Raw genomic sequence first — 57,671 nt, 5'->3', positions numbered from 1 at the left:
CAAAATTAATTGCTGGTGATAGTTATAAATTAGCTCTTAAGAAGGCAGAAGAGCTATTAGCAGATTTAGGACTAGCCAATAAAATACATAATATGCCGGGTGAGCTATCTGGTGGGGAGCAACAAAGAGTAGCTATCGCTCGTAGCCTAATTAATAATCCTCAAATTATTTTAGCTGATGAACCTACTGGTAATCTAGATCCTAATACTGCTAATGAGGTTTTTAACTTATTGCTTAAAACTGCCAAACAACAAAATACCTCTATTATTGTGGTAACTCATAATCATGAAATGGCACATAAGATGCATAGAGTGTATGAATTGCAATATGGGGAGCTGAAATAGGCAGTAAATAAATTGATGAATCAAATACTTGATTTTTATAGATATAAGATTACCATTGAATATTTAGGCACTGCTTTTGTTGGCTGGCAGAGGCAGAGTAATGCTATATCTATTCAACAAATACTGGAAGATGGTATCTACAAATTTACTGGTGAAAAAGTAGTGGTTCATGGAGCTGGCAGGACTGATGCAGGGGTTCATGCTTTAGGGCAAGTAGCACATTTCGATTTAGTGAAATATATGCAGCCCTATAAAGTTATGCAGGCTATTAACTATTTTGTAAGATCTCATAATATAGGGATAATTGATTGTGTTCTAGTAGACAAAGATTTTCATGCAAGATTTTCTGCTATAGAACGTCATTATGTATATAGAATTATTAATAGGTCTGGTCAAGTTATAATAGATTTAAATCGTGCTTGGTGGATAAAACAACCTCTTGATGTTGAAGCAATGAAATATGGGGCTTTCTATCTCATAGGAAATCATGATTTTAGTTCATTTAGAGGTAAATATTGCCAAGCAAAGTCACCTATAAAAACCTTATCTAAATTAGTTATTACACAAGAAAACAACGATATAAAAATATATCTTTCTGCTCGATCTTTTTTACATCATATGGTTCGAAATATTGTTGGTAGTTTAGTATTAGTTGGACGCAATATATGGCAGGAAGGTGATATACAAAAAGCTTTGGATGCTAAAAAAAGAGAGGCAGCAGGTGCAAAAGCTCCAGCATGTGGGTTGTATTTTCTTAGAGTTGACTATTAAACCCCATTAATTCGATATAAGAATTGTTAATTCTTATATCGAATTGGCTTTAATATAAGGAAAAATGCATTCTTAAAGCGGTTTTGCGAATGCATTTTAAACCTTTCTAAAGCTAAAAACATGATTTTAATTTTTTAAAATCATGTTTTTAGCAAAATATTAATTTAACAATCAGATGCAGAGCCGTCTCAAATCTGATTGTTTCTATAATTTCGCGTTATTAAGATACTAGGGGCGATTCAAAAATTGCTGGATTTAAACATAGTAATAAGGTATTATAGACTGAATTTAGTTCGTTATTAAATAATAATTATGCAAACAACAGCTGCGGTTACCAACAAAAAAACACAAATTAAAGAATATACGTCTTTTATCTTTACAATATTTTTGGCACTGATGATAAGGTTTTTTATCATGGAACTTTTTTTTGTGCCAACAGGTTCAATGAAAGCAACCGTGCTGGAGAATGATTATATTTTTTCAACAAAATATTCTTATGGATATAGTAATTATTCTTTTCCTTTTAGTCCTAATATTTTGAATGGGAGAATGTTGGCGTCACAGCCACAAAGAGGAGATGTAATAGTTTTTCGCCCACCAAATAATATGGATATTCGATTTATAAAAAGACTAATTGGGCTACCTGGAGATAAAGTACAATTAATCAATGACGTAGTGTATATAAATGATAAAGCCATAGAACGCACTGAAATTGGTACATATACAAGTGAAGAAGGAAAGAATTATATAAAATATAAGGAAATATTACCTAATGGTGTAAGTTATTTTTCTTATAAATTAAAACAAAATAATCATTCATTAGTAAATAAATATGGTAATACGGAAAGCTTTTATGTACCTGAAGGTAAGTATTTCTTTCTTGGAGATAACAGAGATGAATCAAATGATAGTAGGATAGATCTAGGATTTGTACCGTTTAAAAACTTTATTGCCAAAGGACAATTTATTATTTTTTCTACAAAAGAAGAATTATGGCAAAGTGATATTGGGATAATTAATCAAATACTCCGTGTGGGTACTTGGCTGGCATCTATTAGATTTAACAGAATATTTACGTCCCTTTATACAGATAAAATATAAAATGATAACAAGTAAAGAATCAGCTCTCTCTGCTCCGGAAAAGCTTGAACAAGATATAGGATATAATTTTAATAATAAAGATCTTTTACTTGAAGCGTTAAGTCATCCTTCCCTTAAGCAACATATCCTAAAGCAGGGAATTCAAAAAAACTATGAACGTTTAGAATTACTTGGTGATGCAATAATTAATTTTATCATTACTGAAATTTTATTTAAAAATTTCTCTACTTATGATGAGGGGAAATTAGCAAAAATTAGAGCATATCTAGTCTGTAAAGAATCACTTTGCAAAGTAGCTGCAAAAATCAATTTGTCAGACTATATTATTATGACCCATGGTGAAGAAGTATTAGGGGGAAGGCAAAATCCTAATAATATTGAGAATACTATGGAAGCATTAATTGCTGCCATTTATCTTGATAGTAATATTGATACGACCCAAAAAATAGTATATGATTTGTGGCATGAGTTTATATCTATTACTGATTTAGCTGATTATGACCCTAAAACTACTCTTCAGGAACTAGCACAAAGAAAGGGAATTGCAAGACCCGTGTATGAAGTGATAAAAAGAGAAGGATCACCACACGCATCTATCTTCACTGTATTAGTAAAAATGGAAGCCTACCAACAAACTGGTACTGGTCATTCAGTTAAAGAAGCAGAAAAAGTTGCTGCTCGTAAATTAATGAACTATTTCAAATTTTTGAAATAGTTACCAAGTGTGCAAGTTTTTAATAGTTATAATAGCCCTCTCTAAGGGATGACATCGCTTCTATCTAAGCTAAGATTAACACATACCTAAAACTCGATAATCAAGTTTTTCCTTGACCGTCATCGCGAGGCATCTTTAGATGCCGTGGCGATCCATGTAAACAGCGAAGCTGTTTCTTTCTAGTACGCTTCGCGTATCTTGGATTGCCGCGTCGCCGCTTTCAGCGGCTTCTCGCAATGACGTATTTTTTAATAATTCTAAAAAACTTGATTATCGAGTAAAACATTTTCGGGTTAGCTATACTGATAACTTGTTATATCGAACTCATGTTATTTTGAGAAGGTGAATTGTATGCCTCAGAAAACAATAACTCTATGTATAATCGGCAAACCAAATGCTGGTAAATCATCATTATTAAACAAACTTATTGGACAAAAAATCTCCATAGTAACGAATAAAGTTCAAACGACTCGCTCCATTATAACTGGAATAGTTACCATAAAAGATACGCAGCTAATAATATTAGATACGCCAGGTATATTCGAGCCAAAGAAACAGCTGGAAAAAGCAATGGTACGGTGTGCATGGTCAAGTTTACATGGTGTAGATATAGTTTTATTGATAATAGATAGTACGAAACCTATAGACCAATTTACTTTACAAATACTGAAAAAATTACAGAATCTTAAAATAAATTTAATATTTCTATTAAATAAGATCGATATTCCTTCTAAATATATAGAAGAAATAGAAAATATTATAAGGTCTCAATTCATAGATGCTAATATATTCAAGATATCCGTTTTAAACGATGAAAATATCAATAACTTACTAAGTTACATACAAAGCCAAGCGAAGCGGTCGCCTTGGCTATACGAAGAAGATGATGTTACTAACCTACCTATGCGGTTTTTAGCAGCTGAGATAACTAGGGAACAATTATTCTTGAATCTCCACCAAGAATTACCTTATAATTTAACCGTTCAAACTGAAATGTGGCAGGAGAATAATGATAAGTCTATCAAAATTCATCAGGTAATAGTGGTTTCAAAGAATTCTTATAAGACTATTATTTTAGGAAAAAATGGTTGTAAAATTAAAGGAATAGGATCTAAGGCAAGAATAGAGATGCAGCTAGCTTTTGATTGTAAAATTCACCTTTTCCTTTTTGTGAAAGTACGTGAGCTTTGGGAAAATGATCCGCACTCATATAGCCATATGAGATTGCAACAAGTTTAAATATGAATTTTAAAGATATAGGTATAATAATTGCCAAAAAACCACTAAAAGAAAATACGGCTATTATTACAGTTTTTACTGAAAATCATGGCTTATATTCCGGCGTAATACGAGAAACATCTAAAAAATTTGGCTCTGTAAATCAACAAGGTAATATTGTTGATTTTCTTTGGCAAGCTAGATTACACGAGCATCTAGGAATGGCTAAATGCGAATTAATAAAATCTTACGCTGGTCTTTTAATAACTAATAAAATTAAGCTCTACGCTTTTAATTCAATTATTAGCCTTATTAAGATGGCATTTCATGAAAGAGAAAATCACAATAAATTTTTTCCAATTTTTGTAAAATATTTAAGTAGTCTAGCAAATAATTTTATTTTTGAGGAATATATTAAATTTGAATTAGCTATACTCCAAGAATCAGGCTATGGTCTTGATCTGCATAAATGTGCGGTAACAGGTAGTAGAGAGAATCTAGCTTACGTCTCGCCAAAATCTGGAAGAGCTGTATGCTTATCAGAGGGTTTACCATATCAAAACAGGCTTCTAATCTTACCACAATTCCTAACCTCCACTAATAGCCAAATTACTAATAATGATAAAAAACAAGCTTTTAATTTAACTACATATTTTTTTAACCGGTATTTCTTTCACAACCAACAACAACTATATGCACGAGAGAATTTCATAGAATATATTATTCGATTCGCAACACTCACATTGTAAAAATAAAGCCTATAGAAAATCAGCCTCCAAAAGCAGATTCTGAAGAATTGTTTTGCTTTCTAGAACCACCCCGGAAACTACTAAGTTTTTTAGATCTAGTCGGATGCTTCAATTTGCGTAGTGCTTTGGACTCTATTTGCCTAATACGTTCCCTAGTAACGTTGAATTGTTGTCCAACTTCTTCTAGTGTATGATCAGTACTCATGCCTATACCAAATCTCATTCTTAGAACTCTTTCTTCACGAGGAGTAAGAGTTGCTAAAACTCTAGTTGTGACCTCTCGTAAATTCGATTGAATTGCTGCGTCAAGCGGTAATATAGCATTTTTGTCTTCAATAAAGTCTCCAAGATAACTACCATCATCATCGCCTATTGGATTTTCTAAGCTAATTGGCTCTTTAGCTATTTTCATTACTTTTCGTACTTTATCAACTGGCATAGAAAGGCGAGCGGCAATTTCTGCCGGAGTCGGTTCATAACCTAGCTCGTTAAGCATCTGCCTAGAGGTACGAATAATTTTGTTGATCGTTTCAATCATATGCACGGGAATACGTATGGTTCTAGCTTGATCAGCTATAGCTCTAGTAATAGCTTGCCTAATCCACCAAGTAGCATAAGTGGAAAATTTATATCCCCTACGATAGTCAAATTTATCAACAGCCTTCATTAACCCAATATTTCCTTCCTGAATTAAATCTAAAAACTGTAATCCACGATTTGCATATTTTTTAGCAATTGAGATAACTAGACGCAGATTAGCCTCTATCATAGCTTTCTTTGCCCTAAGGACTTGTCTTTCACCCTTTTGTATTGTATGTACTAACTTTTTAAATTCAATAATTGGCAAACCAATAGTCATTTCCATGGTTTTTAATTCACTAATCATTTGATCAATAGCATCAGATTCTTTAGCAAGGAAATTCTTCCAATTAGAGTGCTTATTTTTTTGCATTTGCCTTTTCCAGCTTTCATCAATTACTGCTCCCATATATTCATTTAGGAAGTTTTGACGACTTATGCCATATTTTTCAGCTAATTTAAGGAAGCTCCCTTCTTTAGTTACTAATTCTCTATTTAAACTATATATTCTATTAAGAATTTCTTCTGTCCTTTTAGAGTGAAAATGGATACTAGAAATTTCAATAATTAGTAATTGTAGATTCTTGGCATATTTTTTGTTATCATGCAATCCCTTAGGTTGAGGATAACGTGTGTAATGTTTCTTTGCTTCAATTAACAACTCTTCAGAAAGCTTAGAAACTTTTTCCATACGCTTGACAACACTAGGTAATAACTGTAACTCAATAGTAGCTATTGATAAATTGCTAGCTTCTTCATGTTCTTCATGATCTGATTCTATATAATTATTTTGACTCTCTTCAGAATTACTATCATCCCCGTTGACCATATTAGCTTCTAGATCAATCAAATCTCGGAGTAGTATTTTTTCATTAACTAAATCTTCATGCCATTTTATAAAGAATTTCATCGATATTGGATTTTCACAAAGTGACTTAACCATTATCTCTTTGCCTTCTTCAATATCTTGGGCTACTTCTATTTCTGTCTCACGAGAAAAAAGTCCAACTCCTCCCATATCTCGTAAATATAACCTTACTGGATCATCGGTCGTACCTAAATTTTCTTCTTCACTTTCGTCTTCAGGCTCACGATCAACATTATTAGACAGTTTAAATTCATCATCTACATTAATATCAAGTTTGATCTCGTCATCATCACCTTCTATAATATCAACTCCAGCCTCAGAAAACTTTGATATTACCTTTTCTAGATCGTTTACTGATATATTATTAGTCATTGGAATGACTTTATTTAGATCATAATAAGTGACTGCAGTGCCTTTTTCTTTAGCTGTTTTAACTAGGTTATCAACTGCAGTACCTTTTACATCTATTTTCTCTTTTGCTTCTGTCATAATTTATAAACCTTGGGTCAATTAGTAAAAGATTCGTTTAGATTATAAATCTCTTTAGAGATTTTTATAATCTCTTCTCGATATAATATAGCCTTTTTTAGCTCTTCGTCTGAGCCATTTTGAATAATTGAGCTACATTCTTGTTTTAATAGTACTAGGTGATGTTTTTTATGCAACCATTGCCAAAGTAAGTCAGAGTCTATGTCATCCTTATTAAATGACAAATCTAGAAATAGATTATTGGATTTTGACAATACTGAAAAAGTGTCATAAAATCCAGTTTTTTTTGCCAAACCAATAATATTTTCCTGATCTAAGATATCGTTGCTAATAATTTCTGCAAAATACCAATCACGAAAAGCTTCAAGCATTTTATTTTGGAAATTTAACGTTAATAAGAAATCCTTTATTTCTTGCTTTTTGATTATCTTTGGACACTTTACTAACATTATACAAAAGACTTGTTCTAACATCTCAATTTCTGAATAATCCGGAGCTGAAAATGTTACATTTGAATTTTTTACAGCTACTTTACTTTGACGTTTAATTAAATTTTGCCATATTTGATCTTTAAAATATCTATAATAATTATGGCTAAGTAGCTTATCTTTTATTTGTTTACAATAATCTTCAAGATTTCTTTCCAAAATAGCTTTGTCTTCTGGAGTTGAGAAAGTCTTACCTTCATATTCGGAACGCCAAATCATTTCAGATAGATTAATTCTTTTATCAAAAATTTGTGTGAAACTTCCCGCACCATCTTTATTTACCATATCATCAGGGTCACTTCCGCTAGGTAACATCACAAAGGAAATTTTCTTATTACCATTTATCAGAGGTAGTACTAGATTAATTACCCGATGGGTGGCTTTTATTCCTGCTATATCACCATCTAAACAGAGTACTATTTCATCTCCGGCACGCCATAATTTTTGTAGGTGATTCTCTGTAACCGAAGTACCAAGACTTGCCATTGCCTCTTTAAAACCAGCTTGGTGCAAGGCAATAACATCCAAGTACCCTTCAACTAAGATTGAATGATTTTTCTTATAGGCAACACTAATCGCATTATTCTCCCCATATAATGTTTCATTTTTTTGAAATAATATGGTTTCCGGAGAATTTAAATATTTAGGTAACCCATCACCAAGCACTCGTCCTCCAAAACCAACTACTTTATTATAAACATTTTTAATCGGAAAGATTATCCGATTATAAAATATCTCATATATTGTACCATCATCTCGCTTGCCCACTAAGCCTGCTTTTTGAAGTTTTATCAAAGATATTGATTTTTTTTCAAAAAATTTCTGTAATGCTTTAGATGGAGGAGCAAAACCGATGGAGAATTCCTTAATTGTTTCTTTACTAATACCGCGGTCATGTAAGTAGCTACATACTTCTTGTGACAATTGTGATGTAAAAAATCTTTCAGCCATCTCTAAGATATCAAATAGTTCATCCGATTCTTCATAGAGTTTTTGTTGTGCTGCTGTTAATTTAGGCAATTCAATGCCATAATCATTAGCAAGTTTAATGGCTGCTTCCTTATAAGATAAACCACTAAAGTTGGAAACAAACTTTATAACATCCCCGTGAACAGCACAGCCAAAGCAATAATAAAACTTCTTGGCATCATTTACAGTGAATGATGGAGATTTTTCAACATGGAAAGGACATAGTCCCAAGTAATTTCCAGATTTTTTAGTTAAGACTACTTTTTGTCTAACAACATCTGATAAATTAATCCGAGTTCTAAGAAGTTCATAAAATTCTAATGGAATTCTCATAAACTTAAAATAAAGGTGAATATGATTGTAGAGAAGCAGTAGCTAAGAGGTATTAATAAATTATCGTTTATTGATAACTCTTTTGAGTAGAATTCGCTAATAGTAGCAACTATAGAACTAATTATGATAACAGTAAAACTAGTGTGATAGCCGATGAAAAAATACACTAATATACTAATAAAAATTGCAGAAATTAGAAAGGCAATAGAACCTTCCAATGATTTGCCATTTTTTAGAGGAGTACCTATTTTTGTACCCACTAACGCAGCAAGACAATCAGCTATTATCAATATAAGCCAAGATGAAATCGCTAAACCTTTTGAAAATAAAAGAGCAGTTAAGAAAAATCCAACCACCATAAAACTGCTACCACTTAGTCTGAATAAACCACTCTGTTCTTCAGGTCTCATAAACTTTCCAAGAAATTTATCTGTCAATTTCTTAACATATAAATTATAATGCCTTGTAATATCTATATATAATACACATACTATAAGTAGAAGTAATAGTGTGGTAACAACTAATTTAGATGAAAATAAATAAAAAAGTGGTATAATCAAGCTGTATAAGTGGAAAGTTTTACGTTGTATTTCAAAATTAAAGAGTTTAGTTTGCATAATAACCTAAAAGGCCTATTTGACAAAGTTTGACACAACAAATATACTAGAAAACTTAACTTAGACAAGACATATTATTATGGCAGATTTTCCTATTACACATAAAGGGTTTGATAGTTTAGAAAAAGAAATTAAACATCTTAAACATATAGAACGACCAAAAGTAATTGAAGCTATAGCAACAGCTAGAGATTTTGGAGATTTATCTGAGAATGCAGAATACCATGCAGCACGAGAAAAACAAAGTTTTATAGAAGGTCGCATTTTGGATCTTGAAGATAAAATAGCAAGAGCTAAAATTATTGACACCTCAAAACTCTCCGGTGATACCGTAAAATTTGGGGCGTTAGTTAAGTTGATCGATGATGAAACAGAGGAAATAGTTATGTATCATATTGTTGGAGAGTATGAAGCAGATATAACCAAAAAGAGGGTATCCATAGTATCGCCAATTGCTAAGGCTCTCATCGGTAAAGGGGTCGGAGATATAGTAGAAGTAACCACTCCTAAAGGTTCAAAATCTTATGAGGTTTTAGAAGTATCCTATCAAGAATTAGTAGATATTTAAGATATTAACTATTAGTGCTAGCCTATTTAATCTTAAGTATCGATGTAATAAATTAATAGTAGGCTCAAGCAATCATCGCTATTAGGGGTGATGTCACCCCCATTATGTCATCCCTGCTTCGGTGCGGTATCTAAAACTATATAACATACCTTCTATGCTATTTTTTTAGACCCCTGCCTACGCAGGGGTGACATTCGAAGAAGCAGAGACACCTTGGCTATTAAACCGATGTCTTACATTAATACTTGAGGTTATTTATATATTATAATACTCCTTATAGCTAACCCGAGAAACCCCAATTCGGGATAATAATTTGTCAATTCTTATCCCGAATTCGCGTGAGAAGGTTTTAGGCATAATAATAGAATTGATGTCACCCCTAGTTAATATTATGGTTCAATTTGTTACCTTATCAGGCTTTTTAGAATATGAAGACACAGTAAAATTAATGGAAGATAAGGTTACAAGTTTAATCAATAAATCTTCACAAGAGATTGTTTATTTAGTTGAATATAAGGATATTTATACCGCAGGTACTAGTTTTAAGGCAAATGAATTGTTAAATCCTAGAGATATACCGGTAATTTATACTGGTAGGGGAGGGAAGCTTACCTACCATGGTAGCGGACAAAGAGTAATATACCCCATTCTTGATTTAGTCTCAGAACGAAGGCAAAAGGATTTAAAACTATATATTAAACTATTAGAAGAATGGATTATAAATAGCCTTTTATATTTTGGGATTAAAGCTTTTACTATAAGTGGTATAGTGGGGATATGGGTAGAAGAAAATGGTGTACCCGCAAAGATTGCATCAATAGGTATTAGAGTTAAAAAATGGGTTACATATCATGGTGTTGCTGTAAATATTTCAACAAATCTTGATATGTTCTCCGGAATTATTGCTTGTGGTCTGAGAGATATGCCTGTGACCTCGTTTAAGAAACTTGGTGTTGATATAACGTTAGATCAGTTTGATGAAGTTATTAAGGATAAATTCTTTGAGGTTTTTTAAAATATTCAGTATACTCGATGAAAATCAACAATTGCGTTGTCGTTGTCCAAGACCTGCGGTGCTCACGTACTAATGTACGCTGTGCTCCTCGGCTTGGACACTCCTAGCACTTGTTGATTTTGATTCTATCGTCTACCAACTCTTCATTTGCAAGTAGTATATACCCCTATGAGTTCAATTTATCATATACTTGATAAGATTCCTGCTATTTATCCTGAGGACATGCAAATAGAATATGAACAATTAGCTCAACAATTAATCAAATCAGGAAAACTTAGGATAGATACCGATAATAGTTGTAATTTTGCAAGATTTTCTGATCCAAAGTTCAATATTAGTTTGATGGTAAGTAAAGAGGAAATAACCGAGCCAAATTTAATTGAACAAACTAATCAGTTATTCAGATATCTATACAAATCTTCTATATCAGATAAAAAACTGGCATCGATTTATACATATCTGAAAAAACAAATTCAAAAATTACAACCAGTTGACCAATCTGTTACTGAAAAATTAACAAGGCTTTTTGTTCAGTCAGCCCATCCTATAGTTATTAGGTGGTTATTGCATGATAAGGTCCAGGTATTTATTACTTATTCCCATAATATCGGTGATATGATGGATATAGTTGATTGGCAACGTTCGGGTTCTAATAGTGGTATGCAAAGTACTGACGGTAAGAATGTAGCAGTCTTTGTTTCCTGCGGTGGAAATCCATTTGCTGAAAATGATAAAAATCACCCAACTTATGGTGATGGATGGGCAGCAGTTGCTAGATTGCAAATTATAGCTGGGCAAGAACTTGGGCATTTTGCTGATATTAAAAGAGATGCAAGTGGCCGTCAAATTAGTCGTCATTCAGCAAATTTTTCTGGAACAAAAGCAACACCCCATGTAAGACAGGCTAGAATAGATGATATTATTAATTGTGATAAACTATTAGCCAAGCTTCTCTCTATAGGGATGAGGCAAATGATTACTTATGAAGAAAGGGTAAAATTTTATAATAAAAACAAAGTACGGGGTATAAGGGCTTATTGGGCAAGATTACTTGGCTTTATATATAAACAGAAATTTTTATTTTCCGTTAATAGAAGAAAATTATTTTTTATTAAGAGATTCATAAAAGAGCAATATATGGGGTTGATGATTAGAGCTATGATTGAAGATATGAAGTTTAATTTAGCACCAGTTGCAGATGTTTATAAAAATAGTAACCCTGAGATCGAAGAAACAATTGCCTGTATAGAAGCTCTAGCAAGAGTACCCCAACAGGTGATGAAATGGGGATATTTAACGACTATGGCAACAATGAAAGGATTATATAAAGTATATTATTCCGAAGTTATACCTTCCTTAATTTCTAACTATGTATTAATGACTAAGCAAAGCTATAAACGTGATATGTCAAAGCCAAGGTCTCTAACTAATTTTTTTCGTAAAATAAACATATTTAGTAAAAAAAAGTTAGTATTTAAACAAGTCAGAGAAGTATAGGTTTATGTCATCCCTGCGAAGGCAGGGATCTAGAAAAATAAACCGAGAGGATTTGTTAAAATTTTTTAGACCCCTGCCTACGCAGGGGTGACATCGTAGGGTTTATGTCATAGTACCCTACATTTTTCTATAATCGTCATCGCGAGGCATCTTTAGATGCCGTGGCGATCCAGGTAAACAGCGAAGCTGTTTTTTCTAGTACGCTTCGCGTATCCTGGATTGCCGCGTCGCCGCTTTCAGCGACTCCTCGCAATGACGATCAGCAGCCATTTTAATAGTGGTTATATAAAAAATGTAGGGTACTATGCCACTTCCCTCCCCATATAAAATTATTTTTCTCAAAAATTTCAACAATTTTCCCTCAGTACACGACATAAAGATTAACAAAAAATTAATGTCTTACAAAACGTAATAATTATAATACAAAAATAGAAAATAGCTGGGTAATATTTAACTATTGAGTTGCGATAGTTTAATTAATGATATGTTTTGTATTACGTATTTTCTACTATTATACACTTTTTCTTGGCTATTAATTTTTTGTTAATCTTTATGTCGTGTACTGAGCAATTTTCCAAGGTATTTGATTACGATAAGCAGGGAATTTACTATAATCAACATCTTCTGCGTTAACATTAGTAGAGCTAGGAATACCTAATGCTTTTTTATAATCCCATAACCAGTAGTTAGAATATTCTACATTTATGTCAATTGCTATACCAAAACTATGTAAACTTAGTCGATTAGTTCCTGCAACAACTCTCCAATAAAATGTTCCCCCAGAATCGTTGAGGTATTTAGAGTCATTAGATAATACCATTTCCCATTATTAACTACGCTAATACTACAGTTGTAGTTACTACCCAAAGCTGTCATTCCCGCGTAGGCGGGAATCTAAAAAAATAAGCCTGAAAGACTATTAAGTAATATAGATACCTGCCTTCGTAGGGATGACATCGGTAGCGGTTAAATTTGCATCTATAGCAACTAATGGTTGTGACTTTTAAATTACCCTGCCTTCTATAGCCTATAATGTAGAACTTCTTATCTTAAAACTTTTTCTATGATAAGGCGAAAGACCGTGAAGGTTTATAGCATTTAGATGTTCTTTAGTACCATAACCGGAGTTTTTGTGCCACATATATTCCGGAAATTCTTTGGCATATTCAAGCATTAAGCGATCTCTAGTAACTTTCGCAATAATAGATGCTGCTCCAATAGAAATTGATAAATTATCGCCATTTATTATACTAATAAATCTTGGATCGTGAAATTTCATGTTACCGTCTATTAGTACCGTATCCGGTTTAACAGCAAGATTTGCTATTGATATAGTACAAGCTTTTTTAGTTGCTTCAAGGATATTAATTATATCTATCTCATCGTGATGCACTATACCAACAGACCAAGTGTAATTTTGGGTTATTTGTTTATATAACAACTCTCTCATTGTTTTAGTAAGTTTTTTAGAATCTTTGATACCATGTATGATTTTTGTTTGATCAATGATAACAGATGCAGCTACTACAGGACCAACTAGTGGTCCTCTGCCAGCTTCATCTACTCCAGCTACTAATCCTGAATATTTTTGTTCTAATTTAAACATCACGCTTCCCATAAAATGACACTTTATATATAGTTCCTCATCATCGCTATCATCTATTGTTATTGTAGTAATACCATTTCCCATTATTAACTACGCTAATACTACAGTTGTAGTTACTACCTAGAGCTGTTATTCCCGCGTAGGCGGAAACCTACCGCCCTTTATCTTTATTAGAATGCTTTGTGTTAGAAGGGGTAGTATTGGGTTTAATAGTACTACTACCATCTCCCATAGATATATCGTTTTTATTGAGAGTTTTTCTCAGACGGTGATATATTTGAGATCCGGCTGTACTCTCAAGTTTGCTTAATATCTTTTCTAATGCAGTCTTACTAGTTTGCAATCCATCACTTCTATTTGCTTTATCAATAGCTTGGATTGTCCCAGCACCATTTTCAATAAAAGCCTCTTTCTGTTCCTCAGGTGATTTAGCAAATGATTTAATATAATGCCTCAGTTTTGTACCTAAATCTGTAATGGTTCTAACATGCATTGGATCAGCCGGTGAAAATTCCAATGCCGAATACATTTTTTCTGTACCAGCTCCTATAGTTGCAATTGTCTCAATTTGTTCAGTTTCCTGTAAGAATTTATGTGGAAACTCTTCTATCAATGTATCCATTTGTTTAGCTTGTTGGCCAAATTTATCTAAACTAGGTTGTCCTTTAACATATTCGGCAGAATATCCTTTAGCAAGTTCACCATGAGCATTAAGGGTGGTGCTAATATTGCCTTTAAATTCACCAAATTTTTGGTCAGTAGCTTCAACAGTTTGTGAAAGTACATTTGTTGTGTCATCATCCAACGACACTTGTATTTTTACTTCTTTCTCTATTCCCATGCTTTCCATAGCTTCAGCAAGTTCAGGAGTATATTTCGAATCAAAGCTAAAGTTGAGTAGACTTTTGAACCTATCTATATCCTTTACAAAGCCTTCCTTTGGTTCACCAATAATATTAGCTATATCTGATTTAAACTTCTCTAATTTGGGCATAAAAATATCTTTAATTACGTTTGATGTCATTCCCGCTTTTAGCTAGGAATGAGGGTATACTCTTCTGCTTTGAAGAATTGTTTTTTGAAAATATCAGGAACTTGCGTACTCATGTACTAAATGTACACCTAGTTCGCTCGCCCCTCATTTTCAAATCCAATTCGTAGGATCATTCGAGTATATATCCATAATAACCAACATTATAGTAGTTTGTAATAATTTTATTGAAAACTAAATCTTTTTTTATTATTTGTTTCAATTGTACATTCATGCTGATTACAAAATATCATTATTACTTCAAACTCTCTTAAAAATTCTCTAGTAATAGTAATTTTGTTGCCTTTACATTTGTTGTCACCTAGCAGGTTAATATATATATCGACGTTTTTACATATTTCATTTGGAGCAATTAGCTTATAGTTTATCAAAATTGTGTATTCATCGGAAGTAAAAATATTTTTTTCTATAGGAAATATTTTAGCATCCTTTTGACCAAACCAGTTAGCCCAATATATACGCTTAAACTCTGGTATCTCATTCACATAAATGTCAAGTTCACCATTGTTATTTTTTATACCAATAGCATTTAAATTTATATCAAATATGAAATTAGGTTTAGGAGAATTTAGCATTAAGATTACGGATATAGTCATTATAATCAGACCTAAAAAATGCCACTTTGTTCTCCATAAACAAGTCCAAAAAAATCCAAATAAGAAAGTAATTAAACTAATTTTGGTTATATAACCAAAATACCATACTGATAATGGTAAGGTATTAGTAAATTTCACTGCTGCAATAATTATATTAATGAAAAAACCTATTAATTTTAAACAATATTGATCTATACCAAATATCATTAAGAATAATGAGATAATAGATAACGGCATCAGAAAGAAAGACATTATCGGTACAGCAATAAGGTTCATGGGAATAGAATAAGTAGGAAATGTATAAAATTGGTTTATTACCACAGGAGCAGTTACTATACTTGCAAGGAAGCTTGAATAAATATTAGAGGCAATATAAAATTTTATGGAAGAAAAGATGCCCTTGCTTTCACCTAAAATCCATTGATTTTTTATATAAAATTCATAACCAGAAGTTAGCGATAATACTGCCACAAAAGATAATTGGAAGCTTGGATGAAATATATATTCGGGATTTACCGATAATATTATGAAAGCCGCAATCGCGAGGGATCTTAGGGGGTAGGGCTTCCGTCCTATCATAACTGCATAAATAAAAATTGCCGTCATAATGAATGCCCTTGTGGCGGCAATTTGCATGCCACTTAGCTCCAAATAACCATAACTGCCTATTAAAGAACAAATTGCTGCAATTGACTTTATGTTGTAATTATAAGCAATATAATTTGATAGATTTAATAAGAATCTTGCTGATATGAAAAACAGCATAGCTACCAATGACAAATGTAAACCGGAGACGCAAAGTATATGAGATATACCGCTTTGTCTCATTTCTTTCATTAATTTTCTATCGATGGCTTTGGTTTCTCCTAGTAATATTGCTGCGGCAAAGTTACCTTTAATAGGACCAAGTATTTGGATTAGGCGGTTGTAAATATTTTTTTTAATTTTATAGATAAAACTATTAGTGTAGAGATTACTATGTGCTATAATTTGGGGGGGTGATAGTGCATAGCCAGTGGCGTTAATATCCGCCAAATATGCATAAAAGCCAAAGTCATAACCACCTGGTAGGATACTACTTTGAGGCTTATAAAGCTGAGCCACTAGGTTAATGCTATCGTTAATATTAATTTCTTGAGCATATTTTACCGGCATGCTTATCCTTACTTTTTGTAAAACCTGCTTAAGTTTTTGAATTTTTACCTGATATAATATAACCTGCATACCATGAGTGGTTGGTTTCATCGATTCTATAGTGCCACCTATTTGTGAAATTATCGGCTTTTTAATACCAACAACATGTAAATTTGATATACGATATTTGCCCACTAACATACCACATGAAAAAGCAATAATTATGCCCGAAAGAAATCGCCCAAATATGTTATTTCTTAAGATTATTAGTGATAAAGAAATTGTAAAAATAGCTAGAATAGATATAAAGGAAGGTTCGTTACTTAAAGTAAAATAAATAACGATACCATAAATGAAACTAACGAAATACCAAAGGCTGAGATTGTGATATTCTTGTTCTAAAATGCTTTTGGCAAGCTTAAAAATTAATTTATAATCTCTTAGGGTCATTATATTTAATAGTAGATTTTTATTTAAAATAAGCTACTATTAGATGTAATACAAGAAAGCTATTCTCTCATTTCACCCTGAATATATAAATCATGAGCTATCTGATAAAAGCTAATAGCTTCTTCTACTAAGTTAGGAATATTTTCAGTCTCTATTTTATCTTTACCAACTAGTTTATAAGTTTTTGGCTGTCCCTGTGGGCTTAAGATAACTAAGTGATTATCTTTCATAAAACCAAGTAATTGGTAAGTGCTGATAAATGCTCTTTTTGCCGGTATGTTTAACATATCTTGACCGAAGAACTTACTATTATACGAGAAATTTAATAATCCAAAAATAGTAGGAGCAATGTCAATTTGACTGGCTAAACTATCAATTATCTGTGGTTTTAATATATTAGGAGCATATATTAATAGAGGTATATGATATTTGTTAATAGGCAAATCAGTTTTGCCAGCACTTGATGCACAATGATCAGCAGTGATAACAAAGATAGTATTATTAAACCAAGGGCGAGTTTTTGCTAGTTCAAGAAACTTACCAATAGCATAGTCAGTGTATTTAACAGCTGCATTACGTCCACTACCAGATGGCAAATCAATTCTACCTTCGGTGAAAGTATAAGGACGATGGTTAGAGACAGTCATAATTAATGAAAAGAAGGGTTTGCCTTCCTTATGACTTTGATCGGCTAACTCTAGTGATTTTATTAGTATATCCTCATCAGCTACTCCCCAAATATTGGAGAAACTTATTTCATTTGATTTCAGATTACCTCGATCAACTATATTATAACCATTACCATGAAAATAATTTGCAAAATTATCAAAGTAACTATAGCCACCAAATACGAAGTTAATAACATAACCTTCATTCTTAAAAATAGTACCTATATTAAATAGCGATTGGTTATCAGGCCTACGAATAATGGAAGAACCAGGAGTTGGTGGTACTGATAAAGTAATAGCTTCCAAACCTCTTACTGTTCTAGTTCCTACTGCATATAGATTGGTAAAAAATATGCTTTCATCAGCTAATCTATCTAAATTTGGAGTAATATTTTGTTGATTGCCAAATTTACCCATGAATTCGCTACTCAGACTTTCGACGGTAATAAAAATAATATTATATTTTTTATTATTAGAAGAATTAGCTCTGATATTTTGTTCTATAGTAGCATCGTTTAAAAATATTTGTTTATCTTTCGATAAATTGGAGCGGACAATATCGAAAGCCCGCTTTTTATCAATTACTGGATAAAAACTATTATAGTCCAAGCTATTATTAAAATAGGCAGAGCAGAACTCATATGGACCGTTTTTAGCAAGCTCGATAGCATATTTATTATAATTAAAAGCAATTTTATTGGGGTTATAAAAATTAAAAGCAAGTAGGCTAAACAAAAATAGCATTATCACACAAAAAATATGTTTCTTGCCATTTAGAGTACTTGCTTGATCAATTATGTATTTTCTCAAGAAAAAAACAATCAGTAGTGTAATAATTATAATGCCTAGTAATATTTCTATATAGGGCAAAGACTCTTTTACAGTACCAATGATTTCATGAGTATAAATTAGATAATCTACAGCAATAAAATTAAATCTAACGCCGAACTCATCCCAAAAAGTAATCTCTGCGATGGCAATAAATATTAGTAGTGCAATAGTACAAAAATAAGCGATAAAAGAGCAGCTTACATACAAAAATTTATACCGAACCAATAACTTGTAGAAGCCAATGATAACAAGCGACATTACTGGTAAAAAATAACAAAGAGATATTAGATCATTGAATGTACCAATAACAAAAGTTGATACTAGATCAGATATGGTTATTTGTTGTTGCCATAAAGCATATGAGCTTAATAGAATACGAGTAATAAACTGAAATATTAGGTAAATTCTAACAATAGGAAAATGTAGTAGTGTTTTTATCATATATATCTAAATTAACCTCAGTTCGATATAAGAATTATTAATTCTTATATCGAACTGGCTTTGTTATAAGGAAAAATGCACTCTTGAAGCGGTTCTGCGAGTGCATTTTAACTTTTTCCATCATTCAATATGTGATTTTAATAATTAAAATCACATATTGAATGGAGTGTTATATTTTAACAATCAGGTGTAGAACCGCTTCAAACCTGATTGTTTCTATATATAACACTGAATTCGATGTAACAAGTTACATCGAATTCAAGTTAAATTAACGTCATTGCGAGGAGACCGTAAGGTCGACGAAGCAATCCAAGAAAAATCGGTTAAACAATATCTTCATACGCGAATTCGGGATAAGAATTAACTAATTATTATCCCGAATTCATACAATAAAAAAGCCATGATAAATATAACGTGATCAGTTATATATAGTGGTAGGATAGGTAAACTGTATCTCGAATTGAAGCTTTGAATTTTAAAGACTTCGTACCTGAGCAAAGACCCATCCTGTTTGGATAAAGACTACGAACGGATGTCAGAAGGTTTAAACCTTGCGTATGAGTATGTAGCGTATCCTATTATTAATATAAATCATGAGGCTCTATATGGCAACAACTTATATTGGTGTGGACGTTAGTAAAAAAACTTTAAGTATCTATATACCAGCTACTAACAAGGCTTTTGAAGTTACCAATGATCAACAAGGCTTTACTACTATGCTTAGCACCATTAAGGAGACCATTCAAAAGCAGGGGCAAAGCTAAATTTTGCTAAAAAATATGCCTAGCTTTTTATAAAAATATATTACAAAATGAATCTATAACACCTGAAACATATTTTACCCTCAGTACAGGACAAAGAGATTAAGGAGAGAATAAAAATAGTAGATAACGCGTAGCCAAAGCTCTATTACTTAGGTTATTGAAGACTTAAGAGGCAAGAGAATGAGTACAGCGTTATCACAATTAATAGGAGACTACTTTTTTAATAGTTTTGCAAGCATAAAATTAATAGAACAAATAATATTAGGATTACTGCAAGTGAGAGATGTAAATCTTACCCAGCTTGCCTTAACGATAAAAGGAGATAAGCAAGAATCACGCTATAAGAAATTACAGAGATTTTTTGCCAAATGTGAATTATCATATACGTCCTTAGCCAAGTTATTGGTGAGGTTGGCTGGAATTGATACTGATCAATGGTTACTAGTGCTTGATCGAACAAATTGGAAATTTGGCAAGCTTGACATCAATATTTTAGTATTATCTATTTGCCATAAAGGCATTGCTATACCAATTATGTGGGATATGTTGCCAAAAGCAGGAACTTCTAATAACATTGAACGTCAGCAATTAATGGAAAGGTTTATTACTGTATTTGGCATAGAGAAGATGTCAGCATTGCTTGGGGATCGGGAGTTTATTGGTGATTTATGGCTAAAGTTTTTAGACGATAAAATGATACCATTTTATATTAGAATCAAAGCCAATCTTGCCATTGGTAGAGCAGAAGATGAGTTAGTTACTGCTAATCATTTAATTAAGAAGTTACAGAATGGTGAATATATGTTGTTTAAAGGAAAAAGATATTTGGGTAAGAATTATAAAGGACCTAAAGTATCTGTGGCTGCACTGCGTAATGATGAAGGCGTATTAGTAATCATAGCTACCAATGATAATCCGCATGTAGCACTAAATATATATAAAAAAAGATGGGAAATAGAAAGCCTTTTTGCTTGCCTTAAGACGCGGGGCTTCAATTTTGAAAATACCCATATAATACATTTAGATAGAATTAGTAAATTGCTTGGTTTACTTGCTATAGCATTTACTTTTGCTTATGTTGTGGGTCAATGGCAAAATTCTATCAAACCTATAAAGCTTAAAAAACATGGTAGAAAGTCTATCTCCTTATTCAGGTATGGCTTAGATTACTTGCAGAGAATATTTTTGAATATTGAAGAAATGATGGAAAAATGGATGGAAGTTATAACAAAATTTGTTAAGACAATAATACCATCTTTACTTCTATTATCACCTTGTTAATCTCTTTGTCCTGTACTAAGTATTTTACCCTATTTGATGTAACTGATAAATTGCTTTTATATGTCTGACAATACTAAGATTTACCAATTTAAAGTACATCTTAAAGATATAACTCCAATGATTTGGCGTAGTTTTCTAATTCAAATTTAGTTTTGCCCCTGCTTTTGAATGGTCTCCATTTGAGATTTGAAGAATGGGGTGATATATTTGGTAATCCTAAGGCAACAAAGGCAATTATTGATAGGATAACGCATCATTGTCAAATCATAGAAACTGGTAATAAAAGTTTCAGAGGAGGCAAAGATGTAGATTAAAGATTAAAATAATAGACTACGGTATTAATTAAAAATTACAATGATTTTAGAAAATTCTATCTGAATTTTAACCAAAATTAACTAATTTTTTTATGTGGTTAGGGGGGTCAATAGTTTATTACAATAGGGGGTCAATAGCTGATTACAAGTTACGTCAATTCGGGATAAGGATATTGAGAACATGTAGATTAAAATCAAATTTTGTTGAAGGTTTATTTTTCTTTAATGAATAAGCAACAAGAGTAGATAATATATGGACAAAGGCATTTATTGGTGATCTATGTCTAGTATGTTCAAGGTTCATTTTATTTTTTAGATAATCAAAAACTGTTTCAATTAAGTTACGCTTTCGAAGTAAGATTTTTTCTTTCAAATCCATTAATTTATTTTCCATATTCTTCTTAATTCCATGAATCATTTTTAAGCCTCTTTCATATAAATTTAAGAACAAATTTTGCTTAATATAACCTTTATCAGCTGCTATAATTCCAGTTAATCTTTTTGTTAACTCCGGTACTGGAACCCTATCATCTACATTGCCTTTGGTCACTTTTAATGCCATAAACTCCCCTTTATTATTGATTATTACATGTAATTTAAAACCATAAAAATACCCCATAGAGGATTTACTATGTTTGGCTAATCCTTTAAAAACTTTATTGCTATAACGCCTTTTATTGTGACAAGCTTTAATCGTTGTAGAGTCAATAAAATAAATACCTGTTTCCTCACCAAACAACAAATGAATCAACATATTTAGCGGTATGAATAATCGTGCCATTAATTCAACAAATCTATTATAACTCAAGGCTTTAGGGAAATCATCCTTATGCATGCACTCTATATAACTTTTATAGAAAAATTTAAAATTCTTAGCATAGGATGTATGAAACATAATTATTATTGTTAACATTTCACTTAAACTCATGCTACAACAGCGATTTCTCTGCTTATTTGATGGTAATAACTTTCTCTGTTCATACTCCAAATAAATTTTACAAAAATCATCTATAAAACTATATAATTCTGTGATATCTTTTTTCATGCCTGTAGTTTGTTTTTTTGTTTAAAAATATAAATACTGCAGGCACTCCTTTTTGACAATCCTTTTATCTATTACTATTTCATCTATATCTTATCCCGAACTGACGTTTTTTACAATTCTTATATCGAACTGAGGTTATGTTAGCAAAGACCCATCCTATTTGGGATAAATAAAGACTACGAACGGATGTCATAAGGATTAACCTTGAGTATGAATATGTAGCATATCCTGTTGTTAACTATAAATCATGAGGCTAACGTAACTAGTGATTTGGGCAGTATTATTTATCAGGAGTATAAATGGCATCGTCAAACCTCTTACTTAGCGAGGAAGTTCTGACTTGCAAACTTGCTAATTTGCTGTACAATTTATCACATTGAAATTGATGGAATATATTTACAACATATATTGATATAATTAACAACTTGTAAATTGTTATAGTAAGTTATAAACTATCAAATGCAATAGATCGAGTACAAGTCTTTTTGATTCAAACTAATATTATGCAACAATTAATACAACAATTCAAACCGTTCATTATTGCTATTATTATGTTTTTATTTTTTAATATTGGTTTTTATATTTACCTTTTACATCTACAAAAAGAAAAAGAGAAATTAATGCTTACTGGTTATTTAGATAGTGTTGGTAGTTTATTATTTCATGATTTAACAACAGTCTTCAATAAATCTAGCGATAATAAAACCTTTTTTTTATTTAAAAATTTTTCAAGAACAAATAATGGTATAAGCGAGAATACAATAAAAAATAAACCATATACAATTTCTATCAGAAATTCAGCAGAAGATTTTATATTTGATTTACAAGAACTAAGGGAGAATTTAAATAGAATATTCCCCAATTTCATAGGTTATGCAATCATAATCAATGATTATAGTGTTGCATTTGGTTTAGACTATAAGCAAAATTTTAATATAATAAAAGATTATCAAATTGATTTAAACACAGTTTTAACCATAAAAGTTGGAGTTAACAAAAACTCTAGTTTTTATCTTTTGAATAGAAGAAAAATATATAAAAATACTTTGATAACGGCTATTGCAACTTTTTTTATTTGTTTGTTATTTTTGTATTTGTATTTAAAAATAACAAACATAATAGAAGAAAGATTGTCCATATTAGAACATGACTTACACGAAGAAAGGAAGATTAATAATACGCTACTGAGCAACAAAAAAATTAATCAAAAACTAAAGAAGCTCTTTATAAAAAAAGCAACTGAGATGTATATCAAGCAAGAAATGGGGATAATACTAGGTGATGAGAAAATAATTCAGAATATATCCCCAAGTGACTATTTATTTCCAATGTGCTTATATGATACATCTCCTGAAAAAATAAATATAGTAAATTTAACTAAGTCTTTAAAAGAATATTTTTCACCTTATTTTATTAGAGTAGCTTTAAAGATAAAAAAAACTATAGATACAATTAACATTAATTGTGCGACCGAAGTTTTTTATCAGTTAATTTTTAGCCTTATTTTTAATTTAATGGAATTTATGGATAGACAAAGTGAAGTTCCTAAAATAATGGAAATAAGCTTTACTGAAAAAAAAGTTATTATTGAATATGACAGTTTCCCTTTAAACGAAGAAAGAATGGTTGATATATCTGAAACTATAGTGTTAGAATATATGGATGTATTTCTACTTAGCTGTCGTAAAATATTCAAATCTCTAAAGGAGCATAAGTTTGAGTACAGTGTATCTTCTACTGATGCATCTAATATAGTTGAGATTATTTATCCTATAGTAATAAATAAATCAGTACAAAAACAAGAGCAAGTGTTAGATTTTACTAAATATGTGAATAATATTAGAAAGAAAAAATGAAAAAATATTTATTAATAATAATGGTATTAATAATACCTTATACATCAGTTGCTCAAGTGGAAATATCCAATCTTATTACACCAGTTAACTATTTTGTTGATCATGTTAAACAATTAACTCTAGCTAAGAATAATTTGATCAAATATAGACAAACAGGTTTCGTTGGCATTAGTGGTATGGGCAAGACTCAACTTGCAAGAATGTATGCCTATGAGCATAAAAATAATTATGATGTAATTTGGTTTATTGATTGTAATTTAGATATTAATGAAGAGTTTCTAAAACTAGCAAAATCAATTAATGAAAAAACTAAGACTTTAATATCAGAAGATGTAAGAACAGCAAAAAAAGAAGTATAGTCTTGCTTATCTAGTAAGAATAAATGGTTGTTAGTATTTGATAATTTAAAGATCAAAGAAAATCATAAGGTGCAAGAATTTATTAATTGGGAACATAATGGTCATGTTATTTTTGCTTCCCAGGATTATGAGCTATTACCTAATACAGTCAAAATGACGGCATTTGAAAAAAATGATGCTATTACTCTTGCTAATAATATTTTAGAAAAAGATGATCCTAAACTAGCAGAATTTTTAGTTCAAGAATTTGTTGGTTATCCTATATTGATAGTACAAGGTACACAGTTATTGAACCAAGTACCGGGTTTAAATCAAGAAGAATATAAAAAGAGGATACGAGATTCTGCTGATAAAATTAAATTAAACATTACTTTAGCAATTAAGGAATTAAAACCAAATGCTAAAAGATTACTGAATAAGATAGCTTTAATCAATAACCAAGCTTTTTCCAAGGCACTATTGAAGATTATTGCTGATGACAAAAACACCATTGATGATGATATTTATCAACTGTCTAAATTTGCTTTAATTTCTAATACTGATCCAAATGAAACCAATCCTGTTTTTGAAATGCATGATGTTATTGCTAATAAGATTATGGAACTAAATGGAAATAAGAATAATAAAAGTTATCTAGAAGATATTATTACTAAGTTAATGGATGGAATACCAAAAAATGTACTTAAGGGACGTATTTTTAGAAACACAAAAACCATTAGGGAAAACATGGAAATAATTCTAAAGAACGCACAAAAGTATAATATAAATATGTATAAAGTGATGGAATTAAGATTTCATGTACTTAATAGTTATCTTAATATTTTTGATTATTATAATGCAGAAAAACTAGTTGAGTGGTTTAATAAAAATGATAAAGAGGGTAAATTAAAATTATTATTTATGAATAATAATGAGAAACGCATATATGCTGGGTATTTAGGATTAATAGCTGCATATTATAAAAGCAAATATTCAGATTACAATGTAACACTTGAATATTATAAAAAAGCACAAGAAGTTTTTAAAGGTATAAAAGGGTATAATTCTTATAGATACAATATATTGTATAACTTAGCATCGACCTATACTATATTAGGGCAAATTCAAAAGGCACAAGAAAATATTCAGATAATTGAAAAGATGTTTAGTGATGGTTTAGTAGACGAAAGTGAACTTTTTTATATATATGTTGCGAAAGCAAAATTGCTTTTTACTTTAGGAGAATATACTAAAGCATTAGAACAAATCAATGGTGCTGTAAATGTATTTCTCAGTAATAGGCTGCACCAAGATAATTTATTATTTACGAATAGTTATGTACTTAGAGCTGAGATATTAAATGCTCTTAGCCAATATAAAGAAGCCTATGCTCAAGTTGAACAATTATATAATATGCATAAACCCTCTAAAAAAGATGATCATGAAGTATTTGGTCGCATTTTTATCCAAATGTCAAGAGCAGAGCTAGGTTTAGGTAATACTAATAAAGCTCTAGACTGTGCCAGCAAGGCTAAAACCATATTCATTAATGACCCAGCTAGACCTAATAAAGATATCAGCATTTCATCAGACACATATTTAGCAAAGGCTTTTGTTGCAGAAGGAGATGCATTAGCAGCTCTTGGTCAGAATGAAAAGGCGGCTGAATCCTATGCTTCAGCAGAAGTATTATATTATAATAATTATCGGGACAATATGAAAAATGTCGATGAAGTAAGCTACTTGTATTGGGCTGCAGCAAAAGCGACTTGCAATATACCAAATAAATTTTGGTATATAAAATTTAGCACCCAACTCATAGAAAAATTTGGTGAAAACCACTTTAGAAGTATAGATATTTTGAGTAAGTGTAAAAACTAATAACAATTTGATAAAATATTCACTTTTGCCCCAAATTTACTTTTTTTGTATGCGTTGTTGTAATATCCAATTAATAAACCTTTTCTCTAGTTCTTTTTTGGGTTCGGGTTTCGAGTAATTAAACACTTCTAACATAATATTGACTAGATCGACTTCAGTAACTTCTAACTTAAGGTTTTTTATCTCTTCTATTACAGTCTTAAGTACTTTTTCTATCAATTCAAAATCATCATTATTTAAATAATTTTTTGTTTCAATAAAGGGATTATATAAATCTTTAACGGTTACACCTAGTACATCGGCTACCGTTTGTAACAACTCTGCTGAAGGTTTTTTAGATATCCCCTTTAGAATATTGTATAGTTAATTCCATGGGATTAGGTGACAAAGAACATAACGATTGTAAGTTGTCATATATGGACGAGTAAGTAAGTCAATAAGAAAAATGATGCGGGAGTAATAAAAAAATAAGCTGTCATATATTCGGCATCTAGTGCCATAATAGTTTTCGCATTCCACGCAATCCTTGGAGTTATCCACTCATTCTTACGGCTTCTAGAGCCTTGACATAAAATCTCGGACTTGTTTTTGGAATGCCCATTTATTATCTCCAATCACTTTCGCTTATATCGTACCTCTTAAATCCTATTTACTTACTTCTTCTTTTATATAGATAAAATACAGATAAATCTATATACACCACCAACTATCAAGCATATGCACATTTTCTTGTAACACATACATACGCTATTCTAGCTAATTTGTTTGCTATTGCCACAGCAGCCTTATTAAAGCTCATCCTTCCCAACAATTTTTTTGCCCATAGCACTAAATGATCAGTGGAGTCCTTTTGTATTTTTGCTCTGATTGCAATAGACCTTGCTCCTTGTATCAGCATAGTTCTAACATATCTATCTCCTTTCTTAGTGATAGATCCAAGACTTGTTTTACCACCTGTGCTATTTTGCTTAGGCACTAATCCCAAACTTGCAGCAAAACTTCGACAATCATCATAATTTTCATAAGCTGCTATGCTTAGTATATTAGCATTAATTTCTCCAATACCTGGTATTGTTTTTAATAAAGTAGCTGTTTCAGATTCTTTATTTATTGCTATTAGCTGTTTATCTATTGCTGATTCTTGTATTAATAACGTAGCAATTTCTTCAGCTATTACCTTCATTTCCTTATACATTCTCTCTGAAATCACACCAGCATTTTTGGCATCTTCTACTATATTTAATGCCTCACGGGCAAATTTAGATTTACTCATTTTTATGTAATAACCAAATTCAAGTAAATCACTCATTAAACCATTACTATATTGTACTCTTTGTCTAATAATATGTTGCCGACGTTTATGTAACCAACTAATCTCTTGTTGTGATATATTTTTTATACGAACCGATTTTAACTCCGGATCTTTTCCTGCTCTTGCTATTGCCAAAGCATCATTTGTATCATTTTTTTGCCGAGTTTTTGCAAAAGCTTTTACATCACATGGTTTAAGTAATTTTACTGTAAAACCTGATTCCATAAACTTATTGCTCCAATAATGACAACTGCCACATGCTTCCATTACCAATAAACTATTCTTGGGAATGTTTGTTAAAATGTAGTCTTCAAATTCTTCTCTGTGTAATTTTTTAGCTAATATTTTTTCACCATCTTTATTTAATGCAACAATATGAAAAATTGTTTTTGCTAAATCAATGCCTAGTATGTTAATATCTTTCATGGTATGGACTCCTTTTTAATTATTAAATAGTATAATTATGTGACCGAATTATATTCGTGATCACGGTAGTAAGTAAAGTTTCTTTTACTTACTCGTCCATACCATCATTCTTAGCAACGGCGGGAATCTAGATACCTGCTTTCGCAGGTATGACACAAAATTTGTATCACCTAATTCAATAGCTTTCACTATATATATTATTTTTCTTTAAACCAGCTTTTCTTTCAAGTTCAGTAACTTGGTAATTACGGTCTTTAATAATTTTATCTAAATTTTTTTGTAATGTTGTATCTTAGTACAGGACAAAGAGATTAACAAGGTGATAATCGGAGTAAAGATGGTATCATTGTATACTTGCAGCAAAACTGCATAACTTTATCTAATTTTTTTGCTATACTAAAATACATTGAATTAGGTGACAAAGAACATAGAAATAGCTTCGAATAATTTACTAGTTTCTGTTATCTTATTTTTAATCCATTTTTTCATATTAGCCCAAAATTTTTCTATTGGATTTAAGTCTGGTGAATATGGGGGTAAAAAAATAACCTTACAACCTACTGATTCTATTAATTCTTTCGTCTTCTTTGATTTATGGAAACTAGCATTATCTAGTATACTACTCGTAAATGAAGAGTTGATAGACGAAGATCAAAATTATGAAGTGCTAGGAGTCAAAGGGTCGAGGAGCGGAGCGTACATTTAGTACGTGAGCACCGAAGATCCCTGAAGACGACAACGCAATTCTTGATTTTCATCGAGTATACTACAACCTGTCCTGCTTTTAATTCTTTAATTAAAAACTTCTCAACCCAATTATTAAATAGTTCTGTATTACAAGTTCCATTAAACACAAAAGGGGCTATCGGCTTATTATTTACTAAACCAGCTATGATATTAGTTCTTTGATACTGTTTACCACTTTTTTGTCCAACCAACAATTCTCCTATCTTACCCCAACCTCTATCTTGGCAAATGGTCCTATCTATACCACTCTCATCAAGATACACCATTTGCTCTTTGTCATATTTACTGACCTTTTCTAAATATTCAGATCGTTTCTCTGCACTTGCTTCCAAATAGCTGAAGGTTTTTTTTTATAACTATAGCCTAACTTCTTTAATATTCTTCCAACTTGAGTGCCTGTAATCCCAAATCTTTTACCAAGATCTTTTAGGTTCTGTTGACAAAAATTTTAACGTAACCATATTAAAGTTCCAACGAAATTTAGAAAAGCTAAAAAAGTGGCTGGAGCTTTATCAAATCTAGAAAATATACGCCTAAAATGTTTGATTTTACCAAATAAGCACTCAATTGTAAATTGTAATCAGCTATTGCCCCCCTATTGTAATAAACTATTGCCCCCCCTAACCACATAAAAAAATTAGTTAATTTTGGTTAAAATTCAGATAGAATTTTCTAAAATCATTGTAATTTTTAATTAATACCGTAGTCTATTATTTTAATCTTTAATCTACATCTTTCCCTCCTCTAAAACTTTTATTACCAGTTTCTATGATTTGACAATGATGTGTCAATCTATCGATAATTACTTTTGTTGCCTTAGCATTACCAAACATATCATTCCATTCTTCAAATCTCAAATGGGTAGTAATGATCACTGAAGTTTGCTCATACAATTTAGCAAATAACTCAAATAACAGGAATCTAGCTTCGGCTTTTATTGGTATACTGCTCATAAATGAAGAGTTGGTAGACGAAGATCAAAATCAACAAGTGCTAGGAGTGTCCAAGCCGAGGAGCACAGCGTACACTAGTACGTGAGCACCGCAGGTCTTGGACAACGACAACGCAATTGTTGATTTTCATCGAGTATACATAGCCTAATTCATCTACTACAATCAGATGGAATCTCTTAACTGAATCGATGAATTTGCTTTCATAATTATGGATTCTAGCATTAAGCAATTGGCTAGCTAATTCATTTAAAGTATAAAATCTTACCCTGTAACTTTTTTCAATGGCGGTGAACGCCAAACCAATTGCTAGATGAGTTTTTGCAGACCCAGAACCACCTATGAACATGATATTCTGATGATTATCAATCACTTTTTGTATATCAATATTTTCAACCAATTTAGCTTGGCATGTATCTGATAGTAACTTTATGGTTGGGAACTTAGCTAGTTGCAACCTATAACCTAGCGAGCGTGACTTCTTATATTCACACTCTGCTTCAAGAAGTTTCTTTAACACATCATACACACTAGTAGTAGGAACATCATTTGTTAAATTACTTGACTCAGCTAACTGCATCTTCATACCGACTAAACCTAATTTATCTAATAACAATATTAAGTCTTTCATTTAATTTACCTCCGTTGTTAAATGCAACTTGCTATAAATACTACAATCAGCATCAGGAGGATTTTTTAGCTGAATAAACTCAGTCTCTTGGATATCTAGTTTCATTGCTGGTTGCAACAAATATTGCTCAACTAATTTAGAGCTACAGCCGCCAGCAGCAATTGTTAGGTTACAAGCATTTGTTACCTTTTCTAATCCATACTTATTAACAAGTAGCAGGATATCTATAAATTGTTTATCACCATCCTTGTAAGTCTCTAACTTATTTCGTAGTTTGCCAAATATCTCAGGTAACAAACTCATTAACTCTTTGAACGGTCCACCATTACGTAAAGCACCGGGTTTACGTTCTAGAGCTGCTTAGTGCCATGGATTATAATTCTTCTGATAGCGTTTAAAACTACGAACATGCTCTGCAATAATCTTGCTTTTATGTAAAATCACTATTTGCCAAGCATAGGATTTAATCTGTACGCTAAGTCCCACATATTCACACGGAACACTATACATATTGCTGTCGTATTGTATTAAACTCAAAGGTGATACGGTCGTTGGATGTAATCTATAACCGGTAAACTGCCCTCTATATCCTATTAAATATGCCTTCTCTTCCTCATATATTTCTAGAATCGTTCTTTCTGTAAATTCAGGATGTCTTTTAGTTTTAGCCCACTCTATAGACATCTCTCTTAGCTGAATGTTAATAGCTTCATAACTATCTCCTTTCAATATTGGAGTAAAAAAGTTACGTCTAGTGTCTCCTACTTGTTTCTCAACCTGTCCTTTCTCCCATCCTGATGCTGGACTACAGGCAAGTGGCTCAAATAAATGGTGAGAGACCATTTGGATAAACTTCTCGTTAAAGATACGATCCTTGCCAATCAATATTTTTTTGACAGCCGTCTTCATATTGTCATAAATACCATTCTTACAACAACCAGCAAAAAACTTGAAAGCTTGATCATGGGCATCCATAACCATTTCCAGCTGCTCATTAGGATAAACCACTACCAAAGAATAACGACTATAGCATAGCTTTATTCTCGCTGCTTTAACTCTAGTAACCTCCCCATTTAAACATATTTCTTCCTCTCCCCAATCAAACTGAAACGCCTGACCAGCTTCAAAATTTAATGGAATAAAAACTTGCCCGCCCCTTGCCTCGTATTCTCTACGGAAGTTTCGTACAATTAGATTCACAGATTCGTAACTTCCTGTATAACCCGATATCTGAAGCTGTTGGTATAGCTGCCGTCATTCTACGTCGAACCGACTCCTTGCTATTCTCTGCTAATAGCTGATTTAGTACTTCAAGATGATTGCCAAGAACAGGCTTACCTTTGCTATATTTTGCTAACTCAAATTTAGTTTGATTGCTGCGAATGACTTTTTTTACTGTATTCTTTGATATATTCAGTTCTCTAGCAATTGCTTTAATTGCTTTGCCATCAACGTAATACATTCTACGTATTCTTCCAATTGTTTCCACTATAAACAACCTTTTAAAAACTCCTTAAAAAAATATTAAAAATATTAATTTTTTGGAGATATTGTTACTTATTTAGGGGGGCAATTTTCATTACAATTTTTCCCTTAAAGGGGTCAATAGCTGATTACAATTTACACTCAATTAAATGTCGTTCCTTATAAGTATGTTTATCATATTCACGTTGTACTTTACGGTTAGATTTTGGTGGTATAACAATCTCACACCCCTTATTTTCTAAACTTTCTACAAATGCACTACTATCGTATCCTTTATCGGCTATCACAGTCGTATTCTGAACATCTTGAGTAAGATTTCCCGCTTGAGTTATATCATTTCTTTGCCCAGCAGTTAGTATAAACTTTAATGGATTACCAAGGGCATCAACAAGGGCATGAATTTTAGTACTAAAACCACCTCTGCTTCTACCTAAAGCCGCTTCTTCTTGATTACCTTTGATATATCCAGATGAGCAAGCATGTGCTCTCACAATAGTTGCATCAATCATAATTGATTCCATATCTGCATCTACTTTAACATAATCCATTAAATCCTCCCATATACCTTTGTCAACCCATCTCTTAAATCTGCGATAAATACTGTACCAACAACCATAATCATCAGGTAGAAGACGCCATTGGCAACCTGTTCTAACAATAAACCATATTGCTTCAATAAAATGTCTCATTTTTTCTTCATTCTTGTTGTGTATACCATTTTTTTTTCTTAAAAAATGATAAAATTACTTCCCATGCTTGTTCTTCTATGTAATACTTCATATTGGTAGTTCCTTTTTTTGATAACTAGAAACTACCATTTCTTCTTACTATGGCAACTTTTTATTCCTCTTTCCTAACTATAATTTTTGTCAACAGAACCTAGAGAAAGCGGTAGTTATAAAGGTAGAAGAAGTATCTTTGCCGGTAGAGGTAATCTACGAAGAGTGCTGTATATGGCTGCAGTTGCTGCCTTACGATGTAATAAGCGTTTACGCAATTTTTATGACCACTTAATTGCTAAACATAAACCAGCAAAAGTTGCTCTTGTTGCTGTTATGCGCAAATTACTAGCTTTTATGCACTCTATTGTAAAAAATAATTCTTCCTGGAATGAAAATTTATGTTAAGTTACTATTTTTTTATTGACTTCCATTACGGATGCTGGGGTATATACTCGATAATCAAGTTTTTTTCTGAAGGCTACAATTCATGGCAGTTTATGTCATCCCCGCGTAGGCGGGGATCTCAAAAACCTTCAAGTCTAAGGTGTTTTTGTATTTTTAGATTGTATCTTGAATATTAGCTCAATATGGAGTTAATATGGTCGGAAGGAGTGACGCCGTTTAATTTAGATTGGTCTTTAAAGATCGAGGGAATCTTGGTGCACTCCTTCCTTGAATCGCAAAGTATAATACGAACGGTAGGATGATCCTTTAGAGATCGAATTTACAATCATGTATCAAAACTTTGCAAAACAACCACTATTATAGGTAAAGCAAATGACTGAAAAAAGCAAGATATTTATGGGAATAGATGTTTCAAAAAATACGCTTGATATATCTATTAATAATATTCATTATAAGATTAAAAATACAGATAAAGCTATTTCTGATTTTATAAAATCAGAAATAGCTTCTCTAAATATTGTGCTTACTGTTTTGGAATCTACTGGTGGTTATGAACGTTTAGTTATGAGAGTGTTGCAACAAGCCGGGCTTACTGTGCATAGAGCTCATCCTAATAGAGTTCACGCTTTTGCCAAGGTCTGTAACCATTTTGCTAAGACTGATAAATTGGATGCGTTATTACTTGAGAAATATGCAGCTTTTATTGCTAATGATGAGAAAGGAGACCAAATAATTTCTGTTATACAAGAAGAATTACAATCTCTAAGGAGCATAGAACGTAATATAGAAGAAGGTATACATGCTAATCAATGCAGAGCAAAAGTTGCATCCGAGAAGGCTAAGAAATATCTCGAGGAAATGATAAAGTGTGGCAAAAAACAGCTTGAGGAAATTAGAAAAGATATAAAGGCTGCCATACAGGAAGATAAGAGTTTAAAGGCAAAAAATGATTTACTCATAAGCTATAAAGGTATAGGTGAAAAAACAGCTAGTGTTTTGTTAATAGAATTGCTAGAACTCGGTACGCTAAACAATAAAGAGATTGCAAGCTTAGTTGGGCTTGCCCCAAAAACAAGCCAAAGCGGTCAAAAAACTAATGGGGCTCATATTAGAGGCGGCAGGTTTTTTGTACGAAAAAGCTTGTATATGGCTGCTTTAGTAGCGATGCGTCATAATGACAAAATGAAGGCATTATATGAACGTATGACTAATGCTGGTAAAAAAGCAAAGGTCGCTTTAGTAGCCGTTATGCGTAAAGTAATTATTTGTTTAAATTCTATGGTAAAAAATAATAAAATTTATGAATAATAATCTACTTTTTTTCTTGACTAACAAGACGGTAGATTCCCGCCTACGCGGGAATGACATCTTCTCGACTTCTTTTCATGACTTTTAAACTGTCCTGAATTATATAACTCAATAAAAACTTGATTATCGAGTAAAAGACTAAATAGTCTCCCCGTCAGAAATGCTAAGAATTAAGAATAAATCAAACAATTAAAACCTTAACAAAAAATTTTTGCATAAAATTTGGGGGTTTGATTTTTGGAGTAAATTTTTTGCTATAAAAAGCTAATCTTTCGGAAACTTTGACATGATGATTTGTTAACGACTTTATAATTATTTGATTAATTTTCTTTATTTGCTAATTTCTATGTAGACGGATTTGTTTTGAGAAGGTGATTAGCAATACATCGTAAGTTCAATCCTACAGCGGAAATTAACGGATTAACGATATCCCCTATTACTCCTTTTAAGTAGTTTCTGCCAACTCTACCATAACTTTTAAGATGCCCTATTATCGGCTCTATGGCACTCCGTCTCTTGATCATTGCCTTATCATCTGAGGATAGTTTTTTCCTGCAATATGGGCTATACACCTTGCCCTTCTCCTTAAAATTATTCCCCTTATAGCCTGAGTCAACAAAGGTTCTTGCTACTTCGACTCCTGTTAATTTTTTTACAACCTCTATAGTCTGCGATAATGTATGCCCATCATACGGATTGCCATGAAAAGACTTTGACGCTAATACAAAATTACCTCGTCCACTTACCGCTATCGAAACCTTATTACCAAACTCGTATGGCTTGTTTAATTTCCCTTTACCAATACACTCTACCTCCGGGGCATGAAAACTATATAATATTTTATTATCTTCTTTATATTGTTCTTTTTCTGCTTTACTCAGTATAGATTGCACCTGTATCTTCTTTATCTTATTTAGTATTTCTTGTTGGTTTGCCGATAAACTTAATTTTGCTTTAGCTATTTCTCGCTGACATATCCTAACTAAACGACCCAACAACACTTTTAAATGCTTCATTATTTTCTTACGCTTTTTGGCTTTACTATTATCTTTATATTTCCATAATTTTAATATGTCTTTTTTATATTGCTTGGCATATGTTTCATTTAACTTGATGCCTAAGGCATGACATAACTTTACTAGCTCTATTCTTGCCTTATCCATCAAATATACATCATGTGGATACTTAATATTCTTAATTTGTACAGTAGTATCAATGATTATCGATGCTAAGTCTTTTTTTTTACTACACCAGCTTTGCAGCCGATTCTTATCAGCTCCTTTAATATCTCATTATAGCCATCTTCTTCTAATATAGCACGAAACCGCCGGATACTAGATTCTGATATCTCAGCATCTTTCTGCAAATATTCCCAACCACAAAAATACTGCCAATATACGTTCTCTCTTAGCTCTTCCTCAGAAGCTGCATCTGACAGGTTATACATCGCTTGCAGCATAGTCACTCCAAGTAACAGACGGTGACATCTGCGATTCCTACCAAATTTCTTGATATCAACATTCGCCAACAACCACTCCTCTAAACTAGACCAATTTATTAACGATCTTAATTTATATAACTTATTATTAGGGTTTAATTCCTCGGTCAATTTATAACCAAAAAGTTGTCCTTGTCTTTGTGATTTCTCTATATTTTCCATCGGCATAAATCAACTAATCCATAAGGTTTATGCCCATATTATAGCATTTTCTTATGGATTCTCTATATTTTTTTACTCGCTAAACATATTAGATATTATATCTCTAGACTTCTGACGGGGAGACTTAATAGTATACAATTATACCGTGAAGTAAAACCTTTGAGCATCGAATTCATGTTATTAGAGGTAGTGAAATTTCAACCAATAAACCACCTAGAATTTTACTATCCTGCAAGGATATTGTTCCATTATGATCAATGATTATTTCTTTAGTAATAGCAAGACCAAGTCCAACATTACCTGAATTATTAAGTGGGCGTGACTTATCTGAACGATAAAATGCTTTAAACACTAATAATTTCTCTGCATCCTTTATGCCAATACCGTTATCTTCAATTTTTATTATTACGTTAGTAGAGGTAGAGCATACAGTAATTTTTATTTTTGTAGAATATTTTATAGCATTGCTTATTACGTTAGATATTGCACGTTCAAAGTTGATAGGCTTGATTTGTGCTGTTATCTGCTTTGTTGCAAGCAGCTCAATATTGGCAACAGGCCATTTATTTATGATAGTAGATAGCCAAGAAGATAATTCAATTATTTGAACTTCTTCACCATTTTCACCCTTAGCAAAGTCAAGGTATGATTTTATCATTTGTTGCATGGTAAGTATATCTTCCTTAAGACCTTCTGTTTCCTCAGATTCTTTCATTAACTCCAGTTGTAACTTCATTCTAGTTAGGGGAGTACATAAGTCATGCGAAATCTGTGCCAGCATTCTAGTTCTTTTAGAAATTTGTTGTTCAATTCGTTCTTTCATTTTCAGAAAAGCAATACCAGCCTTTTTGATTTCTTTTGCACCAGAAGGTTTAAACGTTGGTAATCTTGTGATTCCTTGTCCGAATTGATCAGCAGCATCTGCAAGAGTTAAAATGGAGTTAATTTGCTTTTTAGAGAAGATTAAGGAAACAGAAAGTAGTAAAATAGTTAAGAAGATTAACCATAGAACAAAAATGTAAGCCGTTGGATTCATCAATAATTTTGCGGGGAAAGTTATTTTTAGTAAACCATCGGTTAATTGGAATAATACTTCAATTCTTTTTGAATCATTAATCTTTACTATATTTTTCTTATTAATTTTTACGTTAATAATATTTTTAAAAATCTCTAATTCTTCACTAATTCTAGGTTGTTTGCGTGGCAAGTTTAATTCTTGATGAAACTGATACGACAAATTTAAATAATTTGTCTCTGTTGTATTTTTTTCTAATAAATTATTGTCGTCTTGTTCAAGAAGGGAAATAATCTCATTAGCAATAATATTGCTAGTATAGTAAGAGACATTATACCAGTGACGATCATAGAACAAAAACACTGCTAGAATTTGTCCTATTAATGTTGGAACAATAATGATGAGAACAAATCTAGCCAGTAAAGTTTGTGGTATAAGTTTATGTATAGATAGCATAACCGCTATTCCGAATGGTTTTTAGATATTTTGGTTCTTTAGGGTCATCTTCAATCTTACTTCTTATTCTGACAATTTGTACGTCGATAGAGCGAGGGCTAAGCCCTCCCATTATTTTTGACAACTCATCACGTTTCATTTCTTGTCCATTGTGTTTTAATAATACTTCTAGCAATTTTTGTTCTGTAGAACTCAATTGTACAAGTTGATTATTTTTTATAAATTCCTTTGATTCTAAATTATAATAATTATTGCCTAATCGCTTGATTTTATCTTGTTTTTTATAATTATTATAGCTATTTAATAGGTTATTAATCCTGAGTAATAATTCTTGCGGTTCGAAAGGTTTGGTCAGATAATCAGATGCACCGGATTCTAATCCCTTGATACGATCACTTGGTTGTGATAGTGCAGTTAGCATAACAATTGGTATAAGGTTTTTACTTGATCTTATAGTATGGGCAAAATCAAGTCCTGTAACATTCGGCAACATAACGTCTAGAATAATTAAGTCATAAATAGAGGATTTTAATAGTTCCTCAGCTTCTTGGACGGAAGCTGCTGTTGATACTAAAAAGTCGTTTTTATACAAAAACTGTTTTAAAAGTTTTTGTATTCGAGTATCATCATCGACTACAAGAATGTGAGGCTTAGGGCTTTGCATAAATAAAGTTTTGGTATTTGAGATTATACTAACTGAATAATGAAAGGTTGACAATGATAATAACACAAGAAAATATAATTGTAGAAGAACGGCCTAGAAACCTTAAACAATTATCAGGTTATATCTGGATTAACGGTAATTTTATTGCTTGGCAGGAAGCTAAAGTAGATGTTCTTACTCATAGTTTACATTATTCTGGTGGAGTTTTTGAAGGAGAAAAAGCCTATGATGGAAAAATTTTTAAATTAGAAGAACATACGCAGCGTTTGATAGAATCGGCACAAACTTTAGCTATGGAAATGCCATATAGTTTTGAAGACATTATAAAAGCCCATCACTTACTTATAGAAAAAAATAATATTAAAGATGCGTATGTTCGTCCTTTAATTTGGTATGGTAGTGAATCTCTTAATCTAACTAATGTAAATTTATCAGTTAATTTATTAATTGCTGCTATTCCATCAACTCCTAGACCTTCTGATGCTTTAAGTTTGCATATTGCACGTTGGCGGAAATGTCATCCAAACTCGCTGCCGCCGCAGTGTAAATCGTCAGGACATTACAATATGATGATAGTATGCCAAAAAGAAGCTAAGTCTTTGGGTTATAATGATGCAATTCTATTAGATTGGCGAGGATTTATTGCTGAATGTACTACTACAAATATCTTTTTTGTTAAAGGAGAGCAATTATTTACACCGATAGCTGATAGTTTTTTAAATGGCATAACGCGTCAAACAGTTATAAAACTTGCTAAAGAGTTAAATCTTGAGGTTAAGGAAGAGTACATAACTCTAGATAGGTTAGGGGAGTTTAATGAATGTTTTATGACTGGTACAGCTGCAGAAGTTAAGGGGATTAAATCGATTAACCGTGGTGATCAAAATATTATCTTTGAAGATAGTAAAATTACTAATTTGTTAAAAAAAGAATATAATAGCTTAGTGCGTAGGTAAATAGTGATATAATGGGACTGATGCAAGATGAACAATAATATATTTAAAGGGCTTATTACAGCCATTATAACCCCTTTTAAGGATAATAAATTAGATTTTGTTTCTTTGGAGAAAATACTTAACTATCAAATTGATAATAAAGTTGATGGAGTAGTGATTGCTGGTTCTACTGGTGAGGGGCCTAGCTTAAGTTTACAGGAATATCAATCTTTGTTAGAAATGGCTGTAGAAATTACTAAAAATCGTACCCAAATAATAGCAGGTTGCTGTGCTATTACTACCAGTATAGCCATAGATATGATAAAAATATGTACAAAAATTCCTGTTGATGGGTTTATGTGTAGTATTCCTTCTTACGTAAAACCCATGCAAGAAGGAATTTATTTACATTTTGAAGCTATACATAACGCTTCTATAGATAGGGCAAGTAATTTGCCCATAATGCTGTATTCAGTAGCTAGTAGAACTGTGGTTGACTTTTCAGATGACACGATAGTTAGGCTCAGTAAACTACCACGTATTGTAGCTTTTAAAGATGCAGGTAATGATTTAGAACGTCCTTTGAGAATTAAGACTGCTGTAAGCAAAGATTTTAACTTATTGTGTGGTAATGATGGAATAGCTTTATCTTATAATGCTCACTCGGGAGTAGGATGCGTTTCTGTTGCCTCTAATATAGCACCTAGTTTGTGCAAAAAATTACAGGATAATTGTCATGCTGGTAATTATAAAGAAGCTCTGCGAATAGAGCAGCAATTACTACCCTTATATAAAGCATTATTTGCAGAAACAAATCCAATATCAGTGAAATATGCAGCGTGCAGATTAGGGCTATGTTCTAATGAGTTAAGGCTTCCTTTAACTTCAGCGTTGAAAGTTACCGAGGAAAAAGTAAATAAAGCTATGGACTATGTCGGAATATAAGAAAATAATAGCACAAAATAAAAAAGCATATTTCAATTACTTTATTGAAGAAAAAATTGAAGCTGGCATAATATTAACCGGGAGTGAAGTTAAATCGCTGCGTCAAGGAAAAGCTAGTATAGAAGATAGTCATGCAGAAAATTCGGCAAATGAAGTGTTTTTATATAATTGCCATATTGCGGAATATGACAAAGCTAACAGATTTAATCATTCGACTAGAAGGACACGTAAGTTGCTTCTTAATTCTAGTGAAATAAAGAAAATAATTGGTAAAATTCGCCTAAAAGGCTACACTCTTGTGGCTCTTTCTTTATATTTCAATAAAAAAAATAAAGTAAAAGTTGAGTTAGGCATAGCAAAAGGTAAAAAATTACATGATAAAAGACAGTCTATTAAAGAACAAGATTGGAAGAGGGATCAGGGGCGGATTATGCGTGCGAAGTAGGGTGAAAATAATACATCGTATGTTTACAAATGGCAAGATGTAAGAAAAGTTTTTGAGAATATCAAAATTTATTACCCAGTTCTTTGGGAGACTTACCAAAAACTAGCACAGTACCTTGGCTTCTTAGAGGCTAAAGCACCCATTATACTTCCATATAAACAAATAGGTAAAGTTAATGACAATAACTCCTGACTACATAATTGAAAGAAAGCAAAATAAATTAAAATTAAGGTTGTGGAAGTTAGCAACAATTTTAATGTTTATAGTTTTAATTGTTGTGATGATTAAGAAATTTAATTTGACAAGTTCTGAATATGCAACTACTAATAGTAACTATATAGCTACAGTTTCAATAGAAGAGATAATTTTTGAGGATACAAAACGTGATAAAAGATTGGAGAAAATCATTGATGATGATAAGATTAATGCTCTAATTGTCAATGTCAATTCTCCTGGTGGAACTGTGGTTGGATCAGAGAAAATTTACAATATACTCAGAAAAATATCAGCAAAAAAACCGGTAGTGATTGTTATGGGTACATTGGCAGCGAGTGGAGGATATTTGATATCGTTAGGGGGGGATTACATAATTAGTCATAATGGAACGATTACTGGCTCAATTGGTGTGATTTTCCAAACTCTAGAAGTCACAGATTTAGCAAAGACACTAGGTATTACCTTCAATAATTTTAAATCAGGGGAATTAAAAGCCGCTCCTAATCCTACTGAGAAAGTTACAGAAGCTGTTCGTCAGGCTATAATGTCTAATGTACAGGATACTTATGATTATTTTATTGAACTCGTTGCTTTAAGAAGGGGATTAGCGATTGAAGAAGTTAAGAAAATAGCTGATGGTCGGATATATTCTGGTCGCCAAGCTTTGAAACTAAAACTTGTTGATGCTGTGGGTTCTGAGGATGATGCGATTAAATGGTTACAGGAAGTCAAAAAAATTGATAAAGATTTGAAGGTAAAAGAATTTAAAATAAAACCGAAATCAAAATTTCTTGAAATTATTATGGAGGATTTTGATAGTGTTTTACCAAGTTTTTTTAAAAATAAATTTCAAGGGATAAAGGCAGTTTTTTAATTTATGGCAAGAAAGTCTGATTTAGTGGATAAAATATCTAAGGAACTTAATTATCTTTCTAAGGAAGATATAAAAGATTCTATAGATTTGGTATTTGATTATTTACAGTCTAGCCTCGCTGAGCAAAATCGTATTGAAATTAGGGGCTTCGGTAGCTTCTCAATTAGGGAGCGGAAATTTCCCAATAGTGAGCAGTCATATAAAACTGTCTATTATCGTGGACATCGCTAGACTTTTGGAAAAGGGAAGGAATAATTATATACTTTAGCCTCAGTTTGATGTAATAAACATAGTAGGCTCAAGTAATCATCGCCATTAGGGAGGATGTTAGTGGCATTATGTCATCCCGCGAAGGCAGGGATCTAAAACTATGTAACATAACCTCAGTTCGATGTAACAAGTTAATACTAGACCTAGTATCATCTTTATTGTGGGGGATGTCACCCACAACTGTCGAAAGTTAGAAGAGGAAGGGGTTTTAAATAGGGTAACGTCATTGCGAGAAAGACCGTAGGTCGACGAAGCAATCCAAAAGAGTAACCATAAGTGGATTGCTTCGTCGGCTTACGCCTTCTCGCAATGACAGCGTTTATAAGCCCACAACTTCTAAACTGCCATTATGACTTCTAAAACCGCTTCCTCTTCTAACTTTCGACAGTTGTGGATGTCACCCCTGCGTAGGCAGGGGTCTAAAGAAGTAGCAAGGATTAAGTGCTTAAACATTTTTAGATACCTGCCTTCGCAGGGATGACATCGAGCGTGCAGAGAATAATAATTATTCTTACATCGAACTGAGGTTACTTCCTAGCCTTTGCTGATTTACCAGTATAAACTATATTTTGGTAATTAAGTTTGATAGCGGTAAATAAAGCTGCGTGATCGTTTCCTACATTAACAATAATTTTTACAATTTGGGGAAATTCTTCAATTAGTTTTTTAAAAATATAATCCCACACTAGCATACCGTAATATCTCGTGCTACCACTTTTGTTAGTTAAAATAACCGGCTCATGGAATTTGGATAAGAACTCTCGTGCATCGCTTAAGTTTTCTATTGTGTAAGTTATTGGATTTGGCATATTTTTTGACTTTTTACTTACTCAAATTAGTAAATCAAACCTCAGTTCGATGTAACAAGTTAATGACCCAGTATCATCTCTATTGTGTGGGATGTCACCCCTGCGTAGGCAGGGGTCTAAAGAAGTAGCAAGGATTAAGTGCTTAAACATTTTTAGATACCTGCCTTCGCAGGGATGACATCGAGCGTGCAGAGAATAATAATTATTCTTACATCGATAGTTGAGGTTAAATTAAAATCAAAAGCTCTTTTGAATCTAAACATATACTGCTATAATTTCAAGAGTGGGTAGACGATAGTATAACTTCAAGAAGAGCTAGCAGCAAAGTCGAGCTAACTGTGCGTTGATATCTTTAGGGTACGATGACCTTAATTCTTGGAGTTCTACCTGAGTATATACTCAAATCTAATTCAAACAACTAATATATCCATGACTTTAGAAGAATTTCGCCATAAATATAATTATGATCAATCAACAAAGATGATGCAACAATATTTAGACATCAAATTTGCTAATCTTGATTGTCTTCTATTGTTTAGGATGGGTGATTTTTATGAAATGTTTTTTGAGGATGCAATTCTTGCCAGCCAAGTTTTAGGTATTGCTCTTACCAAAAGAGGGTCTAATGGAGACTCTGAGATTGCTATGTGTGGTGTCCCTCATCATGCTCTTGAGAGCTATTTAAATAAATTAATTGAAGAAAATTACAAAGTTGCTATTTGTGATCAATTAGAGACGCCGGAAGAGGCAAAGAAACGCGGTGGCTATAAAGCTGTAGTAAATAGGGATGTAACGCGTATTATCACCCCAGGTACTATTACCGAGGAATCTTTAATTTCGTCATGCGAACCTAATTATTTGGCAAGCTTAGTTTTGCTAAAAAACAGGGCGTCAATTTGTTATGTTGATCTTTCTACTTCAGAAATTTCAGTTATAGAAATTCCGCAGGATGAGATTCTAAATGAACTATCACGTCTTAAGCCTAAAGAGATTTTACTTAGCGAAAATTTACAGGGAGAGCAATTAGCTAGTAGTATTCAGCACCAATTACATTTCCGTGTCTCGTATCAAGTTGATAGTTTTTTTGCTCCTAAAAAATGTCATAAAATTATTTTAGATTTTTACAAAATCAATGATCTAAAAGGCATAGGGGAAATATCTGAATGTCAAATAAGTAGTATTGGTAGTATCTTAGAGTATTTATCTTTAACGCAAAAGCAAAATATACCTTCGCTACCTTTGCCCTTGTTGGTCAATTACCATAATTTTATGATTATTGATTCAGCGACTCGGCGAAATTTGGAAATTACTAATAATTTATTAGGAAAAACCAAGGGTAGTATGCTGGCCACTATTGATCACACAGTTACTAAGGCTGGTAGTCGTTTACTATATCACTTTTTATCTACACCACTAATAGATATTGATGAAATAAATTATCGACAAAATATCACAGAATTTTTTTATTCAAATATTGAACTAGTAGGAAATATTAAAAAGCTACTAAAAAAAACAGGAGATTTAGAACGTTGCTTGGCTAGAATTACCATGAATCGTGGCTGCGGGCGAGATCTGCTAAATATTAAATATACGTTAAATGCTGCACTGGAAATAAAAGGAGAGTTTATTTCCCATTATGGGCTAAATTTACTAGATTATATAGAGAACTTAATTAAACCACTATCCGGAGATGAACAGTTATATTTCTTAATAGATCAAGCAATTAGAGAGGATGCACCTAATACTATCAATGAAGGCGGGATAATAAATCATCATTATCATCCTAAAATACAAGAATTATATGACTTAATTAACAATGGCAAAGCACATGTAGAAAAATTAAAAAATGTATATCGCCTTGATACTGGCATCGACACCCTAAAAATATCGCATAATAATGTCCTTGGGTTATTTATTGAAGTTACCCTAAGACACAGTGATAAGATGTACGAATCAAAATTTATTCACCGACAAACAACTTCTAATGCTAGTCGCTATACTACTATTGAATTACAAAAGTTAGAAAGCGATATGGTTAATAGCAGGAGTTTAGCGGTTAGTCTTGAACTAGAATTATATAATAAAATATGCCAGCAAGTTATTGATAAAGCTATATTCTTACGATTACTTAGCTGTTCCTTGAGTCAGCTTGATGTATTTTGTAATTTTGCTTATATTGCTGATGAATATAATTATGTCAAGCCTAGCTTAAGCAATGATTTGAGTTTTGAGATTATTGAAGGGCGTCACCCAGTCGTTGAGCAAAGTTTATCAAATGATAAAAAAAGCTTTATTCACAATAACTGTACTTTATCGGAAGCTAATAGAATTTGGTTAATTACTGGACCTAATATGTCAGGTAAAAGTACTTTTTTACGACAAAATGCCCTAATAGCTATATTAGCTCAAATTGGTAGTTTTGTGCCGGCTAAAAGTGCCAAAATAGGTATTGTAGACAAGATATTTAGTAGGATAGGGGCAGGGGACGATTTACAAGCAGGCCAATCGACTTTTATGGTGGAAATGCTTGAAACATCAGCTATTTTAGCACAATCTACTAAAAATTCTTTAGTCATATTAGATGAGGTTGGTCGTGGAACTTCCACCTATGATGGTGTATCAATTGCTTTCGCAGTGCTTGAATATATTCATGATAATCTCAAATGTAGGTGTTTATTTGCTACGCATTATCATGAATTAACCAGTATGAGTAACTTTTTACCAAGTCTGAAAAATTATACAGTTGCTATTGAGGAATTAGGAAAAGAAATATTATTTTTGCATAATATTATTGAAGGGGCGGCTGATAAATCTTATGGAATTCATGTAGCCTACTTAGCGGGGCTACCAAAATCTGTTATAATTAGGGCGAACGACATTTTAACAAAACTAGAAAAAACCGCAACGTACAAAAATAAGAATATATTAAATACCGAATCAAACAATTTAAGTTTATTTAACTTACCAGTAGAGAGCAAAAAAGAGATAAAATTCAATAAGTTAGAAGAAGAAATTAATAAAATCGATCCTGATCAGCTCTCCCCTAAACAAGCCTTAGAGTTGGTTTATAAATTAAAGGAACTAATTTTTTGAGTAATATAACCTCAAATATTGATGTAAGACATCTGTTTAATAGCATAGGGTGTCACCCCTGCGTAGGCAGGGGTCTAAAGAAGTAGCGAGCATTAGGTGCTTAAACATTTTTAGATCCCAGCTTTCGCTGGGATGACATATACGATGAAACGATGTCATTCCTGCTTCGGTGCGGAATCTAAAGAAATAGACAGGAAGGATGCTTTAGATATTCTAGATCCCTGCCTTCGCAGGGATGACATAAAGGGAAGCAGATGACATAATGGCGGTAACATCACCCCTAATGGCGATGATTACTTGAGCCTAATATTAACATCGATAGTTGAGGTTAATTAAAGGGCTTTAATTTTTAAATAGGGTTACCTTACATGATACTACCAGAGTTGCTAGAACCCAAACGTTCAGTAAATGGAAAAATTTGGCAACAGCGATCAGTAAACGAAGATGATGTTTCAGAACTTTGTCGTTCTTTAGGAATCAGTGATTTTCTAGCACGGGTTCTATTTCCCCGCTTAGAGAACTTGTCACAAGCTATAGATTTTTTATCACCTAAGCTCAAGAATTTACTGCCAGATCCTTTTCATTTACTTGATATGCAAAAAGCAGTAGATAGGACTATAGAAGCTATTATAAATAAACAGAAAATCTGTATATTTGCTGATTATGACGTTGACGGGGCTACATCTGCATCACTACTTAAGAATGTATTTAGAGATTTGGGGCAAGAAGCTGATATTTATGTTCCAGACCGAATTGCTGAAGGATATGGACCAACCCCAGCTGCTATGCAGAAAATTAAGGATAATGCTACTGAGCTACTCATTACTGTTGATTGTGGAGCAATGGCACATGAGGCTCTAAAATATGCATCGCAAGTAAAGCTTGATGTAATAGTTATCGATCATCACATTAGTAGTGATATATTGCCTGACGCTGTTGCTGTTGTTAACCCAAATCGTATCGATGAGACAAGTAGATATAAGTACCTAGCAGCTGTAGGAGTATCATTTTTATTTGCTACCGCCTTATTATCCGAGTTAAAAAAACAAAATTTCTTTGCCGATCGTCATTGCGAGGAGCAGCTTCGCTACGACGAAGCAATCAAGAAAAATGGTGATAAAAGAAAGTATTTGGATTGCTTCGTCGCTGCTGAAGCATCTCCTCGCAATGACGCCAGTTTGCTACGGACTCTACCAAATTTAATGCAATATTTAGACTTAGTCGCACTTGGAACAGTATGCGATGTAATGAAGCTTATTCACTTAAATCGTGCTTTTGTTGCTCAAGGATTAAAAATCCTTGGTCAAAGAAAAAATTTAGGTATGAAGACTTTATGTGATGTTGCTGGTTTAAATGAAAAACCAAACTGTTATCATTTGGGATTTGTGTTGGGACCTAGGATCAATGCCGGTGGAAGAGTTGGTAAATCATCCTTGGGTGCTAGTCTTTTATCTACCGAGTGTGCAATAGAAGCAAATCTACTTGCACAGGAGTTGGAGAAACATAATAATGAGCGAAAAGTAATAGAGCTGATAATGATAGAGGAAGCTACTCAAATAGCTTTAACCCAAGAAAATGATAGTTCATTATTTATAGTTGGTAAAGGGTGGCATCCGGGTGTTATCGGCATTGTCGCTGGCAGATTAAAGGAAAAATTTAATAAACCAGTTGCAGTTATAGCTTTAAATGATGCAATCGGTAAGGCTTCTTGCCGTTCTATCAAAAATATTGATTTTGGTAGTAAAATTATCAATGCCAAGACTAAAGATTTAATCATAGCTGGCGGAGGACATGCCATGGCAGCTGGATTTACAGTATTGGAAGAGAAATTACAAGAGTTACAAGAATTCTTAAATCACGCCTTTAAGATTGATATTAGTAATCAAAATGACATTGCCTATGAAGAATATGATGCGGAACTTACTACAAGTAGTGTAAATTTGCCGCTAATGGATGAGCTGAGTAAACTCGAACCATTTGGTCAAGGAAATCATGAGCCAATATTTAAATTCTCTAATCTTTTTGTGTTAAAAGCTGACATAGTCGGTGGTAAACATATAAGATGTTTGCTTGCTCCTTCTAAGGAAGCTTTTGGTTCTAAAGCACTTCATGCTATTGCGTTTAATAGTGTATCTAGTCCTATAGAAAATATTTTACTTAATATTAAGTCACATAATATTTCTGTAATTGGTTCATTAAAAATGAATAGCTGGAAAGAATCTATTACTATTCAATTACAAATAAAGGACTTGATAATATAATATTTGTTAGCTATTTTGTTATAATTACAAGTTTTTTATCAGCTCCAAGTATAATGTAAATTCCCCATGTCAAAATCTAAACAAGTTAAAACAAATAGCCATGTTCCCATTGAGAAAACTGGTGATTTAGCTGTAGTTCAAGAGCATTATCAAGATTACCCCTATCCTTATAGAGATCCTGAAGATGAAACAAAAAGATTGCTGGTAATTAGCGGTGAATTTTTGGGTGAGTTAAATCATTATTTATATAAAGGTAAAGAGGATTTTAATTCAGGTTTTCGGGTGCTAATTGCCGGTGGTGGTACTGGTGATTCTGCTATATATATGGCAGAGCAACTAAAAGATAAAAATGCTGAAGTGGTGTATTTAGATTTTAGCAAGCCTAGCATGGAAATTGCCCAAAAACGTGCTGAAAAACGTGGTCTTACCAATATTAAATGGGTATATGATTCTATTTTAAATATTCCAAAGCTTAATTTAGGTAAGTTTGATTATATTAATTGTATAGGAGTATTGCACCATTTAAAAAACCCTCCCAATGGTTTAAAGATCTTAAAGGATTCTCTCTCTGATCAGGGAGCAATTAACATAATGGTTTATGCTAAATATGGTCGTACTGGATTATATCAGGTACAAGATATCATGAAAATGGTAAACCAGGGTGTTAGCAATAGGATAGAAGAAATAATGAATACCAAGTCTGTTATGGCTGGTTTCCCTGCAACTAGTTGGTATATACGTGGACAAGAACTGCTAAGTGACCATGTTGTTTTCGGTGATGTAGGTTTATATGACATGTTTTTGCATAAACAGGATAGGGCTTATTCTATTCCCGAATTATACGAATTTATTCATAATGCAGCTTTAAATTTTGTAGAATTTTCTGATGTTAGCGAAAAATTAGCTCTAAGGATCGAAAATTATATTAGTGATTTTTCTCTTCTGCAGAAAATTAAGAGGATGGATATCATAACACAGCAAGCAATTTGTGAATTAATTGTTGGAAATATTATTAAACACAGTTTTTTTGTTTCTAATCAAAAAGATACTATTGCTAGTCTTGATAATTTGGATAATATACCATATTTTTATGGTATTACTGGGGCTATTTCTAAACAAATTTATGATCATATAGAAACTAATGCTTTAGTAGCTGGCAATATTGTTAACTTTACATTAAATAATTCATTATTAAAGGATATCAATATTACTATACCAATTTCTAATTATACCAAATGTGTTTTTAAACAAATGATAGATGGTAGTAAAAGTTTACAGGAAATCTTTGATTTAATCAGAGAAGATTTACAACAAGAAATTAGTAATGAAACCTTGTTATTGGAAGTAAAGAATATATTCGCCCCATTTTTTACTACGGGAATTATGTTGCTTCATGACAAATCAGTAAAACTTTTTTAAGTATATTGTAACTAACTTCAAGAGCTGTAAAAACAGCTCTTGAAGCGGTAGTATTGTAGTTATTCTGTAGGATGTTCGGCTTCTCCTGCTAGTGGTAGTGTGGCTTCAGGTGTATTAAGACTAGCTACCTCTGTAGTAGTAAAGTTGCCAACATTTTGGTTGTTAACATTTAAATCATTACCCTCTGCCCTATCGTTAGTATTCAAATTATTACCACCGTTGTTTCTGAAATTCATAAGGGCGGTTTTTAAAGCTGCTGCATAGTCGGGATGCAAACAATTCCGGTTTATTATGCTTTGAATAGTTCTTGCATCATTATCATTATTTATCATATATAATCCTCTATTAATTTTGAAATATAAAGAGAATTGTAACTATTTGTAAAAAGAATATCAACTGTTAATTAGGAAATGAATTAATAAATTCTTTATTCTAACCAGCTATACGTTTTTTAGTAGCTTTTCCGTAGTTTTTTGGTGTAACTATGGGAGTAGCTTTGCCATCTATGACATCTTTTGAAATATGTACATGCATTTTTTTCAGATTGGTAACATTATACATGCTGTCAAGTAGCAGTGTCTCAATTATCGATCTAAGCCCCCTAGCTCCGGTTTTTCGTGCCAGTGCTTTCTCGGCTATTCCTTCTAAAGCATCATGATCAATTGATAGTTCAACATCGTCTAGCTCAAATAGTTTATGATATTGCTTGATAACAGCATTTTTTGGTTGAGTTAAAATTGCCACCAAAGATGCTTTATCTAGATCATCTAAAGTTGCTATTACTGGAAGCCTACCGATGAATTCTGGAATTAACCCAAACTTTACTATATCTTCAATTTCTAATGACTTGAGTATTTCACTGTGGTTTTTTTCTTGTTTTGATTGGACATTTGCTGCAAAACCAATCGAACTTTGAGCAGTACGGGCATTAATGATATTATCTATCCCCATGAAAGCTCCACCGCATATGAACAAAATATTGGAAGTATCTACTTGAACAAAATCTTGCTGCGGGTGTTTTCTGCCACCTTGGGGGGGAACAGAAGCAATAGTTCCTTCCATGATTTTAAGTAATGCTTGTTGGACTCCTTCTCCCGATACATCTCTTGTTATGGAAGGGTTTTCAGATTTTCTAGCTATTTTATCTACTTCATCTATATAAACAATGCCTCGTTGGGCTTTAGCTATATTAAAGTCTGCTGCTTGTAATAATCTTAGCAAGATATTTTCAACGTCTTCACCAACATAGCCAGCTTCGGTTAAAGAAGTGGCGTCTGCCATAGTGAAAGGTACATCAAGAATTTTTGCTAAGGTTTGTGCCAAAAGGGTTTTACCAGAGCCAGTAGATCCAATAATTAGGATATTTGATTTATTTAATTCGACATCATTATTACCTGACTCGATATATTCTAATCGTTTATAATGATTATATACCGCAACTGATAAGACTTTTTTTGCTTGATCCTGACCAATTACGTAATCATTAAGAGTAGAAAAAATTCTTTGTGGTGTTGGAATTGAAGAGGCAACTTGTTTAAGAGTTACTTTAGTCTCTTCTTTTATAATATCACGGCAAAGTTCAATACATTCATTACAAATAAATACTGTTGGTCCAGCAATTAATTTTATTACTTCATATTGATTTTTACCACAAAAAGAACAGTTTAATTCTTTTTTTTCAACTTCCCCTGACATGATTCCACTTTTTTAATTTATGAGTTTAATATAGCTTATATAACCTCAATTCGATGTAAGACATCGATTTAATAGTCTCTCTCCCCTTACCCATCCACTTAATATCATTCGAGCTGTGGCGGGAATCTAGACCCCCTACCTTCGCAGGGATGACACCTAGGCTATTAAATTAATGTTTTATATCAAACTCAGATTACTTATATACATCTAATTAATATAGATAAATTATTTAGGTAAGTCTAATATATTTTCAAGGCAATACTTCTATAATGGGAAACGTGATTTTCTTTAAGTTCATAGTAATCTAGTTTTGCAATATCTTCATTAACAGACTAAGTTCCTCACGAAATTCTGCATCAATTTCACATAATTCTTCTACTTTTTTGATGGCATGCATTATTGTAGTATGATCTTTCTTACCAAATTTCTTACCGATATCAGTAAGGCTTTTTGGGGTTAATGTTTTACTTAAATACATAGCTACTTGCCTTGGTCTAGCTATTGAGCGAATACGTCTAGGAGAAGACATATCAGAAAATTTAATATTATAACGATCAGCTACTTTTCTTTGAATATCTTCAATTGTTATAATTCTTTCATTGGAACGTAGTAAGTCACGTAAGATATTTTGGGTATTTTCTAAAGTTATTTCCCTACCAACTAAAGTTGAATGAGCGATAACTTTATTAAGAGCCCCCTCTAACTCTCTGACATTTGACGTTATTTTTGATGCCAAGAATTCTACAACATTTTTAGGTATGTGAATATTCATCTGTTCAAGCTTAGATTCTAAGATACCCAATCTTAGTTCATAAGTAGTACTGTGAACATCTGCAACCAATCCCCAACCAAGCCTAGACTTAATCCGATCTTCAATATTATCTAAATCCGACGGTGAACGGTCACATGATATAACCATTTGACGATTATTATCAATCAAAGCATTGAAAGTATGGAAAAACTCTTCTTGAGTACTATCTTTACCGGATATAAATTGAATATCATCGATCATTAGCACGTCAACTGAACGAAACTCTTCTTTAAAGGACATAACATCTTTATTACGAAGTGCTTTGATGAATTGATACATAAACTTTTCTGCCGACATGTAAATTACTTTGCGAGTCGGGTTATTATGTCTTATATACCAAGCAATAGCATGCATTAAGTGTGTCTTACCAAGGCCAACACCCCCATACAAAAATAAGGGGTTAGATTCAGCTACGGCACTTTCTGATTCAGCAACTGCTCTAGAGGCTGCATATGCTAACTCATTTGGTCCACCAACTACAAAATTTTCAAAAGTAAATCGTAAGTCTAATGCTGAAAAAATGCCTTCGGAATTGATATCCATTCCTTCTTTTATTGATGGAATTTTTGCTAAATATTCAGGTATATTTGGATTTTGTTCTAGTAATTCTTTAGTAACTATCTCAATTGATTTAATATCTTTGTCATAGGACTGCCAAGATTGCAATATAGCACGTGCATATCTTGATTTTATCCAATCTCGGATAAAATTTGTTGGTGTAGAAAGTATAACAGTAGTAGTAGAAGCTTCTAGAAAGTTAATCTTACTGAACCAACTTTTATACAAAGACTCACCGTAATGTTTATTAAGATCAGAACAAACATGCTGCCAAATATCTCTATAATGAGCTACTTCCTTTCCTACAGTCAATTGATTTTGGTTAGTATTCACAGAACTTGCCATGGTAAATTATTTTGTTTCCAACCAGCTCCATTAGCTCCTCCTTCAAAACCATCAATGATGTTGTAGCAGTTTGTATAACCTAAACCACCAGCACACAAGGCCGCTTCATGAGATCGTGTACCTGAACGGCAAAGGAATAATACATTATTTTTATTACTGACTTTCGACATGAACTGGTTGTTAAATTCACGATTTAATGACATATCAGGCAATAAACGCCAGCTAAGAAAAAGTACTTGATCTTTATCAAGCTTTGGAATACCTATTTTCTGCCATTCTTCAGCAGTTCTAACATCAACAACAATGGTACACTCATCCATTTCTAGCAACTTATAAGCTTTTAAGGAAGATATATTTTTGATACTTATAGGCATCTGCATTTTTTTGAATATATTAAAATTTATTGAATAAGGACAAGATTTAGACTAATTAAATTTGAGTATATACTAGTTATATACAGTTTACATTTTATATTTTATATTTGGTAATTGTCAAACTATCTGAATCATATTATGATATTTTTTTGTAAGATTATCAATATGGACTATTTTAAAAAAGCATTCCTAGCTAAAAAATTACTACACCAAAGCAAAAATCGTGGTTGCAAAGAAACCGGGTTAATATTAGGTAAATTTGCTGAACAATTTCTTGCTAATATGGATATAGATAGTTTAACAGATTTTGCTTTAATACTTAATCAAAATGATATAGATATTTATGATTGGATTACCAATAAAACAACTCCTCCTGTTCATTTAAATTCAAAAGTGATGTTACAAATACTTAATATTAACCGCCTATAAGCTTAATAAACAATGATACAACAACCGCTGCCACTCAGTGCAAAAAGTTTTTTTGCTAACGAGTATTTCTCAAATAAACCAACCAAGAATATTTTACTTATTTTTGCCAGTGAAGATGATGCAATTAATAGCCATAAACAGTTATTATTTTTTGCACAAAGCATTAAGACTAGTAATATATTATATTTTCCTAGTTTTGATACTATACCATATGATCGCATTTCGCCGCAGTCTAACATTCTATCAGAAAGAGCTAATGCACTAAGTTATTTAGCAACTAATAATGAAAAAAAATTGGTAGTTACTAATGCTGTGAATTTACTGAGCAAATTACCACCTTCGGAATTCCTAGTTAAGTCTTTTCTGAAATTACATAATAAAATGAAGCTTTCAGCAGGCAAGCTCGCTGAGTTCCTAGTACATAATGGTTTTACAAGGAGTAGTAGTAGCATTGATAGTGGTGAATTTTCAGTAAGAGGAGAGATAGTAGATATAGTTTTGCCAGGGTATAAGGCCTATCGTATTAATTTTAGTTGGGATCACATAGAGTCAATAAGAGAATTTGATATTGATAGTCAAATTTCTACTAATAGCTGTACGGAGCTAATAATTAATTCTGCCAGTGAGGTAATATTAAATCTAGAAACAATAAAGAATTTTAGAGATAATTACCTAAAAGCTTTTGGTGTTAATTACGTGAATAGCCCTTTATATGAATCAGTAATTGAAGGAAAAAAATTTCAAGGGTATGAACATTTATCTCCTTTATTCTATAATTATTTCAGTAGCTTAATTAATTATTTAGATGATCCTATTATTATTTATGATAATTTGTCGTTACAATCAATTCTTGAGCAGGAGAATAATTATACAGATCTTTACAGATCCCGCATTGAGTCTAATAAAATTAAATTAAACACATTCTATCCTGCATTGCCTCCTGAGCAGATTTACTTTACCAGTCAGGAAATACAAACTTTATTAGAACAGGATAAGAATATTTTAATTAGTCCTGAAGATTCATCTTATGCATATTCATTAGAAAAAATTATTGCAACTAGTTTTATTGAGGATAAGACAGTTTTTGATAAGCTATTTGAGATTATAGAGAACAATAATACTAAAATACCAATTATTTTTTGTCAGTCTAAAAGTAATTTGGAAAGACTGAAGAACTTGATAAATAGCTACTCTCGAGAATATATCGAGATAGACAATCTACAACAGGCAAAAATTGGTGTGATAAATCTTGCATATGTCCAGCTTAGTCAAGGATTTTATAGTGATAAATATTTGTTTATTGCAGCTCACGATATTTTAGGAAAAAGTGCGGTAAACGTTCGTCAGCAAGGTGCTAAACGTAAGCTTAAAAACATTCTAATGGAATTAGATAATTTAGGTGAAGGGGAGTTAGTTGTTCATAAGGATCATGGTATTGGTCAATTTCTTAATGTTGAAACACTAGATGTTAAAGGCAAAGCTCATGATTTCCTAAAAATTTTATATGAGAATAATGATAAATTATATATTCCTGTTGAAAATATAGAGCTAATTAAGAAATATGGTAGTAGTGAAGCACAGCTGGCCAAGTTAGGTAGCAGTAGCTGGCAAAGAAGTAAGGCTAAGCTCAAGAATCGTATTACAGAAATTGCCGAGCAATTATTAGCAATAGCCGCTAAGAGGAAATTAACTGTAACTAATCCAATAGAGTTTGATCATGAAGAATATGACAAATTCTGTCAGAGATTTAAATATACCGAAACTGAAGATCAGTTAAATGCTATAAATGATATTAGAAAAGATTTTGACTCAGGTCTTTTAATGGATAGATTAATTTGTGGTGATGTTGGTTTTGGAAAAACTGAAGTGGCCATAAGAGCAACTTTTATGGTAGCTAAATCAAACTGTGACCTCCCTCCTCAAGTAGCCATTGTCGTACCAACTACTATTCTAGGTAAGCAGCATTATTTAAGATTTCGTAAAAGATTTAAGGATTTAGGGCTAAATATAGTACTATTATCTAGCCTAGTTGCCAATAGTGAGGCTAAAATTATTAAAGAACAAATCAAAAATGGTACAGCTAATATAATAATTGGTACACATGCCTTGCTGAGTAAGAATATAGAATTTAGTAACCTCAGATTATTAATAATTGATGAAGAACAACATTTTGGTGTTGCTCAAAAGGAACATTTAAAGAAACTAAGAACTACAATGCATGTTCTATCTCTTTCGGCAACACCAATTCCTCGTACAATGCAGATGTCTATGGTAGGGTTGAAAGACCTTAGTATCATTGCAACACCACCGATTGATAGGCTAGAAGTTCGGACAACAGTTATGCCGTTTGATCCGGTGATTATTAGAGATGCTTTACTTAGAGAACGTTTCCGTGGTGGTAGAAATTTCTATGTAGTGCCTAGAATTAAGGACATCCCGGATATAGAGAAATACTTACAGGAGGTTGTACCTGAACTAAAATACAAAGTTGCTCATGGCCAAATGCCAGCTGCCAAAGTAGATGAGATTATGAGTGAATTTTGTGATGGTAAGTTTGATATACTCGTTTCTACCACAATAATTGAGTCAGGTATAGATATTGCCGAAGCTAATACAATGATTATTCATAAATCTGATATGCTTGGTTTGAGTCAGTTATATCAGCTCAGGGGTAGGATAGGACGAAGTAAAGTCAGAGGTTATGCCTATTTAACCTTAGCTAATTATAAGAAAATGACCGCACATTCAATAAAACGTCTAGAAATAATGCAGAGTAGCTGTACTCTTGGTTCTGGTTTTACCATTGCCAGCCATGATATGGATTTACGTGGTTTTGGCAATTTGGTAGGAGAAGAGCAGTCTGGACAGATTAAAGAAGTAGGAGTAGAACTTTATCAGGAGATGTTAGATGAACAAATAGCAATTCTTAAGGATGAAGTTATTGAGCAGCCAAAAGCTTTTGTTCCAATAATTAATTTGGGATTACCTGTTTTCATTTCCGATAACTATATTGCAGATTCTGCTCTTAAACTAAGTTTGTACAGAAGAGTTGGAAATTTAATTGATGATATAGATATTGAAAATTTTAAGGACGAAATGGTTGATCGTTTTGGTCCTATCCCATCAGAGTTTAATAATCTACTTAATATAGTAAAAATAAAGCATAAATGCAGTAAGCTTAATATTGAAAATTTAGATTCTGGTGATCGAGGATTTGTTTTAAAATTTTATAAAGAATCAGATATAGCTGATAAGATTAGAAATTTTGTTATAAAATATCCTCAGCAAACCAAAATAAAACCGGATACTAAGTTAGTATTTACCAAAACATTGGTAGGAAAGGATATTATAGAGGAAGCGAATAGTCTGTTGGAGCAATTATTGGTGGCATAATACCATATAGGATGTCATTATGTCATATATGGACGAGTAAGTAAGTCAAAATGATACGGGTGTAAAGATTCACAATAAAACGGACAATTACCTTGTTACAAAACCCGGACATTTTAGAATGTTATTGACATTAACTTTTTTTAACTTGATAATAATTATATATTATGATAGTTTCACTGGTAATGGATCAAAACTCAAAATATATGACACCTAATATAAATTTAAGTTCAAGGATTTTCCCTTTTAATTATTCAGAATATTATCTTATTTTATTTACCTTTTTCCTAATCATCACCCTCTACGTTTCGGTTATTGTGGTCGGCACGACCATATAAATTTTTCTCTTATATATTTCCATTTTTTTCACACTTTACATAAATAAATTTTTACATACTTTACATAAATAAAGGATACAATTTATGCAGCGACATCTCTTAATAT

Annotated in this window: 55 protein-coding genes and 3 pseudogenes (2 of these 58 cut by a window edge); 28 read left to right on the top strand and 30 right to left on the bottom strand. The window is 32.2% G+C overall.

Features of this window, described 5'->3' with window-relative positions; translation table 11 throughout:
- The 6 genes from AB3211_RS07480 to recO form a co-directional block, all read left to right on the top strand.
- Positions 1 to 344, top strand: partial view of an ABC transporter ATP-binding protein gene (locus AB3211_RS07480; protein WP_367364179.1) — the 3' portion only. The gene continues 322 nt to the left of window position 1, outside the view; the window shows 344 of its 666 coding nt (coding positions 323-666); its start codon lies off the left edge, out of view; the stop codon is at positions 342 to 344.
- A gap of 15 nt (positions 345 to 359) precedes the next feature.
- Positions 360 to 1,115, top strand: coding sequence for a tRNA pseudouridine(38-40) synthase TruA (gene truA / locus AB3211_RS07475; protein WP_367364178.1), 756 nt, complete (start codon positions 360 to 362; stop codon positions 1,113 to 1,115).
- Positions 1,116 to 1,427: 312 nt separating this feature from the next.
- Positions 1,428 to 2,216: a signal peptidase I gene (lepB, locus tag AB3211_RS07470; protein ID WP_367364177.1), complete on the top strand. Its 789-nt coding sequence runs from the start codon at positions 1,428 to 1,430 to the stop codon at positions 2,214 to 2,216.
- A gap of 1 nt (position 2,217) precedes the next feature.
- Entirely contained in the window at positions 2,218 to 2,931 is a 714-nt protein-coding gene (rnc, locus tag AB3211_RS07465) for a ribonuclease III (RefSeq protein WP_367364176.1), read from the top strand.
- A 351-nt stretch (positions 2,932 to 3,282) separates the two neighbouring features.
- Entirely contained in the window at positions 3,283 to 4,170 is an 888-nt protein-coding gene (era, locus tag AB3211_RS07460) for a GTPase Era (protein WP_367364175.1), read from the top strand.
- 2 nt (positions 4,171 to 4,172) lie between these two features.
- Positions 4,173 to 4,898 (top strand): DNA repair protein RecO, encoded by a 726-nt coding sequence (recO, locus tag AB3211_RS07455; RefSeq protein WP_367364174.1) that lies wholly within the window; start codon positions 4,173 to 4,175, stop codon positions 4,896 to 4,898.
- A gap of 19 nt (positions 4,899 to 4,917) precedes the next feature.
- Here recO and rpoD read toward each other — a convergent pair whose 3' ends face one another.
- From rpoD to AB3211_RS07440, 3 genes are read right to left on the bottom strand one after another with little or no spacing between them, the layout of a single operon-like run.
- Positions 4,918 to 6,834 carry an RNA polymerase sigma factor RpoD gene (gene rpoD, locus AB3211_RS07450; protein WP_367364173.1) on the bottom strand — a complete coding sequence of 639 codons (1,917 nt, stop codon included), beginning with the start codon at positions 6,832 to 6,834 and terminating at the stop codon, positions 4,918 to 4,920.
- 17 nt (positions 6,835 to 6,851) lie between these two features.
- A complete protein-coding gene (gene dnaG, locus AB3211_RS07445) occupies positions 6,852 to 8,624 on the bottom strand; it encodes a DNA primase (RefSeq protein WP_367364172.1) in 1,773 nt (590 codons plus the stop codon).
- A complete protein-coding gene (locus AB3211_RS07440) occupies positions 8,621 to 9,241 on the bottom strand; it encodes a diacylglycerol/polyprenol kinase family protein (protein WP_367364171.1) in 621 nt (206 codons plus the stop codon). The genes dnaG and AB3211_RS07440 overlap by 4 nt, the downstream gene beginning before the upstream one ends.
- A gap of 76 nt (positions 9,242 to 9,317) precedes the next feature.
- Here AB3211_RS07440 and greA point away from each other — a divergent pair, with 76 nt between their 5' ends.
- The 3 genes from greA to AB3211_RS07425 all read left to right on the top strand — a co-directional run bounded on the left by greA (position 9,318) and on the right by AB3211_RS07425 (position 12,321).
- Positions 9,318 to 9,809 carry a transcription elongation factor GreA gene (greA, locus tag AB3211_RS07435; RefSeq protein ID WP_341754850.1) on the top strand — a complete coding sequence of 164 codons (492 nt, stop codon included), beginning with the start codon at positions 9,318 to 9,320 and terminating at the stop codon, positions 9,807 to 9,809.
- A 391-nt stretch (positions 9,810 to 10,200) separates the two neighbouring features.
- A complete protein-coding gene (gene lipB / locus AB3211_RS07430; RefSeq protein WP_341754851.1) occupies positions 10,201 to 10,824 on the top strand; it encodes a lipoyl(octanoyl) transferase LipB in 624 nt (207 codons plus the stop codon).
- A 168-nt stretch (positions 10,825 to 10,992) separates the two neighbouring features.
- The gene (locus tag AB3211_RS07425; RefSeq protein WP_367364170.1) at positions 10,993 to 12,321 is read left to right on the top strand and encodes a DUF2748 family protein; all 1,329 of its coding nucleotides are present in this window, start codon (positions 10,993 to 10,995) and stop codon (positions 12,319 to 12,321) included.
- A gap of 271 nt (positions 12,322 to 12,592) precedes the next feature.
- Here the strand turns inward: AB3211_RS07425 and AB3211_RS07420 are convergent, their stop codons facing one another.
- The 6 genes from AB3211_RS07420 to AB3211_RS07395 all read right to left on the bottom strand — a co-directional run bounded on the left by AB3211_RS07420 (position 12,593) and on the right by AB3211_RS07395 (position 19,098).
- Complete coding sequence (locus tag AB3211_RS07420) at positions 12,593 to 12,667, bottom strand: hypothetical protein (protein WP_367364846.1); 75 nt, start codon at positions 12,665 to 12,667, stop codon at positions 12,593 to 12,595.
- 204 nt (positions 12,668 to 12,871) lie between these two features.
- A complete protein-coding gene (locus tag AB3211_RS07415) occupies positions 12,872 to 13,141 on the bottom strand; it encodes a M15 family metallopeptidase (protein WP_367364169.1) in 270 nt (89 codons plus the stop codon).
- 207 nt (positions 13,142 to 13,348) lie between these two features.
- Positions 13,349 to 13,939: a ribonuclease HII gene (locus tag AB3211_RS07410; protein WP_367364845.1), complete on the bottom strand. Its 591-nt coding sequence runs from the start codon at positions 13,937 to 13,939 to the stop codon at positions 13,349 to 13,351.
- A 139-nt stretch (positions 13,940 to 14,078) separates the two neighbouring features.
- Positions 14,079 to 14,951: a hypothetical protein gene (locus AB3211_RS07405; RefSeq protein ID WP_367364168.1), complete on the bottom strand. Its 873-nt coding sequence runs from the start codon at positions 14,949 to 14,951 to the stop codon at positions 14,079 to 14,081.
- Between the two features lie 191 nt (positions 14,952 to 15,142).
- Positions 15,143 to 17,158, bottom strand: a complete 2,016-nt coding sequence (locus AB3211_RS07400) for a ComEC/Rec2 family competence protein (protein ID WP_367364167.1) — start codon at positions 17,156 to 17,158, stop codon at positions 15,143 to 15,145.
- Between the two features lie 59 nt (positions 17,159 to 17,217).
- Positions 17,218 to 19,098 carry an LTA synthase family protein gene (locus AB3211_RS07395; protein WP_367364166.1) on the bottom strand — a complete coding sequence of 627 codons (1,881 nt, stop codon included), beginning with the start codon at positions 19,096 to 19,098 and terminating at the stop codon, positions 17,218 to 17,220.
- 605 nt (positions 19,099 to 19,703) lie between these two features.
- Here AB3211_RS07395 and AB3211_RS07390 point away from each other — a divergent pair.
- From AB3211_RS07390 to AB3211_RS07380, 3 genes are all read left to right on the top strand, one after another.
- On the top strand, positions 19,704 to 19,862 hold the full coding sequence (locus AB3211_RS07390; protein ID WP_367364165.1) for a hypothetical protein: 159 nt from the start codon (positions 19,704 to 19,706) through the stop codon (positions 19,860 to 19,862).
- A gap of 180 nt (positions 19,863 to 20,042) precedes the next feature.
- Positions 20,043 to 21,143 (top strand): IS4 family transposase, encoded by a 1,101-nt coding sequence (locus tag AB3211_RS07385; RefSeq protein WP_367364164.1) that lies wholly within the window; start codon positions 20,043 to 20,045, stop codon positions 21,141 to 21,143.
- A gap of 179 nt (positions 21,144 to 21,322) precedes the next feature.
- Entirely contained in the window at positions 21,323 to 21,457 is a 135-nt protein-coding gene (locus AB3211_RS07380; protein WP_367364163.1) for an ATP-binding protein, read from the top strand.
- 154 nt (positions 21,458 to 21,611) lie between these two features.
- Here AB3211_RS07380 and AB3211_RS07375 read toward each other — a convergent pair whose 3' ends face one another.
- On the bottom strand, positions 21,612 to 22,502 hold the full coding sequence (locus AB3211_RS07375; protein ID WP_367363772.1) for an IS982 family transposase: 891 nt from the start codon (positions 22,500 to 22,502) through the stop codon (positions 21,612 to 21,614).
- Positions 22,503 to 23,005: 503 nt separating this feature from the next.
- On the opposite strand from AB3211_RS07375, the gene AB3211_RS07370 reads away from it, so the two are divergent.
- Genes AB3211_RS07370 through AB3211_RS07360 form a run of 3 tightly spaced genes read left to right on the top strand, consistent with a single transcriptional unit; the run spans position 23,006 to position 26,577 of the window.
- Positions 23,006 to 24,358: a hypothetical protein gene (locus AB3211_RS07370; protein WP_367364162.1), complete on the top strand. Its 1,353-nt coding sequence runs from the start codon at positions 23,006 to 23,008 to the stop codon at positions 24,356 to 24,358.
- Positions 24,355 to 24,717 (top strand): hypothetical protein, encoded by a 363-nt coding sequence (locus AB3211_RS07365; RefSeq protein ID WP_367364161.1) that lies wholly within the window; start codon positions 24,355 to 24,357, stop codon positions 24,715 to 24,717. Before AB3211_RS07370 ends, AB3211_RS07365 begins: the two co-directional genes overlap by 4 nt.
- A 27-nt stretch (positions 24,718 to 24,744) precedes the next feature.
- Positions 24,745 to 26,577, top strand: a complete 1,833-nt coding sequence (locus AB3211_RS07360) for a tetratricopeptide repeat protein (RefSeq protein ID WP_367364160.1) — start codon at positions 24,745 to 24,747, stop codon at positions 26,575 to 26,577.
- A gap of 36 nt (positions 26,578 to 26,613) precedes the next feature.
- Here AB3211_RS07360 and AB3211_RS07355 read toward each other — a convergent pair whose 3' ends face one another.
- From AB3211_RS07355 to AB3211_RS07300, 11 genes and pseudogenes are all read right to left on the bottom strand, one after another.
- On the bottom strand, positions 26,614 to 26,895 hold the full coding sequence (locus AB3211_RS07355; protein ID WP_367364159.1) for a hypothetical protein: 282 nt from the start codon (positions 26,893 to 26,895) through the stop codon (positions 26,614 to 26,616).
- Between the two features lie 391 nt (positions 26,896 to 27,286).
- A complete protein-coding gene (locus tag AB3211_RS07350; RefSeq protein ID WP_367364158.1) occupies positions 27,287 to 28,315 on the bottom strand; it encodes an IS110 family transposase in 1,029 nt (342 codons plus the stop codon).
- Between the two features lie 175 nt (positions 28,316 to 28,490).
- A complete protein-coding gene (locus AB3211_RS07345) occupies positions 28,491 to 28,574 on the bottom strand; it encodes a hypothetical protein (protein WP_367364844.1) in 84 nt (27 codons plus the stop codon).
- A gap of 152 nt (positions 28,575 to 28,726) precedes the next feature.
- Positions 28,727 to 28,933 (bottom strand): annotated as a pseudogene (locus tag AB3211_RS07340) (transposase); the annotation flags it as partial.
- Between the two features lie 56 nt (positions 28,934 to 28,989).
- The gene (locus AB3211_RS07335) at positions 28,990 to 29,394 is read right to left on the bottom strand and encodes a transposase (protein ID WP_367364157.1); all 405 of its coding nucleotides are present in this window, start codon (positions 29,392 to 29,394) and stop codon (positions 28,990 to 28,992) included.
- Positions 29,395 to 29,784: 390 nt separating this feature from the next.
- Positions 29,785 to 29,982: pseudogene (locus AB3211_RS07325) on the bottom strand (ATP-binding protein); the annotation flags it as partial.
- Positions 29,983 to 30,055: 73 nt separating this feature from the next.
- Positions 30,056 to 30,643: an ATP-binding protein gene (locus tag AB3211_RS07320; RefSeq protein WP_367364156.1), complete on the bottom strand. Its 588-nt coding sequence runs from the start codon at positions 30,641 to 30,643 to the stop codon at positions 30,056 to 30,058.
- A complete protein-coding gene (locus AB3211_RS07315) occupies positions 30,644 to 30,946 on the bottom strand; it encodes a hypothetical protein (RefSeq protein WP_367364155.1) in 303 nt (100 codons plus the stop codon).
- 57 nt (positions 30,947 to 31,003) lie between these two features.
- On the bottom strand, positions 31,004 to 31,843 hold the full coding sequence (istA, locus tag AB3211_RS07310) for an IS21 family transposase (protein ID WP_367364154.1): 840 nt from the start codon (positions 31,841 to 31,843) through the stop codon (positions 31,004 to 31,006).
- Positions 31,815 to 32,105: a LuxR C-terminal-related transcriptional regulator gene (locus AB3211_RS07305; RefSeq protein WP_367364116.1), complete on the bottom strand. Its 291-nt coding sequence runs from the start codon at positions 32,103 to 32,105 to the stop codon at positions 31,815 to 31,817. Before AB3211_RS07305 ends, istA begins: the two co-directional genes overlap by 29 nt.
- A 151-nt stretch (positions 32,106 to 32,256) precedes the next feature.
- On the bottom strand, positions 32,257 to 32,817 hold the full coding sequence (locus AB3211_RS07300) for an IS5 family transposase (protein WP_367364153.1): 561 nt from the start codon (positions 32,815 to 32,817) through the stop codon (positions 32,257 to 32,259).
- Between the two features lie 177 nt (positions 32,818 to 32,994).
- Here AB3211_RS07300 and AB3211_RS07295 point away from each other — a divergent pair, with 177 nt between their 5' ends.
- Positions 32,995 to 33,255, top strand: a complete 261-nt coding sequence (locus tag AB3211_RS07295; protein ID WP_367364152.1) for a transposase — start codon at positions 32,995 to 32,997, stop codon at positions 33,253 to 33,255.
- 372 nt (positions 33,256 to 33,627) lie between these two features.
- The gene (locus AB3211_RS07290; protein WP_367364151.1) at positions 33,628 to 34,563 is read left to right on the top strand and encodes an IS110 family transposase; all 936 of its coding nucleotides are present in this window, start codon (positions 33,628 to 33,630) and stop codon (positions 34,561 to 34,563) included.
- 344 nt (positions 34,564 to 34,907) lie between these two features.
- On the opposite strand, the gene AB3211_RS07285 is transcribed toward AB3211_RS07290, so the two are convergent.
- The 4 genes from AB3211_RS07285 to AB3211_RS07270 form a co-directional block, all read right to left on the bottom strand.
- Complete coding sequence (locus tag AB3211_RS07285) at positions 34,908 to 35,726, bottom strand: transposase (protein ID WP_367364150.1); 819 nt, start codon at positions 35,724 to 35,726, stop codon at positions 34,908 to 34,910.
- A 65-nt stretch (positions 35,727 to 35,791) separates the two neighbouring features.
- Positions 35,792 to 36,229, bottom strand: coding sequence for a transposase (locus tag AB3211_RS07280; RefSeq protein ID WP_367364149.1), 438 nt, complete (start codon positions 36,227 to 36,229; stop codon positions 35,792 to 35,794).
- Between the two features lie 166 nt (positions 36,230 to 36,395).
- Entirely contained in the window at positions 36,396 to 37,694 is a 1,299-nt protein-coding gene (locus tag AB3211_RS07275; protein ID WP_367364148.1) for an ATP-binding protein, read from the bottom strand.
- The gene (locus AB3211_RS07270) at positions 37,678 to 38,358 is read right to left on the bottom strand and encodes a response regulator transcription factor (RefSeq protein WP_367364147.1); all 681 of its coding nucleotides are present in this window, start codon (positions 38,356 to 38,358) and stop codon (positions 37,678 to 37,680) included. Before AB3211_RS07270 ends, AB3211_RS07275 begins: the two co-directional genes overlap by 17 nt.
- Positions 38,359 to 38,411: 53 nt before the next feature.
- On the opposite strand from AB3211_RS07270, the gene AB3211_RS07265 reads away from it, so the two are divergent.
- The 5 genes from AB3211_RS07265 to AB3211_RS07245 all read left to right on the top strand — a co-directional run bounded on the left by AB3211_RS07265 (position 38,412) and on the right by AB3211_RS07245 (position 42,004).
- Positions 38,412 to 39,314, top strand: coding sequence for a branched-chain amino acid transaminase (locus AB3211_RS07265; protein ID WP_367364146.1), 903 nt, complete (start codon positions 38,412 to 38,414; stop codon positions 39,312 to 39,314).
- A gap of 27 nt (positions 39,315 to 39,341) precedes the next feature.
- On the top strand, positions 39,342 to 40,238 hold the full coding sequence (gene dapA, locus AB3211_RS07260) for a 4-hydroxy-tetrahydrodipicolinate synthase (RefSeq protein WP_367364145.1): 897 nt from the start codon (positions 39,342 to 39,344) through the stop codon (positions 40,236 to 40,238).
- Positions 40,225 to 40,683 (top strand): SsrA-binding protein SmpB, encoded by a 459-nt coding sequence (gene smpB, locus AB3211_RS07255; protein ID WP_341758213.1) that lies wholly within the window; start codon positions 40,225 to 40,227, stop codon positions 40,681 to 40,683. The genes dapA and smpB overlap by 14 nt, the downstream gene beginning before the upstream one ends.
- Before the next feature lie 175 nt (positions 40,684 to 40,858).
- On the top strand, positions 40,859 to 41,773 hold the full coding sequence (sppA, locus tag AB3211_RS07250; RefSeq protein ID WP_367364144.1) for a signal peptide peptidase SppA: 915 nt from the start codon (positions 40,859 to 40,861) through the stop codon (positions 41,771 to 41,773).
- Positions 41,774 to 41,776: 3 nt separating this feature from the next.
- Positions 41,777 to 42,004 carry an HU family DNA-binding protein gene (locus AB3211_RS07245; RefSeq protein WP_341753631.1) on the top strand — a complete coding sequence of 76 codons (228 nt, stop codon included), beginning with the start codon at positions 41,777 to 41,779 and terminating at the stop codon, positions 42,002 to 42,004.
- Positions 42,005 to 42,570: 566 nt separating this feature from the next.
- Here the strand turns inward: AB3211_RS07245 and AB3211_RS07240 are convergent.
- Positions 42,571 to 42,852, bottom strand: a complete 282-nt coding sequence (locus AB3211_RS07240) for a hypothetical protein (protein ID WP_367364143.1) — start codon at positions 42,850 to 42,852, stop codon at positions 42,571 to 42,573.
- Between the two features lie 429 nt (positions 42,853 to 43,281).
- Here AB3211_RS07240 and mutS point away from each other — a divergent pair, with 429 nt between their 5' ends.
- The 3 genes and pseudogenes from mutS (at position 43,282) to AB3211_RS07225 (ending at position 49,625) form a co-directional block, all read left to right on the top strand.
- Positions 43,282 to 45,945 (top strand): DNA mismatch repair protein MutS, encoded by a 2,664-nt coding sequence (mutS, locus tag AB3211_RS07235; protein WP_367364142.1) that lies wholly within the window; start codon positions 43,282 to 43,284, stop codon positions 45,943 to 45,945.
- A 386-nt stretch (positions 45,946 to 46,331) separates the two neighbouring features.
- Positions 46,332 to 48,206 (top strand): annotated as a pseudogene (recJ, locus tag AB3211_RS07230) (single-stranded-DNA-specific exonuclease RecJ); the annotation flags it as partial.
- A 66-nt stretch (positions 48,207 to 48,272) separates the two neighbouring features.
- Positions 48,273 to 49,625 carry a class I SAM-dependent methyltransferase gene (locus tag AB3211_RS07225; protein ID WP_367364140.1) on the top strand — a complete coding sequence of 451 codons (1,353 nt, stop codon included), beginning with the start codon at positions 48,273 to 48,275 and terminating at the stop codon, positions 49,623 to 49,625.
- A 59-nt stretch (positions 49,626 to 49,684) separates the two neighbouring features.
- Here the strand turns inward: AB3211_RS07225 and AB3211_RS07220 are convergent, their stop codons facing one another.
- The 4 genes from AB3211_RS07220 to AB3211_RS07205 all read right to left on the bottom strand — a co-directional run bounded on the left by AB3211_RS07220 (position 49,685) and on the right by AB3211_RS07205 (position 53,402).
- Complete coding sequence (locus tag AB3211_RS07220; protein ID WP_367364139.1) at positions 49,685 to 49,957, bottom strand: hypothetical protein; 273 nt, start codon at positions 49,955 to 49,957, stop codon at positions 49,685 to 49,687.
- 100 nt (positions 49,958 to 50,057) lie between these two features.
- Entirely contained in the window at positions 50,058 to 51,320 is a 1,263-nt protein-coding gene (clpX, locus tag AB3211_RS07215; protein WP_367364138.1) for an ATP-dependent Clp protease ATP-binding subunit ClpX, read from the bottom strand.
- A gap of 304 nt (positions 51,321 to 51,624) precedes the next feature.
- The gene (gene dnaA / locus AB3211_RS07210; RefSeq protein ID WP_410520706.1) at positions 51,625 to 53,034 is read right to left on the bottom strand and encodes a chromosomal replication initiator protein DnaA; all 1,410 of its coding nucleotides are present in this window, start codon (positions 53,032 to 53,034) and stop codon (positions 51,625 to 51,627) included.
- Positions 53,019 to 53,402 carry a rhodanese-like domain-containing protein gene (locus tag AB3211_RS07205; protein WP_367364843.1) on the bottom strand — a complete coding sequence of 128 codons (384 nt, stop codon included), beginning with the start codon at positions 53,400 to 53,402 and terminating at the stop codon, positions 53,019 to 53,021. The genes dnaA and AB3211_RS07205 overlap by 16 nt, the downstream gene beginning before the upstream one ends.
- Before the next feature lie 171 nt (positions 53,403 to 53,573).
- On the opposite strand from AB3211_RS07205, the gene AB3211_RS07200 reads away from it, so the two are divergent.
- The 3 genes from AB3211_RS07200 to AB3211_RS07190 all read left to right on the top strand — a co-directional run.
- The gene (locus AB3211_RS07200) at positions 53,574 to 53,837 is read left to right on the top strand and encodes a succinate dehydrogenase assembly factor 2 (protein WP_367364137.1); all 264 of its coding nucleotides are present in this window, start codon (positions 53,574 to 53,576) and stop codon (positions 53,835 to 53,837) included.
- Between the two features lie 12 nt (positions 53,838 to 53,849).
- On the top strand, positions 53,850 to 57,230 hold the full coding sequence (mfd, locus tag AB3211_RS07195) for a transcription-repair coupling factor (RefSeq protein ID WP_367364136.1): 3,381 nt from the start codon (positions 53,850 to 53,852) through the stop codon (positions 57,228 to 57,230).
- Between the two features lie 419 nt (positions 57,231 to 57,649).
- Positions 57,650 to 57,671, top strand: the beginning of a protein-coding gene (locus AB3211_RS07190; protein ID WP_367364135.1) for a branched-chain amino acid transport system II carrier protein. 1,130 nt of this gene lie beyond the right edge of the window; the window shows 22 of its 1,152 coding nt (coding positions 1-22); its start codon is at positions 57,650 to 57,652; the stop codon falls past the right edge of the window.

The organism is Candidatus Tisiphia endosymbiont of Nedyus quadrimaculatus, assembly GCF_964059235.1.
In the GTDB taxonomy this organism is placed as follows: domain Bacteria; phylum Pseudomonadota; class Alphaproteobacteria; order Rickettsiales; family Rickettsiaceae; genus Tisiphia.
The sequence above is the reverse complement of the archived record's forward strand: the minus strand, read 5'-3'. Positions and strand labels throughout refer to the sequence as shown.

Bases quoted from the DNA above. Each gene is read 5' to 3' on its own strand.
- AB3211_RS07240 (WP_367364143.1), bottom strand. From the start codon at position 42,852: ATGCCAAATCCAATAACTTACACAATAGAAAACTTAAGCGATGCACGA.
- AB3211_RS07305 (WP_367364116.1), bottom strand. From the start codon at position 32,105: ATGTATTACGTTGATGGCAAAGCAATTAAAGCAATTGCTAGAGAACTG.
- AB3211_RS07415 (WP_367364169.1), bottom strand. From the start codon at position 13,141: ATGGTATTATCTAATGACTCTAAATACCTCAACGATTCTGGGGGAACA.
- era (WP_367364175.1), top strand. From the start codon at position 3,283: ATGCCTCAGAAAACAATAACTCTATGTATAATCGGCAAACCAAATGCT.
- rnc (WP_367364176.1), top strand. From the start codon at position 2,218: ATGATAACAAGTAAAGAATCAGCTCTCTCTGCTCCGGAAAAGCTTGAA.
- AB3211_RS07285 (WP_367364150.1), bottom strand. From the start codon at position 35,726: ATGGATAAGGCAAGAATAGAGCTAGTAAAGTTATGTCATGCCTTAGGC.
- mfd (WP_367364136.1), top strand. From the start codon at position 53,850: ATGATACAACAACCGCTGCCACTCAGTGCAAAAAGTTTTTTTGCTAAC.
- AB3211_RS07290 (WP_367364151.1), top strand. From the start codon at position 33,628: ATGACTGAAAAAAGCAAGATATTTATGGGAATAGATGTTTCAAAAAAT.
- AB3211_RS07440 (WP_367364171.1), bottom strand. From the start codon at position 9,241: ATGCAAACTAAACTCTTTAATTTTGAAATACAACGTAAAACTTTCCAC.
- rpoD (WP_367364173.1), bottom strand. From the start codon at position 6,834: ATGACAGAAGCAAAAGAGAAAATAGATGTAAAAGGTACTGCAGTTGAT.
- mutS (WP_367364142.1), top strand. From the start codon at position 43,282: ATGACTTTAGAAGAATTTCGCCATAAATATAATTATGATCAATCAACA.
- AB3211_RS07400 (WP_367364167.1), bottom strand. From the start codon at position 17,158: ATGACCCTAAGAGATTATAAATTAATTTTTAAGCTTGCCAAAAGCATT.
- AB3211_RS07370 (WP_367364162.1), top strand. From the start codon at position 23,006: ATGCAACAATTAATACAACAATTCAAACCGTTCATTATTGCTATTATT.
- AB3211_RS07270 (WP_367364147.1), bottom strand. From the start codon at position 38,358: ATGCAAAGCCCTAAGCCTCACATTCTTGTAGTCGATGATGATACTCGA.
- AB3211_RS07245 (WP_341753631.1), top strand. From the start codon at position 41,777: ATGGCAAGAAAGTCTGATTTAGTGGATAAAATATCTAAGGAACTTAAT.
- sppA (WP_367364144.1), top strand. From the start codon at position 40,859: ATGACAATAACTCCTGACTACATAATTGAAAGAAAGCAAAATAAATTA.
- dnaA (WP_410520706.1), bottom strand. From the start codon at position 53,034: ATGGCAAGTTCTGTGAATACTAACCAAAATCAATTGACTGTAGGAAAG.
- AB3211_RS07390 (WP_367364165.1), top strand. From the start codon at position 19,704: ATGGCAACAACTTATATTGGTGTGGACGTTAGTAAAAAAACTTTAAGT.
- AB3211_RS07365 (WP_367364161.1), top strand. From the start codon at position 24,355: ATGAAAAAATATTTATTAATAATAATGGTATTAATAATACCTTATACA.
- dnaG (WP_367364172.1), bottom strand. From the start codon at position 8,624: ATGAGAATTCCATTAGAATTTTATGAACTTCTTAGAACTCGGATTAAT.
- truA (WP_367364178.1), top strand. From the start codon at position 360: ATGAATCAAATACTTGATTTTTATAGATATAAGATTACCATTGAATAT.
- AB3211_RS07375 (WP_367363772.1), bottom strand. From the start codon at position 22,502: ATGAAAAAAGATATCACAGAATTATATAGTTTTATAGATGATTTTTGT.
- recO (WP_367364174.1), top strand. From the start codon at position 4,173: ATGAATTTTAAAGATATAGGTATAATAATTGCCAAAAAACCACTAAAA.
- AB3211_RS07300 (WP_367364153.1), bottom strand. From the start codon at position 32,817: ATGAGACATTTTATTGAAGCAATATGGTTTATTGTTAGAACAGGTTGC.
- AB3211_RS07265 (WP_367364146.1), top strand. From the start codon at position 38,412: ATGATAATAACACAAGAAAATATAATTGTAGAAGAACGGCCTAGAAAC.
- AB3211_RS07200 (WP_367364137.1), top strand. From the start codon at position 53,574: ATGGACTATTTTAAAAAAGCATTCCTAGCTAAAAAATTACTACACCAA.
- AB3211_RS07405 (WP_367364168.1), bottom strand. From the start codon at position 14,951: ATGACATCAAACGTAATTAAAGATATTTTTATGCCCAAATTAGAGAAG.
- AB3211_RS07350 (WP_367364158.1), bottom strand. From the start codon at position 28,315: ATGAAAGATATTAACATACTAGGCATTGATTTAGCAAAAACAATTTTT.
- AB3211_RS07410 (WP_367364845.1), bottom strand. From the start codon at position 13,939: ATGGGAAGCGTGATGTTTAAATTAGAACAAAAATATTCAGGATTAGTA.
- AB3211_RS07280 (WP_367364149.1), bottom strand. From the start codon at position 36,229: ATGCCGATGGAAAATATAGAGAAATCACAAAGACAAGGACAACTTTTT.
- lepB (WP_367364177.1), top strand. From the start codon at position 1,428: ATGCAAACAACAGCTGCGGTTACCAACAAAAAAACACAAATTAAAGAA.
- AB3211_RS07320 (WP_367364156.1), bottom strand. From the start codon at position 30,643: ATGAAAGACTTAATATTGTTATTAGATAAATTAGGTTTAGTCGGTATG.
- lipB (WP_341754851.1), top strand. From the start codon at position 10,201: ATGGTTCAATTTGTTACCTTATCAGGCTTTTTAGAATATGAAGACACA.
- AB3211_RS07395 (WP_367364166.1), bottom strand. From the start codon at position 19,098: ATGATAAAAACACTACTACATTTTCCTATTGTTAGAATTTACCTAATA.
- AB3211_RS07225 (WP_367364140.1), top strand. From the start codon at position 48,273: ATGTCAAAATCTAAACAAGTTAAAACAAATAGCCATGTTCCCATTGAG.
- AB3211_RS07315 (WP_367364155.1), bottom strand. From the start codon at position 30,946: ATGAGTTTGTTACCTGAGATATTTGGCAAACTACGAAATAAGTTAGAG.
- smpB (WP_341758213.1), top strand. From the start codon at position 40,225: ATGTCGGAATATAAGAAAATAATAGCACAAAATAAAAAAGCATATTTC.
- clpX (WP_367364138.1), bottom strand. From the start codon at position 51,320: ATGTCAGGGGAAGTTGAAAAAAAAGAATTAAACTGTTCTTTTTGTGGT.
- AB3211_RS07220 (WP_367364139.1), bottom strand. From the start codon at position 49,957: ATGATAAATAATGATAATGATGCAAGAACTATTCAAAGCATAATAAAC.
- AB3211_RS07275 (WP_367364148.1), bottom strand. From the start codon at position 37,694: ATGCTATCTATACATAAACTTATACCACAAACTTTACTGGCTAGATTT.
- AB3211_RS07385 (WP_367364164.1), top strand. From the start codon at position 20,043: ATGAGTACAGCGTTATCACAATTAATAGGAGACTACTTTTTTAATAGT.
- AB3211_RS07425 (WP_367364170.1), top strand. From the start codon at position 10,993: ATGAGTTCAATTTATCATATACTTGATAAGATTCCTGCTATTTATCCT.
- dapA (WP_367364145.1), top strand. From the start codon at position 39,342: ATGAACAATAATATATTTAAAGGGCTTATTACAGCCATTATAACCCCT.